The sequence below is a fragment of the Micromonospora coerulea genome, assembly GCF_016598485.1.
Classification (GTDB): domain Bacteria; phylum Actinomycetota; class Actinomycetes; order Mycobacteriales; family Micromonosporaceae; genus Micromonospora; species Micromonospora coerulea.
Map to the genome: position 1 here is coordinate 283,219 of NZ_JAEMUW010000002.1, position 56,754 is coordinate 339,972.

53 protein-coding genes (2 of these 53 cut by a window edge) are annotated in these 56,754 nt (G+C 71.2%); 25 read left to right on the plus strand and 28 right to left on the minus strand.

Going from position 1 to position 56,754, the window contains the following annotated elements:
* A protein-coding gene (locus I8N68_RS03700) for a sulfatase-like hydrolase/transferase (protein WP_200207575.1) crosses the window boundary here: on the plus strand, positions 1-1,577 show its 3' portion. The gene continues 136 nt to the left of window position 1, outside the view; the window shows 1,577 of its 1,713 coding nt (coding positions 137-1,713); its start codon lies beyond the left edge, outside the window; it ends in the stop codon at positions 1,575-1,577.
* A 3-nt stretch (positions 1,578-1,580) separates the two neighbouring features.
* On the opposite strand, the gene I8N68_RS03705 is transcribed toward I8N68_RS03700, so the two are convergent.
* The 5 genes from I8N68_RS03705 to I8N68_RS03725 form a co-directional block, all read right to left on the minus strand.
* Positions 1,581-1,871 carry a hypothetical protein gene (locus I8N68_RS03705; RefSeq protein ID WP_200207578.1) on the minus strand — a complete coding sequence of 97 codons (291 nt, stop codon included), beginning with the start codon at positions 1,869-1,871 and terminating at the stop codon, positions 1,581-1,583.
* A gap of 116 nt (positions 1,872-1,987) precedes the next feature.
* The gene (locus tag I8N68_RS03710) at positions 1,988-3,064 is read right to left on the minus strand and encodes an ABC transporter ATP-binding protein (RefSeq protein ID WP_200208119.1); all 1,077 of its coding nucleotides are present in this window, start codon (positions 3,062-3,064) and stop codon (positions 1,988-1,990) included.
* Positions 3,046-3,867: an ABC transporter permease gene (locus I8N68_RS03715; protein ID WP_200207585.1), complete on the minus strand. Its 822-nt coding sequence runs from the start codon at positions 3,865-3,867 to the stop codon at positions 3,046-3,048. The genes I8N68_RS03710 and I8N68_RS03715 overlap by 19 nt, the downstream gene beginning before the upstream one ends.
* Complete coding sequence (modA, locus tag I8N68_RS03720) at positions 3,867-4,646, minus strand: molybdate ABC transporter substrate-binding protein (protein WP_200207588.1); 780 nt, start codon at positions 4,644-4,646, stop codon at positions 3,867-3,869. Before modA ends, I8N68_RS03715 begins: the two co-directional genes overlap by 1 nt.
* Positions 4,643-5,044: a TOBE domain-containing protein gene (locus tag I8N68_RS03725; RefSeq protein ID WP_200207591.1), complete on the minus strand. Its 402-nt coding sequence runs from the start codon at positions 5,042-5,044 to the stop codon at positions 4,643-4,645. Before I8N68_RS03725 ends, modA begins: the two co-directional genes overlap by 4 nt.
* A gap of 353 nt (positions 5,045-5,397) precedes the next feature.
* On the opposite strand from I8N68_RS03725, the gene I8N68_RS03730 reads away from it, so the two are divergent.
* Positions 5,398-6,306: a TIGR03620 family F420-dependent LLM class oxidoreductase gene (locus I8N68_RS03730; protein ID WP_200207598.1), complete on the plus strand. Its 909-nt coding sequence runs from the start codon at positions 5,398-5,400 to the stop codon at positions 6,304-6,306.
* A 109-nt stretch (positions 6,307-6,415) separates the two neighbouring features.
* Here I8N68_RS03730 and I8N68_RS03735 read toward each other — a convergent pair whose 3' ends face one another.
* The 8 genes from I8N68_RS03735 to I8N68_RS03765 all read right to left on the minus strand — a co-directional run bounded on the left by I8N68_RS03735 (position 6,416) and on the right by I8N68_RS03765 (position 16,025).
* On the minus strand, positions 6,416-7,090 hold the full coding sequence (locus I8N68_RS03735) for a TcmI family type II polyketide cyclase (RefSeq protein WP_200207606.1): 675 nt from the start codon (positions 7,088-7,090) through the stop codon (positions 6,416-6,418).
* Entirely contained in the window at positions 7,072-8,397 is a 1,326-nt protein-coding gene (locus I8N68_RS03740) for a cytochrome P450 family protein (protein WP_200207608.1), read from the minus strand. The genes I8N68_RS03735 and I8N68_RS03740 overlap by 19 nt, the downstream gene beginning before the upstream one ends.
* A complete protein-coding gene (locus I8N68_RS03745) occupies positions 8,394-8,714 on the minus strand; it encodes a putative quinol monooxygenase (RefSeq protein WP_200207614.1) in 321 nt (106 codons plus the stop codon). The genes I8N68_RS03740 and I8N68_RS03745 overlap by 4 nt, the downstream gene beginning before the upstream one ends.
* Positions 8,711-10,990, minus strand: a complete 2,280-nt coding sequence (locus I8N68_RS03750; protein WP_200207622.1) for an FAD-dependent oxidoreductase — start codon at positions 10,988-10,990, stop codon at positions 8,711-8,713. Before I8N68_RS03750 ends, I8N68_RS03745 begins: the two co-directional genes overlap by 4 nt.
* Positions 10,987-11,121, minus strand: coding sequence for a hypothetical protein (locus tag I8N68_RS33515; RefSeq protein ID WP_267909504.1), 135 nt, complete (start codon positions 11,119-11,121; stop codon positions 10,987-10,989). The genes I8N68_RS03750 and I8N68_RS33515 overlap by 4 nt, the downstream gene beginning before the upstream one ends.
* A 199-nt stretch (positions 11,122-11,320) precedes the next feature.
* Positions 11,321-12,478 (minus strand): glycoside hydrolase family 26 protein, encoded by a 1,158-nt coding sequence (locus tag I8N68_RS03755; protein ID WP_200207624.1) that lies wholly within the window; start codon positions 12,476-12,478, stop codon positions 11,321-11,323.
* Entirely contained in the window at positions 12,472-14,202 is a 1,731-nt protein-coding gene (locus I8N68_RS03760; RefSeq protein ID WP_234038680.1) for a glycosyltransferase family 2 protein, read from the minus strand. The genes I8N68_RS03755 and I8N68_RS03760 overlap by 7 nt, the downstream gene beginning before the upstream one ends.
* A gap of 302 nt (positions 14,203-14,504) precedes the next feature.
* Positions 14,505-16,025 (minus strand): glycosyltransferase family 39 protein, encoded by a 1,521-nt coding sequence (locus I8N68_RS03765; protein WP_200207626.1) that lies wholly within the window; start codon positions 16,023-16,025, stop codon positions 14,505-14,507.
* A gap of 281 nt (positions 16,026-16,306) precedes the next feature.
* On the opposite strand from I8N68_RS03765, the gene I8N68_RS03770 reads away from it, so the two are divergent.
* From I8N68_RS03770 to I8N68_RS03795, 6 genes are all read left to right on the plus strand, one after another.
* A complete protein-coding gene (locus I8N68_RS03770) occupies positions 16,307-17,236 on the plus strand; it encodes a hypothetical protein (RefSeq protein WP_200207627.1) in 930 nt (309 codons plus the stop codon).
* Positions 17,233-17,688 (plus strand): ABA4-like family protein, encoded by a 456-nt coding sequence (locus I8N68_RS03775; RefSeq protein WP_200207633.1) that lies wholly within the window; start codon positions 17,233-17,235, stop codon positions 17,686-17,688. The genes I8N68_RS03770 and I8N68_RS03775 overlap by 4 nt, the downstream gene beginning before the upstream one ends.
* Before the next feature lie 4 nt (positions 17,689-17,692).
* The gene (locus I8N68_RS03780) at positions 17,693-18,964 is read left to right on the plus strand and encodes a sensor histidine kinase (RefSeq protein ID WP_200207636.1); all 1,272 of its coding nucleotides are present in this window, start codon (positions 17,693-17,695) and stop codon (positions 18,962-18,964) included.
* Positions 18,961-19,587: a response regulator transcription factor gene (locus I8N68_RS03785; protein ID WP_200207639.1), complete on the plus strand. Its 627-nt coding sequence runs from the start codon at positions 18,961-18,963 to the stop codon at positions 19,585-19,587. The genes I8N68_RS03780 and I8N68_RS03785 overlap by 4 nt, the downstream gene beginning before the upstream one ends.
* A 159-nt stretch (positions 19,588-19,746) precedes the next feature.
* A complete protein-coding gene (locus I8N68_RS03790) occupies positions 19,747-20,235 on the plus strand; it encodes a hypothetical protein (protein ID WP_234038681.1) in 489 nt (162 codons plus the stop codon).
* Between the two features lie 91 nt (positions 20,236-20,326).
* Entirely contained in the window at positions 20,327-21,178 is an 852-nt protein-coding gene (locus I8N68_RS03795) for a DUF72 domain-containing protein (RefSeq protein WP_504739813.1), read from the plus strand.
* Positions 21,179-21,252: 74 nt separating this feature from the next.
* Here the strand turns inward: I8N68_RS03795 and I8N68_RS03800 are convergent, their stop codons facing one another.
* The gene (locus I8N68_RS03800; protein WP_200207641.1) at positions 21,253-21,972 is read right to left on the minus strand and encodes a DUF4386 domain-containing protein; all 720 of its coding nucleotides are present in this window, start codon (positions 21,970-21,972) and stop codon (positions 21,253-21,255) included.
* Between the two features lie 121 nt (positions 21,973-22,093).
* Here I8N68_RS03800 and I8N68_RS03805 point away from each other — a divergent pair, with 121 nt between their 5' ends.
* Together I8N68_RS03805 and I8N68_RS03810 are read left to right on the plus strand one after the other, a co-directional pair.
* Positions 22,094-22,813 carry a TetR/AcrR family transcriptional regulator C-terminal domain-containing protein gene (locus I8N68_RS03805; RefSeq protein WP_200207643.1) on the plus strand — a complete coding sequence of 240 codons (720 nt, stop codon included), beginning with the start codon at positions 22,094-22,096 and terminating at the stop codon, positions 22,811-22,813.
* Positions 22,814-22,900: 87 nt separating this feature from the next.
* Positions 22,901-23,452, plus strand: a complete 552-nt coding sequence (locus I8N68_RS03810; RefSeq protein ID WP_200207646.1) for a hypothetical protein — start codon at positions 22,901-22,903, stop codon at positions 23,450-23,452.
* Positions 23,453-23,505: 53 nt separating this feature from the next.
* Here I8N68_RS03810 and I8N68_RS03815 read toward each other — a convergent pair whose 3' ends face one another.
* Positions 23,506-24,075, minus strand: coding sequence for a VOC family protein (locus I8N68_RS03815; RefSeq protein WP_200207649.1), 570 nt, complete (start codon positions 24,073-24,075; stop codon positions 23,506-23,508).
* 324 nt (positions 24,076-24,399) lie between these two features.
* Between I8N68_RS03815 and I8N68_RS03820 the strand changes: the two genes are divergently transcribed.
* A complete protein-coding gene (locus I8N68_RS03820) occupies positions 24,400-25,305 on the plus strand; it encodes an NmrA family NAD(P)-binding protein (RefSeq protein ID WP_200207652.1) in 906 nt (301 codons plus the stop codon).
* 77 nt (positions 25,306-25,382) lie between these two features.
* Here I8N68_RS03820 and I8N68_RS03825 read toward each other — a convergent pair whose 3' ends face one another.
* Complete coding sequence (locus I8N68_RS03825; RefSeq protein WP_200207660.1) at positions 25,383-27,050, minus strand: glycoside hydrolase family 10-like protein; 1,668 nt, start codon at positions 27,048-27,050, stop codon at positions 25,383-25,385.
* Positions 27,051-27,165: 115 nt separating this feature from the next.
* A complete protein-coding gene (locus I8N68_RS03830; RefSeq protein WP_200207662.1) occupies positions 27,166-28,218 on the minus strand; it encodes an LLM class flavin-dependent oxidoreductase in 1,053 nt (350 codons plus the stop codon).
* Between the two features lie 91 nt (positions 28,219-28,309).
* On the opposite strand from I8N68_RS03830, the gene I8N68_RS03835 reads away from it, so the two are divergent.
* The 3 genes from I8N68_RS03835 to I8N68_RS03845 are packed head-to-tail and all read left to right on the plus strand — an operon-like array spanning position 28,310 to position 30,607.
* Complete coding sequence (locus I8N68_RS03835) at positions 28,310-28,825, plus strand: MarR family winged helix-turn-helix transcriptional regulator (RefSeq protein WP_200207670.1); 516 nt, start codon at positions 28,310-28,312, stop codon at positions 28,823-28,825.
* Between the two features lie 17 nt (positions 28,826-28,842).
* Positions 28,843-29,478, plus strand: a complete 636-nt coding sequence (locus I8N68_RS03840; protein WP_234038682.1) for an NADPH-dependent F420 reductase — start codon at positions 28,843-28,845, stop codon at positions 29,476-29,478.
* A gap of 46 nt (positions 29,479-29,524) precedes the next feature.
* On the plus strand, positions 29,525-30,607 hold the full coding sequence (locus I8N68_RS03845) for an Atu2307/SP_0267 family LLM class monooxygenase (protein ID WP_200207672.1): 1,083 nt from the start codon (positions 29,525-29,527) through the stop codon (positions 30,605-30,607).
* Positions 30,608-30,734: 127 nt separating this feature from the next.
* Here the strand turns inward: I8N68_RS03845 and I8N68_RS03850 are convergent, their stop codons facing one another.
* The 6 genes from I8N68_RS03850 to I8N68_RS03875 form a co-directional block, all read right to left on the minus strand.
* Positions 30,735-31,670, minus strand: coding sequence for an anti-sigma factor RsbA family regulatory protein (locus I8N68_RS03850; RefSeq protein WP_200207680.1), 936 nt, complete (start codon positions 31,668-31,670; stop codon positions 30,735-30,737).
* Complete coding sequence (locus I8N68_RS03855; RefSeq protein ID WP_234038775.1) at positions 31,667-32,542, minus strand: MEDS and STAS domain-containing protein; 876 nt, start codon at positions 32,540-32,542, stop codon at positions 31,667-31,669. The genes I8N68_RS03850 and I8N68_RS03855 overlap by 4 nt, the downstream gene beginning before the upstream one ends.
* A gap of 317 nt (positions 32,543-32,859) precedes the next feature.
* Positions 32,860-34,014, minus strand: a complete 1,155-nt coding sequence (locus tag I8N68_RS03860) for an ROK family transcriptional regulator (RefSeq protein WP_200207694.1) — start codon at positions 34,012-34,014, stop codon at positions 32,860-32,862.
* Positions 34,015-34,018: 4 nt separating this feature from the next.
* Positions 34,019-34,885: a carbohydrate ABC transporter permease gene (locus tag I8N68_RS03865; protein ID WP_200207696.1), complete on the minus strand. Its 867-nt coding sequence runs from the start codon at positions 34,883-34,885 to the stop codon at positions 34,019-34,021.
* On the minus strand, positions 34,885-35,895 hold the full coding sequence (locus tag I8N68_RS03870) for a carbohydrate ABC transporter permease (RefSeq protein ID WP_200207698.1): 1,011 nt from the start codon (positions 35,893-35,895) through the stop codon (positions 34,885-34,887). The genes I8N68_RS03865 and I8N68_RS03870 overlap by 1 nt, the downstream gene beginning before the upstream one ends.
* Before the next feature lie 2 nt (positions 35,896-35,897).
* Positions 35,898-37,304, minus strand: a complete 1,407-nt coding sequence (locus I8N68_RS03875; RefSeq protein ID WP_307812558.1) for an ABC transporter substrate-binding protein — start codon at positions 37,302-37,304, stop codon at positions 35,898-35,900.
* A 165-nt stretch (positions 37,305-37,469) separates the two neighbouring features.
* Between I8N68_RS03875 and I8N68_RS33810 the strand changes: the two genes are divergently transcribed.
* From I8N68_RS33810 to I8N68_RS03895, 4 genes are read left to right on the plus strand one after another with little or no spacing between them, the layout of a single operon-like run.
* Positions 37,470-38,525, plus strand: a complete 1,056-nt coding sequence (locus I8N68_RS33810; RefSeq protein ID WP_200207700.1) for a zinc-dependent alcohol dehydrogenase — start codon at positions 37,470-37,472, stop codon at positions 38,523-38,525.
* 26 nt (positions 38,526-38,551) lie between these two features.
* Entirely contained in the window at positions 38,552-39,340 is a 789-nt protein-coding gene (locus tag I8N68_RS03885; RefSeq protein WP_234038683.1) for a sugar phosphate isomerase/epimerase family protein, read from the plus strand.
* Positions 39,337-40,659: an MGH1-like glycoside hydrolase domain-containing protein gene (locus I8N68_RS03890; protein WP_200207704.1), complete on the plus strand. Its 1,323-nt coding sequence runs from the start codon at positions 39,337-39,339 to the stop codon at positions 40,657-40,659. Before I8N68_RS03885 ends, I8N68_RS03890 begins: the two co-directional genes overlap by 4 nt.
* Entirely contained in the window at positions 40,656-42,464 is a 1,809-nt protein-coding gene (locus I8N68_RS03895; RefSeq protein WP_200207706.1) for an amylo-alpha-1,6-glucosidase, read from the plus strand. The genes I8N68_RS03890 and I8N68_RS03895 overlap by 4 nt, the downstream gene beginning before the upstream one ends.
* Before the next feature lie 260 nt (positions 42,465-42,724).
* Here I8N68_RS03895 and I8N68_RS03900 read toward each other — a convergent pair whose 3' ends face one another.
* Positions 42,725-43,465 carry an SDR family oxidoreductase gene (locus tag I8N68_RS03900; RefSeq protein ID WP_200207708.1) on the minus strand — a complete coding sequence of 247 codons (741 nt, stop codon included), beginning with the start codon at positions 43,463-43,465 and terminating at the stop codon, positions 42,725-42,727.
* A gap of 127 nt (positions 43,466-43,592) precedes the next feature.
* Here I8N68_RS03900 and I8N68_RS03905 point away from each other — a divergent pair, with 127 nt between their 5' ends.
* Positions 43,593-44,102: an RrF2 family transcriptional regulator gene (locus I8N68_RS03905; protein WP_200207710.1), complete on the plus strand. Its 510-nt coding sequence runs from the start codon at positions 43,593-43,595 to the stop codon at positions 44,100-44,102.
* A gap of 176 nt (positions 44,103-44,278) precedes the next feature.
* Positions 44,279-44,620, plus strand: a complete 342-nt coding sequence (locus tag I8N68_RS03910; RefSeq protein WP_200207712.1) for a hypothetical protein — start codon at positions 44,279-44,281, stop codon at positions 44,618-44,620.
* A 38-nt stretch (positions 44,621-44,658) separates the two neighbouring features.
* On the opposite strand, the gene I8N68_RS03915 is transcribed toward I8N68_RS03910, so the two are convergent.
* The 4 genes from I8N68_RS03915 to I8N68_RS03930 all read right to left on the minus strand — a co-directional run bounded on the left by I8N68_RS03915 (position 44,659) and on the right by I8N68_RS03930 (position 49,024).
* Positions 44,659-46,233, minus strand: a complete 1,575-nt coding sequence (locus I8N68_RS03915; protein WP_200207714.1) for an FAD-binding oxidoreductase — start codon at positions 46,231-46,233, stop codon at positions 44,659-44,661.
* A 39-nt stretch (positions 46,234-46,272) separates the two neighbouring features.
* A complete protein-coding gene (locus I8N68_RS03920) occupies positions 46,273-46,722 on the minus strand; it encodes an SRPBCC family protein (RefSeq protein ID WP_200207716.1) in 450 nt (149 codons plus the stop codon).
* A gap of 179 nt (positions 46,723-46,901) precedes the next feature.
* Positions 46,902-47,822 (minus strand): RNA polymerase sigma-70 factor, encoded by a 921-nt coding sequence (locus I8N68_RS03925; RefSeq protein WP_200207718.1) that lies wholly within the window; start codon positions 47,820-47,822, stop codon positions 46,902-46,904.
* Positions 47,819-49,024, minus strand: a complete 1,206-nt coding sequence (locus I8N68_RS03930; RefSeq protein WP_200207720.1) for an NAD(P)/FAD-dependent oxidoreductase — start codon at positions 49,022-49,024, stop codon at positions 47,819-47,821. Before I8N68_RS03930 ends, I8N68_RS03925 begins: the two co-directional genes overlap by 4 nt.
* 589 nt (positions 49,025-49,613) lie before the next feature.
* Here I8N68_RS03930 and I8N68_RS03935 point away from each other — a divergent pair.
* The 5 genes from I8N68_RS03935 to pgsB form a co-directional block, all read left to right on the plus strand.
* Complete coding sequence (locus I8N68_RS03935) at positions 49,614-50,378, plus strand: SDR family oxidoreductase (RefSeq protein ID WP_200207721.1); 765 nt, start codon at positions 49,614-49,616, stop codon at positions 50,376-50,378.
* Between the two features lie 309 nt (positions 50,379-50,687).
* Positions 50,688-52,703, plus strand: a complete 2,016-nt coding sequence (locus I8N68_RS03940; RefSeq protein WP_200207722.1) for a gamma-glutamyltransferase family protein — start codon at positions 50,688-50,690, stop codon at positions 52,701-52,703.
* A 134-nt stretch (positions 52,704-52,837) separates the two neighbouring features.
* On the plus strand, positions 52,838-54,004 hold the full coding sequence (locus I8N68_RS03945; protein ID WP_200207723.1) for a CapA family protein: 1,167 nt from the start codon (positions 52,838-52,840) through the stop codon (positions 54,002-54,004).
* Positions 54,005-54,292: 288 nt separating this feature from the next.
* Complete coding sequence (locus I8N68_RS03950; protein ID WP_307812561.1) at positions 54,293-56,497, plus strand: HAMP domain-containing protein; 2,205 nt, start codon at positions 54,293-54,295, stop codon at positions 56,495-56,497.
* Positions 56,454-56,754 carry the beginning of a poly-gamma-glutamate synthase PgsB gene (gene pgsB, locus I8N68_RS03955; RefSeq protein ID WP_307812563.1) on the plus strand. 986 nt of this gene lie beyond the right edge of the window, so only the first 301 of its 1,287 coding nucleotides appear in the window; the start codon lies at positions 56,454-56,456; its stop codon lies off the right edge, out of view. The genes I8N68_RS03950 and pgsB overlap by 44 nt, the downstream gene beginning before the upstream one ends.

Below are 56,754 nucleotides of genomic sequence, written 5' to 3' on the forward strand. Positions count from 1 at the left end.
CGCTGGTGCTGGCCGCGCTCGTCGTACCGGACCAGCTCGCCCGGCTGCACCCCGGCGCGTTCCTGCGGATCCCGGTGGAGGCGCTGGTCGCGGTCGCGCTGCTGCTCGTCCTGCCGGTCCGGGCCCGCCGGCCGGTGGCCGTGGCGTTCGGTCTGGCGCTCGGCCTGCTGACCGTGCTCAAGCTCCTCGACATGGGCTTCTTCGTGGCCCGGGACCGGCCGTTCGACGTGCTGCTCGACTGGCGGCTCCTCGACGACGGCTTCGGCTTCCTCACCGACTCGGTCGGGCGGGGCGCGGCGGTCGCCGCCGCGGCCGGGGTGCTGCTGCTCGCCGCCGCGCTGTTCGTCCTGCTGACCCTGGCCGTGCTGCGGCTGACCCGGCTGGTGGTCCGGCACCACACGGGGGCGGTCCGCGCGGTCGCGGCGCTGGCGGTGCTCTGGCTCGGCTGCGCCGTGTTCGGGGTACGGCTCTCCCCGGGGATGCCGGTCGCGGACCGGGCGGCGACCACGCTGGTGGCGGCGCACGCCGCCCAGGTCCCGGCCGGGCTGCGGGACCGGAAGGCGTTCGCCGGCGAGGCGGCCACCGACGCCTTCCGGGACGTCCCCGGCGACCGGCTGCTGACCGGGCTGCGCGGCAAGGACGTGCTGGTCGCGTTCGTGGAGAGCTACGGCCGGGACGCGGTCGAGGACCCCGAGTTCGCCCCGCACGTCGACGCGGTGCTCGACGACGGCTACCGCCGGCTGCGGGCGGCCGGGTACGACGCGCGCAGCGGCTTCCTCACCTCCCCCACGTTCGGCGGCGGGAGCTGGCTGGCCCACGCCACCCTGCTCTCCGGACTCTGGATCGACAACGACCAGCGGCACCGCGACCTGCTGGCCGGGGACCGGCTCACCCTCAACGGCGCGTTCCACCGGGCCGGCTGGCAGACGGTCGGCGTCATGCCCGCCGCCACCCAACCCTGGCCGGAGGGGAAGTTCTTCGGGTACGACCGCTACTACGACGCGGAGAAGCTGGCCTACCGGGGCCCGAAGTTCAGCTACGCGCCGATGCCCGACCAGTACACCCTCGCCCAGTTCCAGCAGCGGGAGCGGGCGCGTCCACACCCGCCGCTGATGGCGGAGGTTCCGCTGGTCTCCAGCCACTCGCCCTGGTCGGCCATTCCGGAGCTGGTCGACTGGGACGCGGTCGGCGACGGCTCGATCTTCCACACCGCGTCCACCAGCACCGGCGGCAGCCGGGACGTCGTGCAGCGGGACGCCACGCAGGTCCGGACCGACTACCGGCACTCCATCGAGTACAGCCTGGAGACCCTGGTCTCGTACGTGCTGACCTACGGCGGGGACGATCTGGTGCTGGTCTTTCTCGGCGACCACCAGCCGGCCACCGCGGTCACCGGTGAGGGCGCCAGCCGGGACGTCCCGATCACCGTGGTGGCGCACGACCCGGCGGTGTTCGACCGGATCGCCGGCTGGGGCTGGCAGGACGGGCTGCGCCCCGGGCCGCGGGCCCCGGTCTGGCGGATGGACACCTTCCGGGACCACTTCCTCAGCGCCTTCGGTCCGGGGCTCGCCCGCTGACCGTCAGGCCGCCTCGCGGCGCCGGTTCCGGGACCGGGGCGCCGGCGTCTCGCGGGACCCCGACCGTCGGCCCGCCGGCGCGCCGCCGCGGGCCAGGCGCATCGCCCGGCGCGCGTTGACCAGCGGCTCGCACGGGGCGCTCTGCCGGGCGCAGAGCAGGCTGGGACACCGGCCCTCGGCGTCCGGCTGGTGCGCGGCGGCGACGTCGTACGCCACTCGCCACAGCAGCGGGTCCGTCACGTCGTCCGGCAGGACGGCGTCGTGGCTGGACCGGGTGTGTGTCGTGTCGGGCACGCCGAACCCCTCTCGTCGTCGCTGTCTGTCTCACTGACCGGTCAGGACCAGGTCAAACCTCCCTCGGGCGGGCGATGACGGCCACGAGGCGACGGTCACGTCGAGCCGCGTCCGCTTCAGGCCGGGTAGGCGTGGGTCTCGGCGGCCTTGACCGCCGCCCAGACCCGCTGCCCAGGGGTGAGCCGCAGGTGGGCCGCCGCGCCGGGAGTGACGTCCGCGGCGACGGTGATCGGGCCGTCGAGCTGGACCCGCAGATTGTCGCCGTGCCGCTGCACGCCGACCACGGTGGCCGGCCAGACGTTGCGCGGGCTGCCGTCGGGCCGGCTCGGGTGCAGGGCGACGGCGGCGGGTGCGAACGCCACGAAGGCGTCCCCGACGACCCGGTCCGCCGCGGTGAGGGTCAGCTCGCCGACCCGGACGGTGTGCCCGTCGGCGCGTCCACGGTGCAGGTTCAGCCCGACCAGCCGGGCCACGTAGTCGGTGCGGGGCCGGGCGGTGACGGCGGCCCCGTCGCCCTCCTGGACCACCCGCCCGTGCTCGACGATGATCAGCCGGTCGGCGAGCACCAGGGCGTCGAGCGGGTCGTGGGTGACCAGCAGCGTCGCACCGGCGTGCTCGCCGAGGTGCCGCTGGAGTTCCGCGCGGGTGTCCAGCCGGGTGCCCGCGTCGAGAGCGGCCAGCGGCTCGTCGAGCAGCAGCAGGGTCGGGTCGACGGCGAGGGCCCGGGCCAGGGCGACCCGCTGGGCCTGCCCGCCGGAGAGCTGCCGGGGCCGGCGGCGGGCCAGCTCGGCCAGGCCGACCCGGTCCAGCCAGCGTTGCGCCCGGTCCCGGGCGGTACGCCGGTCGGCGCCGTGGCGGCGCGGTCCGAACGCGACGTTGTCCAGCGCGCTCAGGTGCGGGAAGAGCAGGTAGTCCTGGAACACCACGCCCACCGGACGCCGCTCGGGCGGGGTCCAGCGCCGCCGGTCGGGGCGGTCCAGCTCAACGCCGTCGAGGGTCAGGTGCCCGGCGGTGAGCGGGTGCAGCCCGGCGAGCACGCGCAGGGCGGTGCTCTTGCCGGCGCCGTTCGGGCCGAGCAGCGCGACGACCTCGCCGGCGCCGATGCGCAGCCGGACGTCGAGGTGGAAGGCGCCCCGGTCGGCGACCAGGTGCGCGTCCAGCAGGGGTGCGGCGGTCACGGGGCGCTGACCCAGCGGTCGCGCAGCCCGGCGAGGATGGCCACGGAGACGGTGAGCAGGATGAGGCTCAGTACGATCGCGGCCGGCGGGTCGGTCTCCAGGGCCAGGTAGACGGCGAGCGGCATGGTCTGCGTCCGGCCGGGATAGTTGCCGGCGAAGGTGATGGTGGCGCCGAACTCGCCGAGCGCCCGGGCCCAGCAGAGCACGGCGCCGGCGGCGATGCCGGGGGCGACCAGCGGCAGGGTGACGTGGGTGAAGGTGGTCCACCGGCCGGCGCCGAGGGTGGCGGCGGCCTCCTCGTAGCGGGGGTCCGCGCCGCGCAGCGCGCCCTCCACGGCGATGACCAGGAACGGCATGGCGACGAACGCCTCGGCGAGCACCACCCCGGCGGTGGTGAACGGCAGGGTCACCCCGAAGGTGGCGTCCAGCCAGGACCCGAGCAGCCCGCGGCGGCCGAAGACCAGCAGCAGCGCCACCCCGCCGACCACCGGGGGCAGCACCAGCGGCACGGTCACCAGCGCGCGGACCAGGCGCCGGCCGGGGAACTCGACCCGGGACAGCAGCCACGCCAGCGGTACGCCAAGGCCGACGCAGAGCAGCGTGGCGAGGGTGGCGGTCTGCAGGGACAGCCGCAACGCGGTGAGCACGCCGGGCTCGGTCAGCCGCTGCGGCAGGGTGCTCCAGGGCGCCCGGGCGAGCAGTCCGGCCAGCGGGAGGACGAGGAAGAGCAGCCCCAGCCCGGCCGGTACGAGCAGCGCGAGGGGCACCCGGCGGCGGGGCCGGGCCGGCCGGGGCGCGGCGACGTCACGGGCCGGCACTACGCCTGCGGGGGCTGGAACCCGGCGGCGGCGAGCACCGCCCGGCCGGCGTCGGAGCGGACGTAGTCGACGAAGGCGCGGGCGTCGGCCGGGTCGCCCGCCCGCTTCAGCACCACGATCGGGTAGTCGTTGACCGCGCCGGCGGACTCCGGGAACTCGACGGCGTCCACGTCGGACGCCGCGGCGCGGGCGTCGGTGCGGTAGACCAGCGCGGCATCGACCTCGCCGAGCCGCACCTTGGCCAGCGCGCCCCTGACGTCCTGTTCCAGGGTGGCCGGGGTGAGCCGGATGCCGGCCGCGTCGAGGGCCTTGACCGTCGCCGCCCCGCAGGGCACCTGTTCGGCGCAGAGCGCGACCTTCACCGCGGGCCGGGTCAGGTCCGCCAGGCCGGAGACCCGGCCGGGGTTGCCCTCGGGCACCGCGATGACGAGCTGGTTGCGGGCCAGGGTGACCGGCGTGTCGCTCGCCTCACCGGCGTCGGTCACCGTCCTCATGGTGGCCGGCGAGGCGGCGGCGAAAACGTCGGCCGGGGCGCCCTGGGTGATCTGGGTGGCCAGCGCGGAACTGCCGGCGAAGTTGAAGGCCACCGTGGTGCCGGGGTGGGCGGCCTCGAAGTCCCGGCCGAGCCGGGTGAACGTCTCGGTCAGCGAGGCGGCGGCGAAGACGGTGACCCGTCCGCCGCCGGCCTGCCCGGAGGGCTCCCCGCCACCGCAGCCGGCCAGGCCGAGGGTCAGTGCGGCCAGGCCGGCGAGCGCGGCGCGGATCCCGCGTACGGTCACGGGCCGGTCCTTCCTCTTGGCGCGGTGGCGCGTTCCACCACCACGGTCGTCGACTTGATCACCGCGACGGCCACCGAACCGACGGTCAGGTCGAGGTCGTCGACGGCCTCGCGGCTCATCAGCGAGACGATCCGGAACGGCCCGGCCTGGATGTCGACCTGCGCCATCACGGTGTCCTTGACGACCGCGGTGACGATGCCGCGCAGCCGGTTGCGGGCGGACGACAGCTCGGGGTGGCCCGGGGCGCGGACGAACGCGGCCAGGTCGACGCCGTCGACGACCCGATGGCCGTGGTCGTCGCGGGTGGCGGCGAGCCGGCCGGCGTCGATCCAGCGGCGCACCGTGTCGGGGCTGACCCCGAGCAGTTCGGCGGCCTCGCCGATCCGGAACACCGTCACCCGGCCACCCTAACGGTCCGCACCTGCGAGGCGAAAGCCGCCGAGGCCCTGGCATTCTCCGACCACCGCAGCCCTAAAGTGCCAGCGCCTGCGGTCACCGTCCCGCCCACCGGGTGCGGCCGGTGGTCCACGACGTCCGGGTCGGCCCCTGGCCAAGGCCGTCCTTCCCGCTTCAGGAGCCCCGGGACCGGAGCAACGTGGAGTTCGCGGACCGACCCGACCGGCCGGGCCGGGGATCCGCCGGGGCGGAGCCGAGCTTGGCTTAACCGGTCGGTACAGAATTAGGGAATGGATGGCGCCCCTGCCAGGTTGAGTTGTGTACCAAGCGGTACAGAATATGGGAGGCGCTTGACATGGATGGCACCCGGACCGCCCTCGGAGCGGTGGGCATCTGGAGCATGGAGCTGCGCGGGGCGTCCCGCCCGGAGGTCCGGGAGGCCGCCGCGGAGCTGGACGAGCGGGGATACCGCGCGCTGTGGATCCCCGGCCTGGACGGCCGCGGGGCGCTGGACGACCTGGGTCAGCTGCTCGACGCCGCCCCGCACGCCGGCGTCGTCCTCGGCGTGCTGTCGATGTGGGGCCAGCAGCCCGAGGCCCTCGGCGACCGGCTGGCCGCGCTGGACGCCGCGTACGGGCCACGAACCCTGCTGGGCTTCGGGGTCAGCAATCCCGACTCCGCCGCCCACGCCGGCCAGGACTACGGCAACCCCATCGCCTCGATGGCCCACTTCCTCGACCAGCTCGACACGGCGGCGCACCCCGTACCGGCCGACCGGCGCCTGCTCGGCGCGCTCGGCCCGAAGATGGTCGACCTCGCCGCCGCCCGCACCGCCGGATGGCACCCGTTCCTGGTGAGCCCGGAGTACGTGGCGGGACAGCGCGCGCGGGTGGGCGACGGCCCGCTCATCGCCCCGCACCTCGCCGTCGTGCTCGATGCGGACCCGTCGCGGGCGCGGGCGGCGGCCCGGGCCGGGGTCGGCATGTTCATCGGCTTCCCCGCCTACCGGGCCAACCTGGCCCGCCTCGGCTACACCGAGGAGGACCTGATCCCCGGCGGCAGTGACCGGCTCATCGACGCCCTGGTCGCCTGGGGCGACCTCGACGACGTCGCCCGGCGGATCCGGGCGCACCTCGACGCCGGCGCCGACCACGTGGCCCTGCACGTCCTGCGCCCGAACGGCGGCGGCGCGCTGCCGCTGCCGCAGTGGCGGGAGCTCGCCGCGCTGCTGCCGACCTTCGCCCCCGGTGCGGGCGGCCGCTGATCGCCCTCGATCAGCTCGCTCCATCCCGCAACCGGCGAAGGACAACACCGCCATGGGTCAGCTCAACGGAAAGAGCGCTGCGCGGATCGCGGGTCAGCCTCGCCCGTGATCAGTCCTCGGCGCGCCAGCGGTAGAACTCCCGGGCCACCGCGTCCTGCGGGCCGTGCCAGGTCTCGGGGTTGTACGGGCTGATGAACGGGCTGAGCTCCTCCATGATCTTGGCGAAGACCGGCTGGTCGTGGTCCTCCCCCGCGCCCTCGGCGACCGCCGCGTCGGTGCGCTCCAACAGGTGCACGTAGACGTCGTCAATGGAGTACAGCCACCGCCCGGTGACGCCCAGCTGGACCGGCAGCGGCCCGGCGTCGGACTCGCCGAAGACGCGCGCGATGTCGGGCTCCGCGCCGGGCTTGATGCGTCCGACGATCACCGTGAGATTCCTGCCGGCCGACTCCGGCGCCACGTCGGTGTCCGGCACCCAGCGGTAGAACTCCTTGGCGACCGAGTCGGACGGGTTCTGCCAGTTCCTCGGGTACGGCGTCACGTACGGGCCGATGGCTTCGGCGATCTTCTGGAACGCAGGCAGTCCCCGCGTCTGGCCGGTCACCTTCGGGTCCGCCTTGCGCTCGATCACGTGGATGTAGAGGTCGTCGAGCGTGAGCAGCCTCCGGCCGATCACGCCGAGGTCCTGGGGTCGGGTCGTCTTGTCGTAGTGGCCGAAGACATCGCCGACGATCCCGTCACTGCCCGGAACCATGTGACAGACGATCACGTTTCGGAAGACCATGACTGCTCCTCGGGTGAATGGACGAGCGACGGGGTGGACGGTGATCTCTGGTTGCCGATCGGGGCGGGCGGTCCGGCGGGTCGCGCGGTGAACCGGACCGGAAGCTCCAGCAGGCCCCGGAACGGAGAGGCCGCCGGCAGCCGGCGCAGCTCGTCGACCGGCACCCCGAGCCGCAGCTCCGGCAGCCGGCGCAGCAGCGCCCCGATGCCGATCTGCGCCTCCATCCGGGCCAGCGAGACCCCCAGGCAGTAGTGGACGCCGTGACCGAAGCCGATGTGCGCGCCGCGCTCGCGGCACAGGTCCAGCCGGTCCGGCTCGGCGAAGTGCGCCGGGTCGTGGTTCGCCGCGTTGATCACCACGCCGACGATCGACCCGCGCGGAATGTGTACGCCCTGGTACTCGATGTCCTCGGTGGCGATCCGCGGGCTGGCCACCGGCAACGGGCCGTCGAACCGGAGGAGCTCCTCGATCGCCGCCGGCAGCAGCTCCGGCGAGGCGCGCAGCAGTTCGAGCTGGTCGGGATGGGTCAACAGGGCCACCGTCGCGTTGCCGATGAAGTCCGCGGTGGTCTGGTGCCCGGCGAACAGCAGCAGGAACGTGGTGGTGACCAGTTCCCGTTCGGACAGTTTCCCCTCGTGGTCGCAGGCGTCGATCAGCGCGCTGATCAGGTCGTCGGCAAGGTGCGCGCGTTTCGCCTGCACCAGGTCGGCGAGATAGTGGTGCAGCCGCAGCTGGGCCTCCTGCACGGCCGCGCGGTCCTCCGCGGGGCTGCGCCCGGAGGAGCCGGACGTCCTGATCACCTGGGTCCAGTCGAGGACCCGCTCGTGGTCGGTCTCCGGTATCCCGAGCAGTTGGCCGATCACCATCATCGGCAGCGGGATCGCGAAGTCGTGCATCAGTTCGGACTCGCCCTGCGGGATGATCCGGTCGAGCAGGCCGTCCACGATCTCCGCCACGCGGGGGCGCAGCGCCTCGATCCGGCGCGGCGCGAACGCCTGCGACACGATCCGGCGCAGCCGGGTGTGCTCGGGCGGGTCCGCGTTGAGCATGTTCCTGTTCAACGCCTCCGAGTTCGGCCCGAAGATCCGCAGGTAGTGCTGGCCGGGCCCGTAGAGATCCTTGGAGAGCCGGGGATCGGTCAGCGCCGCCTTGGCGTCGTCCAACCTCGTGATCAGGTAGGAGTCGAACCGCGGCGAACTGACCGGGCAGACCGGGGTGTCGGCCCGCAGCCGCGCGAAGGCGGGATAGGGGTCCGCCGCGAACTCCTCGGTGTAGAGCTCCGACGCGGGTAGGGCCTGGTCGGTCATCTCGCCCCCTCGGGCTCACTCCGTACGCTGTGCAGCACCTGGTACGTGTGCCGTTGCGCGGATTCGCGAAGCTCACGGACCACGCGCAGCAACTGGTCCCGGTGTTCGCTGCGGCCGAAGGCGTCCAGCCGGTCGCGGTCCGCCCAGTCGCTGATGATGAGATAGCTGCGCGGGTCATCGGCGTCGCGGACCAGGTCCTGATGCAGGCATCCGTCCAGCGTGCGGATCTTCTCGGCCGCCGAGAGCCACTCCGCCTCGAACCGTTCCTCGCAGCCTTCCCTGGTGCGCATCGCGAGCACGGTGCGTACCGTCGTCATCGGGTGCCTCCGAACACGAACTGGAGGTTCTTGCTGAGCGCGTCGGCGTCGATCGGCTGGCTGCGGAACCCGACGTGCCCGTCGGGGCGGACCAGGTACAGGGCCGCGCCGGTAAGGCCGTAGGCGGCCCGGAACTCGCCCGCGGTGTCCCGCACCACCGGCGGATCGAGCAGCCGCGGCGCGCGGGCGTCCGGGCTGAGCAGCAGGTACACGTCGATCTGGCCGGACGCCTGCCGGCGGACGTCGGCGCACAGCTTCCCCACGGCGGTCCCCAGCCCCTCGTCGGCCGAGCCGTCGGCGTACACCAGCAGCGTGTGCTTCGTGCCGCCGGTCAGCTCGTGCAGCCGCAGCGGGTGGCCGACGCCCTGCCGGTCCAGGCCGCCGGCGTCGGGAGCGCGGTCGCCGGGCCCGGGGCCGTTGCGCAGGGCGTCCGGCGCCGACAGGGACTCGCCGACGAGCGGGCTGTCGGAGTAGCTGAGCAGCATCGACATCTCCTGGAGGAACTGCCGCTTCAGGTCGTCCCGGTCCAGCTCGTCGGTGAAGGCCATCCGCACCGCACGCCCGACGATCTCCTCGCCCTCCGGGCGCCGTTCGGTCTCGTAGCTGTCCAGCAGCCCGGGCGCGGCGACGCCCCGCACCGCCAGCGCCAGCTTCCACGCCAGGTTCCAGGCGTCCTGGATTCCGGTGTTCATGCCCTGGCCACCCGCGGGCGGGTGCAGGTGCGCCGCGTCGCCGGCCACGAACACCCGGCCGGCGCCGTACCGGTCCACGATGCCGTGGCTGATCCGGAACACCGACGACCAGCGCAGGTTCGACGCCAGAGTGCCGGGCGGGGCCAGGTGGTCCAGCGCGGCCTGGACGTCGGCGAGGGTCGGCTCGGCGAGCTCCTCGCTGAACCCCGGCGGGGCGTCCTGCCCGCCGGTCTGGGCGAAGAACCGGGGCGGCGCCAGCGTCGCGATCCGGTACCGGGACTCGCCCCGCAACGGGACGCACACCAGCATGCCGTCCATCCGGCCGTCGGTTTCGTGCATGAACCGGAGCAGGTGGCCCGCCGGCATGTCCCAGTCCACGTCCACGTCGCCGAGCATGAACAGCTGCGGGAACCGACCCAGCCCACCGGAGAACGTCAGCCCGAGCAGCTCGCGGACCCGGCTGTGCGCGCCGTCGCAGCCGACCAGGTACTTCGCGCGGATCGTCTCCTCGCCGGCGGCGGTCGCCACCGTGGCCAGCACGCCGTCGTCGTCCTGGGTGAACGTGATCAGCTCGACACCGCGCCGCGGACGCACGCCGAGCGTGGCCAGCCGTTCGGTGAGGATCCGCTCGGTCTCGTACTGGGGCAGGCCGAGGTGCGCGTACGGCAGCTCCGGCAGCTCCCAGCTCATCCGGTGCGTCTGCACGCCGTTGACGAAGACCATGTTCCCGGTCAGCCAGATCCCGGCGTCCATCGCGTCCCGCACGATGCCCTGCTCCGCCCAGATCTCCATCGTGCGGCAGTGCACACCGATCGCCTTGTCGGCATGCCCGGGCGGGGTGGCCTGCTTCTCGATCACCCGGCACTCGATGCCGCGCCGGGCCAGCTCGACGGCGGCGGTCAGCCCGGTGGGCCCCGCCCCGACGATGAGGACGTCCGTTGTCGTGTGCACGTTGATCTCCTTGCCCGTGCTCGGTGCTCGGCTGCTGTCGGGGCGGGCCGCACTGTGGAAGAGGCGGCGCCGGAAGTCGCGGAGGAGGAACGGCGCGATCGGCCCGGCCTCCTCCTGTGCGTGGGCCGGGTTGCCGATCCAGCGGAAGAACTCCGCGGCGCTGGCCCACTCGGCAAAGATGTGGAAGGTGTCCGAGTCCGGCTCGCGCAGCAGGTCTTCACGCAGGTAGCCGGGCACCCCCGCCATCCGCGCCCGAACCTGTGGGTAGCCGTGTTGGAACTCCGCGAGCCGGGCGGCCGGCACGGTGACCTCCACGTCCACGAAGAGCGTGGACGCCTCGCCTTCGGGGTCGCGCATCACCAGCTCGCGTTCCGCCGCGGACGGTTCGCGCAGCGGGCGGACGGTGTCGGCGAAACGCGCGGCGACCGGCCCGTTCCGGTAGTCGCGCAGCGCGGCCTCGTCGGCCCACTCGGTGACGACGACGAACGAGCGCGGATCGTGGGCGTCGAGCAGCAGTTCCTGCCGGAGGTTGCCGGCCAGGCCGCCGACCTGTCCGGCGACCGCTCGCCAGGCGGACTGCACGGCCTGCTCGCACCCCGGGCGCGCCCGTAGCCGGGCCATCGTCCTGATCATGAATTCTCCTTCGGCGGCCTGCGGAAGACGATCGGGCTGATGAAGCCGCCGTAGCCGCGCGCGGCGACCAGGAAGACATCGACAGCCATCCGGCAGGACTCGCGAACGACGAGCAGCAGGGTGCGGATCATCACGGACCTCATTCCTGGTCCCCGGAGGTTCTTGCGCCGGTGCCGGCAAGGTCCCGACCGGTACCACCGGACCACGACGACGCCGTGGTGCGACCGTGCCGGATGTCGCGTCACCCGGCCGTCACCGGCGACCGGTGCCGAGTCCCCGGCCGTTGACGCCGCGGGGACGGGCCCCGGCACAGTGGGGCGTCGGTCCGGCCTACTTCGCCAGCTCGGTACGCGGCAGCATGGCCGGCGACCAAGTCAAGTCGTACCGGGGGGCGGCGACCGCCGTGGCGAAGGCGTCCGCCGCGGCCGGTGAGCTCACGATGCGCCAGTCCGCCTCCTTGTCCACCTCGAACCAGATGAGGCCGATGATCTCCTGGTGGCCGGGCAGCACCCGGAACATCTCGGTGATCCATTGCGCCTTGCGGCCGTTGCCGTCGGAGGCACCGGTCTCGGTGATGACCAGCGGCCGGCGGCTGAAGGCGCGGATCTCCGTGATGGTCGGGTTGAAGATCGAGTCGAAGGACCGCCACTTCGTGAAGGCCCCCGTGCCGTAGTAGCCCGTGATGCCCACCCAGTCGACGTAGTCGTCACCGGGATAGAGCGTCGAGAGTTTCGGGGTCGAGTTGCTCCATCTGGCGTTCGGGCTCCACACCCAGATGACGTTGGTGACCCCGGCGGCCCGGAACAGATCATGGACGTGGCGCCAGGCCTTGACGTAGTCGCCCGGCCGGTTGCCGTTGACCTTCTCGCACCACGGGTACCAGTCGCCGTTCATCTCGTGTGCGAACCGGATGGCCACCGGGTAGCCGAGGGACCTGATCCCGTCCGCCCAGGACCGTAGGTAGCTGTCGAAGTCCCCGCGCGCGATGCGGGACAACCGGTAGTCGGGTTGGGTGGACCGGATGTCGTCGACCTTGTCGGTGGGCAACCGCTTCCGGCGGGCTTGGACGTCCAGTTGGTAGTCCCATGGTTCCCAGCCGAGGATGGGCAGCATGCCGCGACCGCTGATCCGGTCGAAGAGCGTCCGGTCGAAGGTGTCCGCCGCCCATCCGGCGCCGAAGAGCATGGCCTGGGGTTGGCGCCGCGCAGCGGCCGTGAAGGTGTCCACCGCCGTGAAGTCGTGCGGGCCCTTGTCGGTCATGACGCCGATGAACGCCTTTCCGGCGGGAGGGAAGAGTTCCCGGACCGGCCGGGGTGATGCGCTGGGCTGGGCCGGCGCCACCGCGCCCGGTTCGGCCGCCGCCCGCCGGTCGGGACCGCCGGCCTCCCGGCCCTGCGACGTGGTGGCTGGCGCGATGACGAAGGCGTAGGTCAGCAGCAGCGCCGAGATCATCGCCAGCGTGACCCGCGGTACGGTCAGCCTCACCATGGCAGACCCCCGTCAACCGCCACCCGCGACTTCGGCGGGTGGCGCTCCTCGCTCCCGGCGCGGGCGGCGGGCCCGGCCGTCTGGTCGTGCCGCCGCGCGAGCCGGGCCGTGACGCTCGACGCGAGCGCGACCAGCGGCGGAACCAGGCCGGTCAGGAGGGTCAGCACCGGCCACACCCGGAGCAGGGTGACGTCGTTGCCCAGTAGGAAACTCGCGCCGAGCAGGCCGGCGGCGAAGGCCGCCCACCAAAAGTGCAGGCGGAAGGTGGCGAGCGACTCCGTGGTACGCAATGTGCCCTTGGCCGTCACCACGAACGCGAGCTTTCGTCGCAGCAGCGCGCCGACCCCGGCGGCCACGTAGACGGGCCCGGTGAACAAGGCCAGCGCCATGCCGACCAGGCCGATCTCTTCGCGTTCGTGGGGTGCGATGTTGAAGCGGCGGAGCCAGAGCCACAGCACGAACCAGGTGCCGATGGTCGAGCCCCACAGCGCCGACCAGACGGTGACGTCGAGCTGGGCCGTGCTGACCCCGGTGAGCAGGTACATGGCCGTGGCCAGGTTGCCCAGCAGCAGGCTGACCGCCACGCTCGGGTAGTAGAACTGGAGCAGCCGGTACGCCCAGCGGCGCCGCGATCCCAGCTCGCGCGGCGCGCGCAGGTCGGGGCGTACCAGGATCTCGCAGATGCCGGCCGCCCAGCGCTTCTGCTGGTTGAAGTAGTCCGCCCACGACGTCGGGCCCTCCCCGATGGCCACCACGTCGGGGGTGTAGACGCCCTTCCAGCGCCTGCCCGTCTTTGGGTTGACCGCCGCGTGGACCCGGATGCTGGTGAGATGGTCCTCGATGATCGAGTCCTGGTAGCCGCCGACGCTCTGCCACGCCGCCGGCCGGTAGAGGTGGCCGGTGCCGGTGAGCAGGGGCGCGTCCAGACCGTTTCCGCCCCGGGCGATGAGCCCGTTGTAGAGGTACTGCTGGACCGACGCGCCGTGCGCGACCCAGTTCTGGTGCATGTTGCCGTATACCTGCGGTGTCACCACGAAGGCGACGTCCGGGTCGCGGAAGTAACCGAGCGTCCGCTCGAGGAAGCCGGGCAACGGCACGTGGTCCGGGTCGACGTTGGCGACCACGTCGTAGTCGTGCTCGTGCTCCGCCCGCCAGGCGTTGTGGTTGCCCGACTTCGTCCTGGCCCGAAACTCACCGCTCGGCTGGTTGTACTCCGGTCGACCCCGACGGCTGAAGTGACGCACCCCGAGCCGGGCGGCCATCTCCTTCACCGCCGGGTCGTCGCCCTCGTCGAGGATCCAGACGTCGACCCGACCGCAGTACATGAGCTGCGTCATCCTGCGCAGCGTCCGCTCGGCCACCTCGATCGGCTCCTTGCTGGGCACGATGGTGGTGAGCAGGGCGACCCGCAGGCCGACCGGCGGGTCGACCGGAACCGGGTCCCTGGCGTGGAAGGCGAACACCCAGATCACCACGTTCTGCGCGAGGCGGATCAGCTCCACGCAGACGACCACGCAGAAGCCGAGCCGCGCCGCCATCGTCTGCCAGCCGCCGACCCCGATCACGCCCGGTCCTGGTACGTGCTCGGGACGCAGCAGCCAGCCGATGAACAGCAGGCCGGCCGCGCTGTTGACGAGGACGAGCAGGGTCAGGACCACCCGGGCCGCCGGCGGAACGGCAGGGCGGAACTCGACCGCCGCCCGCGGGTGCCGGGGCGCGACCAAGGGTCCGGCGGTGGTCCCACACTTCGCGTACGCGAGCCGAGCCCGGATGTTCAGCTGGCGACGGTCGGGGCGCTCACCCGATGGCGGCTCGGCCGAGCTGATCGCCGGCGGGCTGCCGCCGGACGCCCCGTTCCGCGTGGTCGAAGACAGGCGTGTATCGGCGACGACGCCCACATTGCCCCCCAAGGGTCCGACTCCTGCTCGCCACGACGCGACTGTGGCCGAGCCTAAGTGTCCAAAAAGTCCGAATCACCTGAATCGGCGCATCGGCCAGTACGTTCGCTGCCGGGCGCGTCACCGGGTCACAGCTCCGCCCGCTCGTCCACCAGCAGGGCCAGCGTGAGTCCCGTCGGTCGCCAGACCTGCGCCACCTGGTACCTCGTGCGCAGCAGCCGTTCCCGCGGGCCACCGAGGGCGCGCACCGGGTCCGCCCGCTCGCCGAGCCGGACCACCCACAGCCGGCGCGTCCCCCGCAGGCAGGCGGCGACGTCAGTGCATTCCGCGACCGGCCGCCGGCCGCCGGCGCGCTGCGGGCCGGCGGCGAGCACGTCTCGCGGCCGGCGGTCGGCGGCGAGATAGTGCGCCACCAGGTTCCGGCCGACCCATCCACCACCCGCGTCGGTGGCGCTGTAGACGACGCCGTCGCCGGGTTGCAGCCGAGCTTCGATGATCTCCGCGAGCTGACGGGTGGCCTGCCGATGCCCGTCGGGTTCCCGCAGGGCGACCTGTACCGGCGCACCGATCAGGGCGATCGCCGCCAGCGCCGCCGCGGACCATCGGGCGCCCGCCCGGGCGAGCGCGGCCGCGGCGAGCGTCGCCCACGCGGGCAGCGTGAAGAGCAGGGACTGGGCCAGCCAGATCGGCGTCGCCTGGGCGATCAGCAGCAGCCCGAGCGGCGGCACCACCGCCCAGGCGGTGTAGATGGCGGCGGAGTACCGCAGGGGGAGGCTGAACAGCGCCAGCGCGAACAGCAGGGCCGCCAGCGCGGCGACGCCGAACAGCTCCCTCGGGGTGGCGGCCAGCACGTCCAGGCTCGGCCTGGAGACCTGCGCGAGGTGCGTGCCGTGCCGCACGGCGACCCGGAGCAGCGCGGCCGCGGGCAGCGCGCCCACCGACGCGGCGACCAGCCAGCGGAGAGCCATCCGTCGCCGGAAGGCGAACACGGCCCAGCCGTGGCCGGCGAGCAGCAGGAGCGCGGCGACGTCGCACAGACCCAGCACCGCGACCGCACCGGCGTATCCCGCGAAGCGCCAGAACCTTGGCCGGTCGATGGCCGGTACGAGCAGCGAGGTGGCGAGCACGGCGGCGAGCAGGGTCAACGCGTACGGCTGGGCCTCCTGCGCGTACCGCGTCGAGGTCGGCAGCAGGGCGAAGACGACACCGGCCAGCACGCCGGCGGCCGGCGCGAACATCCGGGCGGCCAGCGTACCGACGAGCGCCGCCGCGGCGGCCATGGCCAGGATGGAGGGTGCGCGCAGGGCGAGGTCGGAGGTGCCGAAGACCTCGGCCCAGGCGCGCATCAGCAGGTGGTAGGGCGCGAGGGCGGCCTCGCCCCCGCGCAGCGTCGACCAGTTGTCCCGCCAGGGTGAGCCGGCGGCGCCCCAGGTCGCGAGTTCCTCCATCCGCAGTCCGGGTGCGCCGGCCCTGAGCACACTCAGCGCGCCCATCAGCAGCGCCGGTACCAGCCACGCGGCGACCCTCCAGCGCGGGGTGTCGGTGGCCGGACGACCGGGTGCGGTGCCCTGGTCTTCTCCCCAGGGGTCCTCGACACCGGCCTCCGCCGGTCCGAGCCGGGGCAGGACCAAGGTCTCCGCGTCGTCCATCGTGTCTCACGCATCTCCGTGGGTTCCGGCGGTGGAGGCCGGGGGGCCGCTGCGGCGGGCAGCACGAACCCGGGCCAGCAGGGCCGGGTCGCGCCGTGGATGTCGCCTTGGAGCATATGAAGCCGACCCCGACAAAGATGCGCATATGAGACGAAAGCCGCCTAACGGGCGCCTGCCGCGCGCGCCTCCTCCCCGGGGAGGAGGCGCGCTCCGACCGCCGGCCGGAACCGGGGCCCACGGTCGGGCGCGGCCCGTGGCCGAGTTCACCAGCATCTACAGGTATGACTACCGCACTGCACCGGGCGGCACACTGGCACCGCCCCCTGATGGTCTTCGTCTCGGCGATGGCGGTGCTCGCCGTCGTCGCCGCGGTCGGCGTCCTCGTCGACCCGCGCGTCCTCACCGGCGCACCGATCTGGCTGAAGCCGTTCAAGTTCGCCGTGTCCTTCGTGCTGTACGGCACCACCCTGGCCTGGATGCTCTCCCTGCTGCCGCGACGGAGCCGGACCGCGGAGTGGGCGGGCACGACCATCGTCGCGATGTCGCTGGTCGAGATGGTGGTGATCGTCGGGCAGGTGCTGCGCGGCACTACCAGCCACTACAACGAGACGACCCCGCTGAACGCCGCCCTGTGGCAGGTGATGGGCGCGTCGATCATGGTGCTGTTCATCGCGCACTTCGTGATCGGGATCGTGGTACTGCGCCACCCGATCGCGGACCGGGTCGCCGCGTACGCGGTCGGGCTGGGGCTCGGCCTGTCCCTGCTGGGCATGCTGGTGGCGGTACCGATGGTGCTGCCCAGCCAGGACCCGGGGATCGAGGGGATCGCCGGGGCGCACAGCGTCGGCGTCGCGGACGGGGGGCCGGGGCTGCCGCTGATCGGGTGGAGCACCACCGGCGGCGACCTGCGGATCGGGCACTTCGTGGGCCTGCACGCCCTGCAGGCGCTGCCCATCCTGGCGATGCTGCTGAACCGATTCCTCGGCACGCGGCTCGACGAACGCAGTCGGGTACGGCTGCTGGTCGTCGCCGGCGGGGCGTACGGCGTACTGACGATGCTGTTGACCTGGCAGGCACTGCGCGGACAGCCGCTGCTGCGGCCGGACGCGCTGACGTTGGCCGCCGTGGCGGCCCTGGTGGTGACCACCGCGACCGCCGCCGGCCTGGTTGTGGCTCGCCGCCGCCGCCCGGAACTGGCGCTGGCCGCATGACCGGGGCGCTGTTCACGCTGACGTTCGCGGTGGCCGCGCCGTTCTGGGCGCTGATGATCCTGCTGCCGTACTGGTCCTGGACCGCCCGGATCATCTCCTCGCCGTTGATCGTGCTGCCGGTCCTGGTGATCTACGCGCTGCTGGTGCTCCCGGCGCTCGGCGAGGTGCTGCCGGCCGTGCTGTCGCCGACCCTGGACGGCGTGCGCGACCTGCTCGGCACCGCCGACGGCGCGGCGGCGGCCTGGGCCCACCTGATCGCGTTCGATCTCTTCGCCGGCCGGTGGGCGTGGCTCGACAGCCGGGAACGGGGGGTGCCGGCGCTGATCATGGCGCCGGCGCTGGTGCTGACGATCCTGCTCGGGCCACTCGGCCTGGCCGCCTACCTCGGGATCCGGACCAGGTGGGTCCGGCCGACCGCGGCTGCTGCCCGCGCGCCGCAGCGCCTAGGCTGATCCGATGGGCTGGGTGGGACGACTGTTCGACCCGCGCGACACCCTCGCGCGGCTGCTGCTGCTCGACCTCAGCGGCGTCGGCTACCTGGTCTTCGGCACCCAGTCCGGCGGCTCGCCGACCGCCACGCAGTGGCTCCTCGCGGCGGTCGCGTTCGCCGTCGCGCTGGTGGTCCACCGCCGCCCACTGGTCAACCTGGTGGCGCAGGCCGCGCTGCTGGCGGTGGCGATCCAGGTCGTCGACGACACCACGATCAACCAGGTGGGTGCCAGCTACGCGCTGCTCGAGCTGGCCATGTGGGCGCGCCGGCCGGGACTCATCTGGCTGGCCGCCGGGCTGCTCGCCGCGATCGATCTGACCGACTCGATCGGCGATCCGTTCGGGCGGTTCCTCTCCGGGGTCTTCGGGCTGACCGTGGAGGTCGGCCTGCCGCTGCTGCTCGGCCTGGTCATCCGGACCACCCGGGAACTCGGCCGGCAGGCCGAGGAACGCGCGGCGGAGGAGCAGCGCCGGCGCGAGTCGGAGAGCCGGGCCGCGCGCGCCGACGAACGCACCGCCATCGCCCGCGAGTTGCACGACGTGGTCGCGCACCACGTGGCGTCGATGGTGCTGCGGGTCGGGGTGGCCCGGCACGTCCTCACGGATCTGGATCCGCGGGTGGGCGAGGTGTTCGACGACGTGCACGGCACGGGGACCGCGGCCCTGGCGGACCTGCGCCGGCTGGTCGCGGTCCTGCGCGACCCCAACGGGGTACGCGGTGACGCGGCGCTGACCGCGATCGAGCCGTCGGCCGTCCCGGCGGCCCTCGGCGCGGCGGTCGACCGGGCCCGCCAGGCCGGCGTCACGGTGGAGGCCGACATCGACCCGGCGGTCGGCGCCCTCGACGCGGTGCGGGGCCTGGCCGTGTTGCGCCTGACCCAGGAGGCGTTGACCAACGTGGCCAAGCACGCCGGCACGTCGGCGCTGGCGCGCCTCACGGTCTCCGTGGTCGACGGGGCCGTCCACTGGGAGGTCTCGGACGACGGGCGCGGCCGGGTGCCGGCGGCGGTGCCGTCCGGCGGTGGCCACGGCCTCACCGGCATGCGGGAACGCGTCGAGGTCCTCGGCGGTCAGTTGGCGGCGGGCCCGACCGGCGCGGGTTGGCGGGTGCGTACCGTCCTTCCGGCCACGACCCCCGCGCCGACGGCTGCTTCCCTCTCCCCCGCCGGCACGCCGGCCCAGCCGCCGCCCCGCGACCGCGGGACCTCGGTCGCACCGCGCGCGGCGGAGCCGGCATGATCCGGCTCCTGCTGGTCGACGACCAGCACCTCATCCGCGCGGGCCTGCGCATGCTCTGCGACGCCCAGCCCGACATCGAGGTCGTCGGCGAGGCCGACAACGGCCGCGAGGCGATCGCCCTCGCCGCGCGGCTCATCCCCGACGTCGTCGTCATGGACCTGCGCATGCCCGGCGTCGACGGGATCACCGCGACCAGCCGGATCCTCGCCGACCGCCCGGCCACCCGCGTCCTGGTGCTGACCACCTTCGGCGACGACGACCACCTCTATCCGGCGCTGACCGCCGGCGCCTGCGGATTCCTGCTCAAGGACGCACCGCCCGCCGACCTGCTCGACGGCATCCGCCGGGCCGCCGCGGGCGACAGCCCGTTCAGCCAGGAGGTGCTGCGACGCCTGGTCCAGCGTGCGGTGCACGCCCGCGCCGAGACGCCGCCACCGGCCCAGGGACTGACCGCCCGCGAGCAGGACGTGCTGAACCTCGTCGCCGAGGGGCTGTCCAACACGGAGATCGCCGATCGGCTGCACATCGGTGTCACCACGGTCAAGACCCACATCACCAGCCTGATGACCAAGACCAACAGCCCCAACCGGGTACGCCTGGCCCTGTTCGCCCGGGGCGCCTGAGGCTGCCAGGCGCGTCGGGTGGGCGGCGCGGCCGACCCGGTCGGGTCGCCGCGGTGACGCGTCCAGGTTGCCCCTGGCGGCAGCTCTGTGGGCCACGGCGCGCCTCGATGATCTGGTACGTTGCGGCGGCGAACGCAGGTCACACGGGGGAGCAAGATCATGCGGACGGTCCGGCTTGGACTGTTCAGCTCGGTCATCATGGCGGTAGTCGTCATGGCGGGCTGCAACGACGGCAACAACTCGGCGGGCGACTCCGCGAAGTCCGGCGGCAACGCGGCGGCCACGGCGCCGGCGATCGCTGCCAGCGCCACCGCATCGGGTGCTCCGGCCACGGACGCCGACACCAAGGCCGCCTGCACCACCATCAGCGGTGACATCAGGACCACCATGGCCAAGGTCGCCAAGGCGGAGAAGATTGGGCCGCCGGCGGGGCACTCCGCTGTCAGCGCCGAGTATTCCGCTGGTGCCGCCGGACTCTACGCGCACATGTTCACCGCGAGCACCCAGGTCAACGATGCCGCGAAGCAGGTCGCGACCGCCATGTCGGACCTCGCCGACACGTACGCGACGGCCCCCGGGAAGACGCCGAGCAAGACGGCCCTGAACACCGCCGTCAAGCAGTTCCAGGCCACCTGCGCGACCAGCTGAGGAGTGGGCCCCGGTATCCGGCCGCCCGACCGGATACGTATCCGCGGCGCGAACCGCCGCGCACCAGGGCGTCGAGTGGTGGGAGGGTCGGATGCGCCTGCACGTGGGGTGCGCGATGTGGACGCACAAGTCCTGGCAGGGACGCTTCCTGGCGCACCCGCTGCCGGCCCACGAGCGGCTGCGCGCCTACGCCGGCTGGTGCACCGCGGTCGAGGGCAACACCACCTTCTACGCGACCCCGTCGCCGGAGACGGTGGCGTCGTGGGCGCGGCAGACCGACCCCGACTTCCGGTTCGTGCCCAAGCTGCCGAAGGTCGTCACGCACGAACGCCGGCTCACCGGCGCCGACGACGAGCTTCGGGCCTTCCTGAACGCGATCGAACCCCTCGGCCCACGAGCCCACGCCCTCTGGATCCAGCTGCCGGGCTCGTTCGGCCCCGCCGACGTACCCGCGCTGGCCCGGTTCCTGCGCGGGCTGCCCACGATCCACCGGTACGCCGTGGAGGTCCGCCACCCGGCGTTCTTCGACGACCCCCGGGCAGTGCGGACGCTCGAGGAAACGCTTGTCACGGTCGGCGCGGAATGGATCCCCTTCGACACCACCGCGTTCTTCCGCACCCCGCCGACCAGCGACGCGGAACGGGAGGCGTGGACCAGGAAGCCACGTACGCCGCTGCGCACCCGCGCGCTGACCGACCGGCCGATCGTCCGGTACCTCGGCCGGGACGACCCCGCGCGGACGGTCGAGGGCTGGCAGCCATGGCTCGACGTGGTGACCGGTTGGCTGCGCGAGGGTCGCTCGCCGACCGTGTTCGTGCACACCCCGGACAACGCCGACGCCCCCGACCTCGCCCGCCGCTTCCACGACGAGGTCCGGGCGCGCCTGCCCGAGCTCGAGCCACTGCCGGAGCCGGTGCCCGTGGGGCCGTCGACGCTGTTCTGACCGGGCGGGACGGAGGGTGGCAAACCCAGCGTGAGGCTGCCCGCGTTGGCCGCTGAGCCAACCGCTCTTTGCGGCTACCCCGCTACGGGATGGGCGTCGGCTACAACCGGCGCGGTGGCGAGTCCCCCCGAGGCCGGAGACCGGAAGCCCTTGAGGATCAGGTACAGAGCGAGGCAGAGCTCCCAGGCGAACACTGGGATGGCGGCGATGGCTGCCCATACCGAGATCTGCTGGTAGATGCCGAACATCTGGGCGGTGCCCGAGGCGAAGACCAGCGGGCCGCCGACCAGTCCCAGCACGGGGATGAACCGGGGCACCAGGCCGGACCGGTAGAGCAGGTACGCGAGCAGCACCGTGTTCGTTCCGCAGATGAAGCTGGGCCCGACCAGGAATGTCCAGTTGTGGAACGCTACGAGGGCGCTTCCCAGCGCGGTCGCGTCGGCGCCGGCCGTCCCCGCCGAGTCCTGCCGCAGGGTCACGACGGCAAGGAGCGGAACGACGCCGACGGCAATGACGCCGGCTTCGAGCGTGCGCAGGCCGACATAGCCCAGGGCGACACCCTCGTTCTGCCGCTTGACGATGGGAAACAGCGTGACCGCCGTCCCGACGATGGCGAGGGCCAGGACCACCTCGAGGAACACACCAAGGAGCACCTGGGTGTCGGGACCCGGGCCGACGACGTAGTCGGCGTGGTGGAGAACCGGTCCGTAGAGGGCGACCGCCGCGATCGAGGTGACGTGAGTGACCAGGAACAGGACACCGACGACCGTGGCCGTCCTTCTGTTTGATGGCATGTGGGTCTCTTCCACGCAGGGAGGTGTACGACGTACACCTCAATGCCCAAACCATAGGTGTACGCTGTACACATGTCAAGCGGCGAGATCGATCATCACCGGCACCTGGGCGGTGGGCGGCATGGCTGAGTCGGCGCAGGCCCCACGGCGTGTCCCGTTGAACCGGGATCGCGTGCTGCGCGCCGCGGTGGCGCTCGCCGACGACGTCGGCATCGAGGCGCTGAGCATGCGCAACCTGGCCGAACGGCTGGGCGTGGTGCCGATGGCCCTCTACAAGCACGTGGCGAACAAGGAGGAGCTGCTCGACGGCGTGGTCGAGATCATCGTCGGCGAGATCGATCCACCCGCCCAGGGCGCGGACTGGAAGGACGCCATCCGGCAGCGGATCCTGTCGGCCCGACGCGCGCTGTTGCGTCACCGCTGGGCATCCCAGGTGATCGAGTCGCGCCTGCACGCCCCACCGGTCGTGCTGGACTACATGAACTCGCTGATCGGAATGTTCCGGGCCGGCGGTTTTTCCGTTGACCTGACCCACCACGTGATGCACGCCCTCGGCAGCCGGATGTGGGGTTTCACCCAGGAGGTGTTTCCCACCCCACCACCACCCGCTGACCCGGACGTGCGGGCGGCCATGTTCGGCCAGCTGGCAGCGCAGTATCCCTACATCATCGAGATCGCCACGGCGGGATCGCACGACGAGGAATCGGCCGTGGGTCGAGGCTGCGACGATCAGTTCGAGTTCGAGTTCGCGTTGGACGTCCTCCTGGACGGGTTCGAGCGACTCCACCAGCAGGGCTGGAGCTCCACCGACCGTAGGCGAGCCACACGCGCCAGTGCGTAGCTCGTTCCAGGTCGACAAGCCAGCGGGCATCGACGAAGTCGAGGGCGCGGGAGGCATATGCCATGGCGCCTCGGGTACCTGCCGGGCATGGCGCGCTACACGAAACCCGAGCTCAGAGAGCAGCTCAAGGAAGAGATCAAGGCTTCCGACAAGGGCGGCAGGCAGGGGCAGTGGTCGGCGCGTAAGTCGCAGCTACTGACCCGGGAGTACGAGAAGCACGGCGGGGGCTACCAGGGCCCGCGGGACCAGCGGCAGAAATCCTTGCAGCGCTGGGGCGAAGAGGACTGGCAAACCAGGGAGGGCGCTACCCGGGCGCGCCGCAACGGCGAGACCCGTCGTTACCTTCCCAAGCAGGCATGGGAACAGCTCTCCGCTGAGCAGCAGCGCGCGACCGACGCCAAGAAGCGGAACGAGTCCAAGTCCGGCAGGCAGTACGTTTCCAATACCCAGCCAGCCAAACGCGCACGACGGAACGCCACGTCGGCCCCACGAATCTCGGAAATGACTGTCGCCGAGGCGGCCAAGCTTGTCCGCGGCCTTGACACCCGGCAACTCAAAGGGGCACTGCAACTCGAACGCGAGGGCAAGGCTCGCAAGACGCTCATCCAGCGCCTGCAGTCAGAACTTGACCGACGCTGAGCCCGCCTAGCTCGGGGGTGGTCGAGGAGGCGCCACCCCGCTGACCGCACGCCTCACGTGGGCAGGTCGGCGCCTGTCTGCTCCTTCACCATGTACTCCGCGTACCAGTCGGGCCAGTTCGGGTCCGCCTGGCCGATGCGCTTCTCGTGCTCGCCGTGGGCGGCCGCCGCACGCTGCAGCGCACTCGCCAGGTCGCGGGCGGAGCTGAACGAAGTCGCGGCAGCCTCGACGCGCCCGGGAAGCCGGGTCGTGATCTCCTGCAGCAGCCAGGTGTTGCCGTCGGGATCGCTGAACGAGGCGCGCGAGTAGTAGCTACGGCGCTCGGGGTCCAAACCGCTGACCGGGCCTTCCGGGCCGAGGTGATGAGGGTCGCTCACCTCGACACCGACGGCGACCAGCGCGTTCCGGGCCGCCTCGAGGTCGGACACGATCAGGTACTCCTTGGCTGAACCAGGCGCCGCCGACGTGAGGTCCGGCCCGAAGTGGACCGAACACTGCGAGCCGGGCGGCGTGAACTGGATCACGCCAGGCGGTGTCTGGTCGAGCCTCCACCCGAGGCGCCCGTAGAACTCCTTGGCCCGGTCGACGTCCGAGACCGGGAGGACGACCACCTCGAGCTTCATGTCGACCTTCGTGCTCATCGCGGCCTCCTGGACTCGGTGAGGGCGCATCATGCGCTTCCCTGCGGCGTCCCAACAGTGAGACGCCCCGGTCGGTTTCCTGGCCTGGTCTCGGGTACGACGGTACTGCCTGCGCAGTTGCCACGGGCGCCGTTCTCAGCATCACGGTTACGGCTGCCATCCTGCTGTTTCTCACCGTCGCAGCGGTGCCAGCACAGGCGACGATCTTCTGCCCGCCGCGGGCCGGGCCATTTCCCCACTGCTGCCACCTCGCCCGGCCGGGCCCGCCATCATCGAACTGGGGCTCGCCAAGAAGGAGGTCAACCGATGGTTGACAACGACCTCGTGCTCATCACCGGCGTCGGGGGCGTGGGCCGCACCGTCGTCGACCTACTGCGGGCGCAGGACATGCCGGTGCGCGCGATGGTCCGCCGCGACGACGATCGTGCCGCTGAGCTGCGGGCGATCGGCGTGGATGTCGTCCTGGGCGATCTGACCCGACCGGAGAGCGTCGCGGCCGCGCTGCAGGGTGTCGCACGGATGTACTTCGCGATGCCCGTGTCACCGGACCACCTGCTGGCAGCGACGGTCGTGGCCACCGTGGCGCGGGAGTACGGGAAGCTGATGGCTCTGGTCGACATGTCCCAAGGGACGGTGTCGCAGATGACCGCCACCAGCACCGCCGAGTCGCACCAGCAGCGGCTGCACTGGCTGGCGGAGCAGGTGTTCAACTGGTCCGGTCTGCCGGTGGTACACATCCGGCCGACGTCGTTCCTGGACAATCCGCTGTTCACCACGCTGGCAGCGGTCTCGATCCGGATGAACGGCACCATCGCGCTACCTTTCGGCACCGGGCGCACCTCGCCGATCGCCGTGGAGGACGTCGCCCGGGTGGCCGCCACCGTGCTCCGCGACCCGGCTCCGCACCTCGGGCACGTCTACGAGCTGACCGGGCCACGCAGCGTCGACATGACGCAGGTGGCCGAGGAGTTCTCCCGGGCACTTGGCCGCCCGGTCTCCTACGTGGATCTTCCGCCGGAGCAGTGGCAGTCGGAGGTGCTCGCAAAGGCTGGCCTGCCGCCGCACAGCGAACAGCACATCGCCACCATGGCCCGACTGCACCGCGAAAACCGCTACGACCGCACATCCAACGACGTCGAACGCGTGACGGGTGTGCCCGCGCAGACGATCGAGGCGTTCGTGGCCGCTCGCAGAGACCTCTACCTGGGCTGAGCACCTCGAAACCGCACCACCGAGCGCCACGACAGCCGCCCCTGAGCGACGTGCATGGCAGGCCGGGCCGGTCGCCGTCAACCGGAGCCAGAGCGTGCGGCGACGGACATCGGCGCGCTGAGTCGGCCCTCGTTTCCGCTGCGATCCAGTCCGGACACGCAGTAGGAGAGCGGGCGGTCGACGGGGGCGGTGCGGTCGACCCAGCCGGTACCCCGGGTGGTGCCGACAAGCTGGGCCGCGTCGCCGTCCACGCGGTAGACGGCGAAGCTCGCGGCGCCGTCTCCGCGCCAGGTCAGCGCCACCCCGCCGGCGTCCGCACGCCGCGCGCCGGTGACCGCGGGTACGGCCGGCGGTGCCGCCGGTAGCTGCGCCATCGCGGGTACCAACGCCGGGCCGGCGTAGTGGGCAGCGCTGTACCGGCTGACCGCCCCGAGCTTGTCGGCGCGTACCTGCCTGGCGCTGAAGTGCACGCTCCCGCTCACGCCGTGCCGCCGGTTGAGGGCGAGCTGGCGGTCCAGCTCGGCCGGGTCGCGCCAGGCGCCGCGCTCGCCCACCCGGTAGTCGGCCTGGCCGATGTAGAGCTGCACCCGGGTGCCCCGCACCGTGGCCGCCCACCACGGCAGCAGCTTGGCGTAGTCGGCCTTGCCGAACCCGATGTGCCAGTAGAGCTGCGGCACGACGTAGTCCAGCCACTGCTCCCGGACCCAGAGTCGAGTGTCGGCGTAGATGTCGTCGTAGCTCTGCAAACCTGCGGTCGGTGAACCGGCCGGGTCGGTGCGCTTGTTGCGCCAGATGCCGAACGGGCTGATGCCGAACTTCACCCACGGCTTGATCGCCTTGATCCGCTCGCTCATCTCCCGGACCAGGGTGTTCACGTTGTCCCGGCGCCAGGCGTGCTTGTCGGCGTACCCCCGGCCGTAGCGGGCGAACGCCGCGCCGTCCGGGAAGTCCTGCCCGGCCTCCGGGTACGGATAGAAGAAGTCGTCGAAGTGCACCCCGTCGACGTCGTAGCGCTGGACCGCCTCCAGCATCGCGTCCTCGACGAACGCGCGCGCCTCCGGGATGCCCGGGTTGAAGTAGAGGCGGCTGCCGGGCCGGTCTGCGCTGGGATAGGTCACCACCCAGTCGCGGTGCCGCCGCAGCGGGTGGGTCGGCGCGAGCTGGTCCAGCCGGGGGCCGGGCCCGCCCACCGTGGCCGGCTGCCCGCCGCGGTACGGGTTGAACCAGGCGTGGAACTCCAGGTTCCGGGCGTGCGCCTCGGCGACCATGAACTCCATCGGATCCCAACCCGGGTCACGGCCGTCGCGGTGTCCGGTCAGCCACTCCGACCACGGGGCGTACCTCGACGGCCAGAGCGCGTCCCCGCTCGGCCGTACGTGCACGAAGACCGCGTTGTGGTTGTGCCGCACGGCCAGGTCCAGCCAGCCCCGGAACTCCGCCCGCACCGTCTCGGCCGGCAGCCCGCGCCGGCTCGGCCAGTCGATGTTGTTCACCGTCGTGATCCACATGCCGCGCAGTTCCCGGGGCGCTCGGGCCGGCCGGCCGGCGCAGGCGGGGGTGCCGCCCGCCGTGCCGGCGTCGGACGCCGCGCCGATGGTCGCCGCGTCGCCAGGTGCACCGCCGTCGCCAGCAACCCGGTCCCGCAGCGACCAGGCTCCGACCGCGGCCGCCACGGCGAGCGCGGCGACCACCGCGACCAGAGCGCGGGTACGACGGCGGTGAGCGGGCGGAGCGGCGGCGGGCATTGGCCCAGTCTGCCCAGTGCGGCCGGCCGGGTGAACCAGTTGGACCGTTACTTAACGGTCAGATAAGGCAGCATGACGCAGCCGCCCGATCACCAACACCAACCCCAGGCGGCCGCTACCGCTGCTGGAGTTGCTCGCGCACCCGTGGTGCGACCTCGGTGCCGAAGAGGCGGAGATTCTCCATGAGGGCGGCGTGCGGCATCGGGCCCATGCCGTACTTCAGGTCGAAGCGGTTCGCGTCGAGGGCGGTCATGGTCTTGACGATGCGTCGGGCGAGCGTCTCGGGCGAGCCGACGTAGAGGGAGCCGTACTCGACCTCGTGTTCGAAGTAGTCGCGGGTGATCTCCGGGAAGCCGCGCTGCCGGCGGGCGTCGAGCATGAAGGTCTGATAGGTGGGCCAGTACTCCTCCTTCGCCTGTTCGTCGGAGGCCGCCACGTGCCCCGGCGAGTGCACCCCGATCGGCAGGGGCGCGATCCCCGACTGCTCGGTGGCCGCCCGGTAGAGCGCGGAGAGCCGGGCGAAGCGGGCGGGATTGCCGCCGATGATCGCGAGCATCAGGGAGAACCGGTGCCGCGCGGCGCGCACGACGGATGCCGGGTTCCCGCCGACGCCCACCCAGGTCGGTAGCGCGCCGCCGGCGGTACGCGGGTAGACGTCGAGTCCCGGCAGGGCGGCCCGCGTGGTTCCCGACCAGGTGACCGGTTCTTCGGTCCGCAGTCGGGCGAAAAGTTCGAGTTTCTCCTCGAACAGGCGGTCGTAGTCGGCGAGGTCGAAGCCGAACAGCGGGAACGACTCGGTGCTGGAGCCGCGGCCGAGGATCACTTCGGCGCGGCCGGCGGAGAGAGCGTCGAGGGTCGCGTACCGCTGGAACACGCGCACCGGGTCGTCCGAACTCAGCACCGTGACCGCGGACCCCAGGTGGATGCGAGAGGTTCGGGCCGCGATGGCGGCCAGGACCAGGTCGGGTGCGGAGAGCGGCATCTCGGCGATGTGGTGCTCGCCCAGTCCGAAGAAGTCGAGCCCCGACTCCTCCGCAAGGACCCCCTCCGCGACCAGTTCGCGGATGTTCTGCGGCTGGCTGAGCAGCTCGCCGTCAGGGCCGAGCGTCATCTCCCCGAAGCTGTCGACACCGATCACGACCGGGTGTCCGCCACGCGTACTCGCCATTGCCAGCTCCTCCAGTGTGATTGACGCGTCAATGTTGATGCGTCAATCATACGGCTATGCTTGACCAGTCAAGGGAAGTGAGGTGGACAGCATGAGTGACGAGGGCCTCGCCGCGGCTCCGGTCGCCCGGCAGCGGATGACGAGCGCGGAACTGACGGTCTGGCGGACGCTGATCGACACCACCGCCGAACTCCGGCGGGTCCTGGGAGCGCAGCTGCTGCAGGATTCGGGCCTCTCACCGGCGGACTATCAGGTGCTCCTCGCGTTGAGTGAGGCAGCGGACCGGCGGCTGCGCTCGTCGGAGCTGGCGGCAACCATCGACTGGGAGCGGAGTCGGCTCTCCCACCACCTGAACCGGATGGAGCGGCGCGGGCTGATCCGCAGGGACGACTGCGCCACCGACAGCCGCGGTTCCGAGGTTTCGCTCACGGATGACGGGGCGCGGATGTTCTCCGGCGCGACCGCACCCCACATGAGGGCCATCAAGAGGCACTTCGCCGACGCCCTGACGCCCGAGCAGTTCGAGGCGCTCGCCGACGTACTGCGGTCCCTGCAGCACCATCTCCACCCGGAACCGACCACTCGTGCCGAGGAGGAACGGTCATGACGGCCAGCCTGTCGTCCATGCCACGGCTGCCACGGATCGCCGTGCTCGGTGCGGGGCACACCGGTCCGGTGATCGCGCGCGTCGCGCTCGCCGCCGGCCATCCCGTGACCATCGCGGCCTCCGGCTCCCCGGAGAAGATCGCCCTCATCACCCAGGTACTTGCGCCGGGGGCCGAGCCGCGCTGGGCGGCAGATGCCGTCGCGGACGCCGATGTCGTGGTGCTGGCCATACCGCTGCACAAGTTCGCGGCCTTCGACCCCGCCCTGGTGGCCGACAAGTTCGTCGTCGACACGATGAACTACTGGCCGCCCATCGACGGCGTTCAGCAGATGTTCGACGATCCCCGGTACGGCAGCAGCGAGATCGTCCAGCGCCGGCTCGCCCACTCGACGGTCGTCAAGACCCTCAATCACATCGGCTACCACGAGCTTGAGGACGACCGCCGCCCAGCGGGCTCGCTGGAGCGCCGCGCGCTCGGCGTCGCCGGGGACGACCCGGGCGCGGTGAAGACCGTGGCGGAAGTCATCGAGGGCATCGGCTACGCGGCCGTCCAGCTGGACAGCCTGCGTGCCGGGCGCCTCCTCCAACCGGGCGGCCCGGTCTTCGGTGTGTCGCTGCGCCAGACCGAGTTCGAGCAGGCGCTGGCCGCCTGAGCCGCACCGCCAAACCCGTTCCGCAATCACCACAGAAGGACTCACCGTGACCACTGCACCCTCGGACGCCGTACGAGCCTCCGCCGCCGAACCCACGACATTCCCACTCGTGCTCGGCCTCGACACCTTCGGCGACGTCACCAACGACGACGACAACCGCCCCCTGTCGCACGCCCAGACGATCAGGAACCTCGTCGAACAGGGCGTCCTCGCAGACCAGGTCGGGGTGGACTTCTTCGGGATCGGTGAACACCACACCGATGACTATCCACTCTCGGCTGCCGACGTGGTACTCGGCGCGATCGCCGCACGGACGACCCGGGTCCGCCTCGGGTCGGCGGTCACGGTGCTGAGCTCCGACGATCCCGTCCGGGTGTTCCAGCGCTACTCCACGCTCAACGCGGTCTCCGGCGGTCGGGCGGAGGTCATCCTCGGCCGGGGATCCAGCATCGACTCGTTCCCGCTCTTCGGCTACGACCTGGCCGACTACGAGCAGCTCTTCGAAGAGAAGGCTCAGCTCTTCGCCGAGCTGCTCAAGGGCGGGCCGGTCACCTGGGAAGGCAAGCTGCGTGCCCCGCTGCACAACCAGGACGTCGTACCGCACACCGAGTCCGGGCCCTTCCCGGCGTGGATCGGCGTCGGCGGCAATCCCCAGTCGGTGATCCGCGCCGCCCGCTACGGGTACTCGCTGATGCTCGCGATCATCCGTGGGTCCCCGGCGCGCTTCGCACCGTTCTCCCAGCTCTTCCAGCAGGCCCTGCAGCAGCTCGGGCAGGCCCCGCGGCCGGTCGGAGTGCACTCGCCCGGGCACGTCGCCGCTACCGACGAGCAGGCCCGCGAGGAGTTCTGGCCGCACTACCGGGAGGCCATCCGCCGGGTCGCCAGGACGCGGGGTTTCGCCGTACCGACCAAGGAGTCCTTTCTGTACGAGATCGGGCCACGCGGGTCGCTCTATGTCGGTTCGCCCGAAACCGTCGCGCAGAAGATCGCGGCGAACCTCACCGTCCTCGGCGCGAACCGCTTCGAGATGAAGTACGGCATGGGCGGCCTCTCCCACGAGGCACTCATGACCGCCATCGAGCTCTACGGCACCCAGGTCATCCCGCGCGTCCGTGAGATTCTGAGCTGAGCCTGAGCGGAAACCGGCTCCGCCACCACCGTTCGGCGCGGCGGGGCCGGGGGCGATGCGCGCTCGTCCGTGCCAGCGGCTCCGTTCCGCGCCCCTGCCGGTTCCCGCTCGACGCGGTGTCGTGGGCTCAGCTGGTCCGAATGGCAAAGGTCACCCGGGTACCGGCTTCGTCGGCACTGATGGCGAAGTCGTCGCATACCTGTCGGGCGATCCACAGTCCCCGACTGCCTTCCATGTTCGGGTCCGGCGGTCGGTATCCGGCCAGCGGGTCATCCGGGCCCGTCCCCTGGTCGCGGATCTCGCACACGATCTCGCCCGGCGCCCCCCACAGGTGCAGGCTCGGACGGCCGGCACCGTGGCGAAGGCTGTTGCTGGCCATCTCGCTGAGCACCAGGAGAAGGTCGTCGAGGCGGTCGTCGGCCAGCCATCCGACGGTGTGGACGAGGGTGCGCACCTGGCGGCGCAGCCCGGCGACATCGGCGAACGTGGCGGCCAGCGCCGGGGTGCCGATAGGCCGTAGCGCCGGGTCCGGCAGCTGACGCAGGAGCTGATCGGGTGGCTGATATCTGTCGCTGCCGACCGGCTGAGGGTCGAGGACGGTCGCGTGGGTACGGCAGGCGTCGGCGAGCACCGCTGAAGGCAGGGCACGTACGTCGTAGGGGCACACGATCTCGGCGGGTGCCTGCGTGAAAACGGCGTTCAGCGCGGACTCGTACCGGGTCCAGCCGACGTGCCGATCCGGCGGACCGAAGCCGACCTCCCCGACGATGGACACTCCCGGCCGGCCCTCGGCGATCGCCTGGTCGAGCAGCCGCTGCCAGCCCGCCACGGTGGTCGTGGGGCGCCGGTACCAGTCATCGCGGTCGAGGAACGTGACCTCGCCGGCCTGGTCGCCGAGGGCGTCGCGCAGCAGGACGATGTTCGCCGGGGTACTGGCCACCACGGCCGCATCACCGCGGGTCAGCCCGGTGCGCAGGAACGCCGACAGGACGGTGGTGAACTCGTCGTCTCGGTCGTAGAACATCGCGTGGTGGCGCAGGGTCCGTCCGGTCGTCGCAGTCACTGGACCGTCACCGCCCGAGTGGCCACGTCGAACGAACCCAATCGCCACAGCCGCTGAAACGCCCGGGACGCGCCACGGATCGTGACCAGCCCACGCAGGTCCGCCACCGCCCGACACGCCCGCACGAGCGCGCGCATGCCGGCGACGTCGACGAACTCCAGGCCGGAGACGTCCAGCATCGGCCGCTCGGCGGCCAGCGCTGCCGTGGTCAACGCCGGGACCAGCCGGTCGGCGTGGGTGAAGTCCAGCTCACCGCCCAAGCACAGCACACCGTCCGGCGAGGCGCAGACGCGGAACCTGATCAGCGGCGGGCCGGGACGAACGGACACGTTGACCTGATGCACCGATTCGATCAACGCCAGCTCGTCCGGCTTCCACCGCTGCCCGTCATAGATGCACAGCGCGGTGAACGGCAGCCGCGCGGCCAGTAGATCGGCGCGCAGTTCGTAACCCGGCCAGGAATGCCGCGCGTCCGGGCACCCTTGCAACCAGGACAACTCGGCAGCGACCCGCAATCCGAGGTATCCGTCATCGACGGCGGCCCGCACCTGCGCGGCGTAGGCCCGCAGCCGGTCGTCGCCGTCGAAGCGCCCGTCGACCAGGTACGCCTCCTCCGCGGCGCCGATCACCAACTGCCCTTCAGCGAGCGGCACATCGAGCGGCACGCCCGCGTCGAGGAGATACTCGATCGCCAGCGGTGCCCGCTCGGGCGGGGACGCCAGGAACAGCACCCGCTCGTTGCGAGCCAGCCCACGACTCAGGTAGTCGGTCAGCACGCGGCGGTGCTCGTCCGGGGAGGTGTACACCAAACAGGCGTGATCATGCAGCGCCAACGCGCCGTCGCTGACGGTCCGAGTCCCGCATCGGCGCATCCCGGTCACCGCCTCACCTGTCCCACGCACGACGGCGTAGCTGGGATGATAGGACATCCGGGGCTGGCGGCCACGAGCCCCTCCTGCTGGTCAGGGTGAGCACAGTCGGGAACCCGGATGCGGCGGTCAGCTGTGTCTCGGGCCTGGCGGCGAGCACCGGCCCGTGCATGGTCGCCGCCCATGGTCCCGCCCCAACCAGCCCGACCGTGACCGGGCCCACGTTCGGGGTCATGGCGCGTTCCACGGCTCATTCTCCAGGTCGGTGCGGCACGCCGCGCCCGACCGGGTACGGCGACGGTGGCGCGCGGGCGGAATGGTCAGGCCAGGGCGGCGTCGACGGTTTCGGGGGCGTACACCTGCTCGATGACCATCGCGTGGGCGCCGGTCAGCACCGCCCGGTCGCCGAGTTGACTGGTCGTCACCTCGAGGCGGCGGGTGGAGCGGGGCAGTGCGCTCTGGTACAGCTTCTCGCGCACGCCGGTCACGAAATGAAGGTCGGCCAGGTCGCCGGCGATGACCAGTACACCCGGGTTGAGCAGGCAGACCACGGTCGCGAGCACCTCGCCGACCAACTGGCCCGCCGTGCGGGCCAGGTGTACCGCCTCGGCGTGACCGGAGCGGATCCGCTCGATCAGCTCGGCCCCGGACGAGGTGGGCGTGCCGGCAGCGGTGAGGCGTTGGGCCAGCGCGAGCCCGCTGGCCACCGCCGCCAGGCAGCCGTAGAGGCCGCACTGGCAGCGGGCCTGCGGGTAGTCGTGCAGCCGGATGTGGCCGATGTCGCCGGCGCCACCGTCGATGCCGCGGTAGACCTGACCGTCGACGATGACGCCCGCGCCGATCCCGGTCGCGACCTTGACCAGCACCAGCGTCGGGCAGTCGGGGTAGTGCAGGGTCTGCTCGCCCAACGCCATCAGGTTGGCGTCGTTGTCGACGTACACCGGCCGGTTCCAGGTGTTGCGCAGCCGCTCGGCGATCGGGTAGCCGTCCCAGCCCGGCATGATCGGTGGTTGGGTCACCATGCCGGCCTCGAACTCGACCGGGCCGGGCACGCCGAGGCCGATCCCGCGCACCTGCGTGGGCTCCCAGCCGGCCTTCGGAAGCAGCCGGGCGAAGGCGGCGTCGACCCAGCCCAGCACCGCCTCGGGGCCCACGCCGATCTTGATGAGGCTGTGCTCCTCGGCGAGCAGCTGTCCGCGGAGATCGACGACGGCGGCCCGGGCGTGGTTGGCGCCAAGATCGGCTACCATCACCACGCCGTGGTCGGTGTCGAGTTCCAGCAGCTCCGCCGGCCGGCCGCCGGTCGATCCTTCTACGCCGGAGGTGCGGAGGTAACCGGCGGCCCGCAGCACGTCGATGCGCTGCGTGACGGTCGAGCGGGACAGCCCGGTGTAGGTCTGCAGCTCCGCCCGGGTGCGGGCGCGGCCCGTCCGGACCAGCCACAGCAGGTGGCCGGCGGAACTCTGGTTGCCCACCGGCCTAACCCTTGTCGGCACCAGCGGTTAGTCCCTCCGTCAGCAGCCGTTCGGCAGCGAAGAAGATGATCACGATCGGCAGTGTGAGGACAACCGACCCGGCCATCAACACCGTCTTGCTCACCTCGATGCCACCAGACAGCTGGGCGAGTCCTAGTGAGACGGTCCAGTCCGCCCGGTCCTCGACCAGGAAGAGCAGGGCAAACAGGAACTCGTTCCAAGCTATCATGAACACATACAGGGCATTCGCCATCACCGCGGGCGCGGCGAGGGGCAGCACCACCTTGCGGATGATCTGCAGCCGGGTGTAGCCGTCGACGGCGGCGGCCTCCTCGAGACTCTCCGGGATCGTCGACAGGTAGTTGCGCAGCATGTAGATCGAGACGGGTACCGTCTGCGCGATGTAGACGATGGTCAGGCCGGCGAGCGAGCCGCGCAGGCCGAGCCGGGTGAACAGCACGAACAGCGGGATCGCCAGCAGGATGGACGGGAACAGGTAGACCGCCAGGAACAGGAAGTGCACCTGGCGTCGGCCGGTGAAGCGGAGCCGGCTGACCGCGTACGAGCCGGGGATCGACACGAGCAGCGTGAGCACGGTCGCGGCGGCCGACACCAGCGCGGAGTTGGCGAGGAATCGCAGGAAGCCCTGACCGCCGGCGCCGGCCGGAGTGAGCACCTCCCGGTACGTTTCGATCGTCCACTCCGACGGGCCGGCCCAGATCTGGCCGGGGTTGGCCAGGACCTCCTCGATCGGTCGCACCGACAGCAGCAGCATGTAGCAGAAGGGGAACAGTGTCACCACGACCAGCACGGTGATGACCAGCCAGCGCAGGACGCCGAACAGTCGCTTCTCGAACGTGTAGCGATCCATCACGCCTCCTCCCCCTCGATCCGCGGCGCGAAGAATCGCAGGTAGATCACCAGCACCACGACGAGTCCCGCGGCGAGCACCAGCGCCTGGGCGGCCGCCGCGCCGATGTCGAAGCGCGCGGTGAGGAACTCGTAGACCCGTACGCTGACCACCTCGGTCCCGGCACCTCCGCCGGTGAGCAGGTAGACGTCGTCGAACTTGTTGAAGGTCATGATGAACCTCAGCACGCACAGCAGCGCGATGACCGGCGCGAGCTGCGGCAACAGGATGCGGCGGAACGTCTGGCTCGGCGCCGCCCCGTCGACCAGGGCCGCCTCCTCCAGCTCACCGGGTACCGCCTGGAGCCGGGCGAGCAGGAAGAGGAACGCGAACGGGAAGTAGCGCCACGCCTCGAACGCGATGACGGTCAGTAGCGCCATCGGCAGGTCGACGTCGAGCCCGAACAGCGAGAGGGTGTACTGCCGCTGGCTGAGAAACGCGATCTGCTGGTCCCAGCCGAGGAACCGGGTGCCCCAGTTGTTGGCCAGCCCGAACTGTGGACTCAGCAGGATCTCCCAGACGAACGTCACGGCCACGACCGGCGCGACGTACGGGAGTAGGACCGACGCTCGCACGAGGGTGCGGCCTCGGAAGCGCCCGCGCAGCGCGAGCGCGGCGATCAGCCCGAAGAGGACGGACAAGACGGTGCTGCCGACCGTGTAGACCAGCGTGGTCCACAGCGACGACCAGAAGCCTGGCGAGGTCAACACCAGCTCGAGGTTGGCGAGGCTGTACTGGCCGAACACGCCGGCGCGGCGCACGTTGATCAGCCGGATCCGCTGGAACGCCAGCATGACCGTCCAGAGGATCGGCAGGATGACGACGACGATGACGACGATCAGCGTCGGCGACAGGTAGGCCAGGCCCGCGCGGTTCTCCCGCTGCCTGCGCGTCAGTGGTCGCCGGGGGCCGGTGGGCCGGCGGCGGCGCTCCTGCGCCTCCGCCGGCCTCGGCTCGTGGGTGGTGACCATCGCTACCCGACGGATTTCTGGATCGTGCGGACGTCTTCGGCGGCCCGCTTCGCCGCCGCGGCGGCGTCGGACTCGCCGCTGGCGAGCGCGTTGACCGCCTTCGGCACGGGAAGCTCGCCGAGCGTGGCACCGAGCAGTGCACCCTGCTTCTGCGGGAAGCCCCAGCGCTGGAAGGTGTCGGGGCTCTTCGACAGCGCGGCCAGCACGTCGGCCGGGTAGACGTCGCCGAGCGGCTTCTTGGTGTCGACGCCTGCCGGCAGTCCGTTCCACGCGGTGGTGAACTTCGCCGGATCGCTCTTGTCGCCCTTGCGGACTGGGAACTTGCCCTCCGGGGCGATGCCGAGCCACTGCGGGTAGCCCTCGTTCATCATGAACTGAGTGAACCGGCGGGCGTCGTTGGTGTCCTTGCCGGTGTTGCTGATCGCCCAGCTGGTGATCTCGCCGAAGCCCTGCGGCTGGCCACTCGGGCCGCCGACCGCGGTGACGATGCCGGTGTTCTTCGCCAGGAACGCCGGGTCCTGCTTGCACTCCGGGCACGTCGGCAGCGCGTCCTTGCGCAGCGCCGCCATCTCGTCGAGCAGGAACGAGGACCAGACGACCATCGCGGACTTACCGGAGAAGTAGGTGGCCCGGGTGGTGTCGACGTCCTGCGCGCCCGGCACCGACCACTTCCGCACCAGGTCGCCGTACAGCTGGAAGGTCTCGACGCACTGGGGCGAGTCGAGGGTGATCTTCTTCGCGTCGTCGACCAGCTGGCAGCCGTTGCCGAGCGCGAAGTTCTCGAAGGTCTGCGCGGTGAACGCGTCGTTGGGGACGGTCGCGAGGGAGATGCCGGCCATCCCGCCGGTGTTGAGCTTCTGCGCCGCCTGGCGGATCTTGTCGAAGGTGTCCGGTGCCTGCAGGCCGGCCTTGTCGAACAGGTCCTTGCGGTAGAACAGCAGCTGCGCCCAGCCGTCGGAGGGAACGGCGAGCTGCTTGCCGTCCTGGCTGGTGAGTTCGAGCGCCCGCGGGGAGAACGTGTCGCGGCCGAGCCCGTCGACGACCGATTTGGCCGCCGTGGTGTCGAGCAGGTCGTTGGAGGCCATCTGGGCCACGGAGGCCAGCGGCAGCGCGCCGACCACGTCGGGCAGGGTGCCGGCAGCGGCGGCTGAGGTGATGAGGTTGGTGAACTGGTTCTCGTCGGTGGCGACGATCTTGACCTTGATCCCGGTCTGCTGGGTGAACTTGTCGGCGATCGCCTGAGTCGCCTGCACCCGGTCGGTCTGGTTCTCCAGGCTCCACACGGTGAGGCTGCCGTCGCTACCGCTGCCCTCATCCTCGCCGCACCCGGCCAGCGCCGGCATGGCCAGTAGGCCCGCCGCGACGCCGCCCGCGAGCCACCGGCGGCTCCGTGCGTTTTTGATCTTCACGTGACTTCCCTCCGTGAGGTGTCGATGACCATGCACTTTGAACTCGTTACGGGCAGATTTCAGCAGTACTTATACTTGATTGCAAGACATAACTCGGTAACATCTCCGGCTGAACCGGCGCGTTACAGCGTCCGTCCAAACCCAACCGTGGGGTGAAAGGCCAGAGTGTCGCAAACAGTCCAGGTCACGTCGCCGCGTCGCGTCGAGGTGATCGAGCAGCCCAGCATCGAACTCGGACCTGGCCAGATCAGGGTTCGCACCAGCTTCTCCGGCATCTCCGCCGGCACCGAACTGACGGCCTACCGGGGCACCAACCCCTACCTGAACAGGAGCTGGGACCCCGACCAACGGCTGTTCGTCGAGGGGACCAGCGGCCTCAACTACCCGATCGCCGGACTCGGCTACTCCGAGGTCGGCGAAGTCGTCGAGGTCGCACCCGACCTCGCCGACGACGATGATCCGGCGATCCCGGCGGTCGGCCAGCAGGTGTGGGGCATCTGGGGGCATCGCGGCGAGGCCGTGCTGCCGGTCGACCGGCTGCGCGGCTGCGTGCTGCCCGACGGCCTCGACCCGGTCGCCGCGACCTTCGCCCGCGTCGGCGCCGTGGCGCTCAACGCCGTGCTTGCCGCCGACATCCACCTCGGCGAGGTGATCGCCGTCTTCGGTCAAGGCGTGCTCGGCCTGCTCACCACCCGCCTGGTCCAGCTGAGCGGCGCCACCGCGGTCGCCGTCGACACCGTACCGTCACGGCTGGACAAGGCGCGCGAGTACGGTGCCGGAGCCACCATCAACGCCGCCACCGAAGCCGTCGCGCAGCAACTGCGCCGGCTCACCGAGGGCCGCGGCGCCGACGTCGCCATCGAAATCAGCGGTTCCTACCATGCGCTGCACGACGCGATCCGCTCCGTCACCGTCGACGGCCGGGTCGTCTCCGCCGGCTTCTACCAGGGCGACGGGACCGGCCTACGACTCGGGGACGAGTTCCACCACAACCGGGTGCGTCTCGTGTCCTCCCAGATCGGCGGGGTCCCACCCGCACTCGCGGGCCGGTGGAACCAGGCCCGACTCAACCACACGTTCCTCCAGCTCGCCCTCGACCGCCAGGTCGACCCGGTCGGGCTGGTCACCCATGTCATCCCGGTGGAAGAGGCGGCGGAAGCCTTCGACATGCTCGACCGCCGGCCCGAGGAGGCACTTCAGGTGGTGTTGAAATTCTCATGATCAAGATTTCCTGCCAGGAGCAGCTGTTGCCTGGCGCGACACTCCAGGACAAGTGGGAGTTCGCCCAGCGGGCAGGCTACGACGCGATCGAAGTGCGTGGCCGAGGCGATTTCGCCTTCCGCGACCGACTGCCCGAGCTGCGCCGCGCCGCCCGCGACGGCGTGCCGATGCCATCGGTGTGCGTGGAGATGCTGCACTTCTTCGGCGCCTTCGACGTCGACCTGCGCCGCGACGCGATCGCCCAGATGAAGTCCCAGCTGTCGGTCATCGCGGAAATCGGTGGGCCGGGCGCGGTCGCCTGCACGCCGGCCTCGTACGGCATGTTCTCCCGCCGGCTGCCCCCGTTCGAACCGCCCCGGAGCGAGCAGGACGACCGCGCGGTGCTCGTCGAGGGGCTCACCGAGCTGGGCGAGCACGCCGCCCGAGAGGGAGTGGTGCTCGCCCTCGAACCGCTCAACCGCTACGAGGACCACATGGTCAACCGGCTCGAGCAGGCGGTCGAGCTGATCACCGCGGTCGGACTCCCCTCGGTCAAGGTGCTCGCCGACACCTACCACATGAACATCGAGGAAGACGAACCCACCTCAGCCCTGGTGATGGCCGCCGCCCACCTCGGGCACGTGCAGGTCTCCGACTCCAACCGCTTCCAACCCGGCGCAGGTCACCTGGACTGGGCGGCACTGCTCGGCACCCTGGACGCGATCGGCTACGACGGGCACCTCGCCGTCGAGTGCCGGCTGCGCGGCGAGCCGGTCAGAGCCGTCACCACCATCCCCGGTTTCCTGCGCCGCCACGCGGTGGGCGTCGCCGTATGACCATCGCACCCACCATCGAGGCGGACCCTCGTCACGCGTCCGACCACCGTAGCCTCGACCGGGCCGCCCGACGGCTACTCGTGACGAACTGGCGGGTGCGCGCCACCGTGCCGGCCACCAAGCTCTACCCGCACCAGTGGAGCTGGGACTCGGCGTTCATCGCGATCGGGCTGCGCCACCTGTCCCCCACCCGCGCACAACAGGAACTCGAGTCGCTGTTCGGCGCCCAGTGGCGCGACGGCCGGGTACCGCACATCGTCTTCGATCCTGACGTTCCGAGGGATGCCTACTTCCCCGGACCGGGGTTCTGGCGCTCGGGAAGCTCGAACGCAGCGGCCGTGCCGACCTCCGGGATCGTGCAACCGCCCGCGCACGCCCTCGCGACCTGGGCCACGTACCGCGCCGATCCGGCGGTCGCACACCTCCGCGGCTTCCTGCCGCGGATGTATCCGCGGCTCGTCCACTGGCACCACTACCTGCTCACCCGACGCGACCTGGGCGGCGCCGGCCTCGCCTCGATCGTGCATCCGTGGGAGTCGGGGATGGACAACAGCCCGGCCTGGGACGCCGCCCTGTCCCGGATCGATCCGGTGTCGCCCGGCTCGTTCACTCGGCGCGACCTCGCACACGCGCCAGCGGCCGAACGGCCGACCGATCTCGACTACGGCCGCTACATCAGGCTGGCCAGCGACTACCGCGACGCCCGGTACGCCGACTCGCCGTCGGTGCACGCCTTCGCGATCGAGGATCCGCTGTACAACGCGCTGCTGATCGCCGGCGAACACGCACTCGCCAACATCGCGGCCGCAATCGGCCGCGACCCGGCACCACACCGCGCCACGGCCGACCGCCTCACCGCCACCCTGGTGTCCCGGCTGTACGACCCGGCCGCCGAGATGTTCTTTCCACGCGACGTACACACCGGCGAGCTCGTGCGCTCCTGGTCGATCACTGGCCTGATGCCGATGATCGTGCCGGGACTGCCGGTGGCCCGGGAACTCGTCGATACCGCGCTCGGCGACCGCTTCCGGCTCCGCGACGCGTGCCCGCTGCCCTCCTACGACCTGACCGCACCCGACCACGCTCCGGGCCAGTACTGGAGGGGACCGGGCTGGGTCAACACGAGCTGGCTGTTCTGGCACGGGCTGCGCCTGCACGGCGAGACGGCACTGGCCGACGACCTGCGCGAGCGGCTCCTGCACCGGGTGCTCAAGACCGGGTTCCGCGAGTACGTCGACCCGCTGACCGGCGCCGGCCACGGCAGCGACGGATTCAGCTGGACGGCCGCGCTGGCCCTCGACCTCATCCGCGCCGCATGAACCCCTCGGTCACGGTGGCCGGGACGACCTGCCTGCTGGCCGCGGAACCCGGCGCCGATCTGGGAGCAGACCGGCTGGACGGGCTGTTCGTCGACGATTGCCGGCACCTGTCGACGCTGGCGCTGCGGGTGCACGGCCAGCCGCTGCGGACGCTGCGGTCCTCCGAGGCCAGGTCGGTGTCCATCCCGGACACGCCGCGCGGATCCAACCCGTCGTACGCGGTGCACCGGCACCGCGAGGTGACGGCCGGGCGCCTGGTCGAGACACTGACACTGCAGTCCTACGTCGGCGAACCGCAGGCCGTACGCCTCGGGTACCACCTCGCTGCCGACTTCGCCGACCAGTTCGAGCTGCGCTCCGACCGGGTCTTCGACAAGTCCGACGCGGTCCGGACCGCGACGCTCGACGGCGACGGCCTGATCCTCACCTACGAGCGGCGCGGCTTCCAACGCAGCACCACGGTGACCGCCGCGCCGGCAGCCCGGCTGACCACCGACGGCGCGGACTGGACGCTGACGCTCGCGCCCCACGGCTCGGCGTCCGTCAGTCTCACCGTGGACGCCGGACGGCCCGCGCCGCCCATGGACGCGTCCCCGCCGATGCCGCACGTGGCCCGCGACGACCTGGCCCGCTGCGTCCGACGCGGCCTCGCGGACCTTGACGCCCTCCGCGTCACCGTGCCCGGGCTGCCGACCGGCACCTACCTGCCCGCCGCCGGCGCACCCTGGTTCCTCACCGTCTTCGGCCGCGACAGCCTCATTGCCTCGCTGTTCGCACTGCCCTACCGGCCGGAACTCGCCGCCGGCACACTACGCGCCCTCGCCGCCTGCCTCGGCAGCCGCAATGACCCCGCCCGCGTCGAGGAACCCGGCAAGGTGCCGCACGAACTGCGCTTCGGTGAGCTGGCGACGCTCGGCGACGTTCCCTACGGCCGCTATTACGGCACGGTCGACGCCACCCCGCTGTTCCTGGCACTGCTGGCCGCGTACCACGCGCTGACCGGCGACGACGTCCTCGCCAAGGACCTGGAGGGTCCGGCGCGGGCCGCCGCCGCCTGGGTGTGCGGGCAGCTCGACGCGCGCGGCTACCTGACCTACCGCACGGACGGACCGGGCCTCGTGCACCAGTGCTGGAAGGACTCCGCCGACTCGATCGCCTTCCGGGACGGCACCCCGGCCGCCGGGCCAATCGCGGTGTGCGAGGCGCAGGGGTACGCCTACCGCGGGTTGCTCGGCACGGCCCGGCTCGCCGAACGGGTGTGGGGCGACGCCACCTGGGCGGAGGAGCTGACCGCCCGCGCCCACGCGTTGCGGGCGCGGTTCGCAGCCGATTTCCGCCTGCCCGACGGATTCGTGGCGCTGGCCCTGGACGACTCCGGCCGGGTGGTCGACGCGCTCGCCTCCAACGCCGGACACGTGCTGTGGTCGGGCATCCTCGCCGACGACTGGGCCACGGCGGTCGCGCGGCGGCTCGCGGAGGACGATTTCTTCTCCGGCTGGGGCGTGCGTACCCTCGCCGAGGGCCAGGCGCCGTACCACCCCCTGTCCTACCACCGCGGCGGAGTGTGGCCCCACGACACCGCATTCGCCGTGGCCGGTCTGGTCGCCGCCGACCGGCGGGACGACGCGGCGCGGATCGCAGACGGTCTTCTCGCCGCGGCCGCCCACTCCGACGACCGGCTGCCGGAGGTGCTCACCGGGCTGTCCCGCACCGCGTACGACGGTCCTGTGCCGTACCCGCACTCCTGCTCGCCGCAGGCCTGGGCCGCCGCGTCGCCGTTGGTCCTGCTGACCGCGCTGGGCTGACCCCCACGCCGGCGGTCAGGCCGCGCGCCGTCGAAGCCGCTGGCGCCACCCGGTCAGCGCCGGGGCGTGGACCCACGGTCCACGCCCCGCTCCGGGCCCGGTTCCCCGAACGACGACCCCTTCGCCGGGGTGAGCCACCGGTCAGGCCGAGGCCGCCTGGTGTCCGGCACGGCAGGACCTTCGGCCAGGGCTGGTCGCAGCAACTCCGTGGCCGGCCACCACTCGATGGACTTCATGCACCGAAGGGTCGAGCACCCGGCTCAGCGGGCCGCTTGGATCCAGTCCTGGTAGTGGGTGGGTGCCAGGTGTGCGTCCGGGCCCGCGATGATCGCGTCGCCGGTGACGGCCGCGAACAGGCCGGCCTTGTCGTCGGTGACGACGGTCCGGTTGTCGTGCTGTGCGGCCAGGGTGAGCCGGCCGAGGTCGTCGAGGGCGAAGACGTCCGGGCCGGCGATGTTGCGGATGCCGTTCAGCGGCGAGTTGATGGAGACATCGACGACTTCGTCGACGATGTCCGCGGTGGCCATCGGCTGAATACGGGTAGCGGGCAGGCGGACGGTGGTGTCGTCGGAGGTCCAGGACATGGTCGCGTTCATGAATTCGAAGAACTGGGTGGCGCGCACGATGGAGTACGGCGTGGGCCCCTGCCGGAGCAGTTCTTCCTGCAGGGTCTTGGCGCGGTAGTAGTCCAGCTGGGGCACCTGGTCCACACCGACGATCGAGAGGATCACCTGGTGGCGGACGCCGGCACGCTCCCCGGCGGCCAGCAGGTTGGTCATGGAGGTGCGGAAGAAGTCCAGGGAGGCCTCGTCGAAGGTCGGCGAGTTCGCGACGTTGACCACGACCTCGGCGCCCTCCAGCGCCTGGTCCAGGCCCTTCCCCGTGATCAGGTCGACGCCGGTCGACAGCGACGCGGGGACGGCCTCGTGCCCGGCTGCGGTCAGCTTCTGGACCACCTGCGAGCCGATCAGTCCGGTCCCGCCGATGACTGTGAGCTTCATGACTCTCACCCTTTCACGGCGTGCCACAAGGCACGCCAACTTCGTCGAGGACGCACCCCCGAACTCGGATACTTTCTGTCCGAGACATTAGTCGGATAGTCTGTGTCCGAGTCAAGCGGGGGGTCGGATGAAGCTGTCAGGCGGGGTTGAGTGGGCACTGCACTGCTGCGTGGTGCTGACCACGGCGACGGAACCCGTGCCCGCTGCCCGGCTCGCGGAACTACATGACGTCTCCGGCAGCTACCTGGCCAAACAGCTGCAGGCACTCTCCCGCGCCGGCCTCGTGACCTCCGTTCAGGGCAAGGCGGGCGGATACGTCCTGACCAGGGCCTCCGAGCTGATCACCGTCCTCGACGTCGTCGCGGCCGTGGACGGCGCTCAGCCCGCGTTCGTGTGCACGGAGATCCGCCAGCGCGGCCCCCTGGCGGCAGCACAGGAGGCGTGCACCCGGCCGTGCCCCGTCGCCCGGGCGATGGCCGGCGCCGACGCCGCCTGGCGCGCCGCCCTGCAAGCGATATCCATCGCGGACCTCGCCCGCAGCGTCGACGACGACTACGGCCCTACCGCGCTCGCCGGCATCCGCACCTGGCTGAGCGGACCGAACGACGGCGATACCGCGGTTGTCGAGCAGGGGTGAGAGGCGTGAGGGCGATGTCGGCCTCCGCAAGCCACTGCAAGGACGTACGGGCCCGTACCAAGAACGTCTCCGGCGTCCGTCGGCGTACTGGGCAATGATGGAAGCTCGGCAGGCCGGCGTGGGGAGGCGACGTGGGCTGGTTGCGGGATCGGCTCGGCCGCCTTCGGGGTGGGCCGATGGATGTCGCGGAGCGGCTGACCGGTGGCCTGCTTCATCTCGAGCAGGAGCAGGCGGACCTCAGCGACCGCGACACGGTGCGGAGATGGCTGCGCGAGATGCGCCCGGAGCACCAAACGCAGGTGTTTGTTCACCGACAGTGGGGCACGGTCGTCGCGGTCGCTGATCGCGGCCAGTCGGTGGGGGTGTTTCTGTCCGACGGCAAGAACACCTGGATTGCCGCCGCTCCTGGGACGACCAATGGCCAGCATCTGACCCCTGAGCAGATCGAGTACGTCCTGCTCGATGCGCTTACCGCGCCGGGGCCGCCAACCTGGGCGAAGTGGCAGGACTTCCCCTGATAGGCGTCGGGGGGTCAGGACTGCTTGACGGCACGATGTCAGTCGACAAGGACACCGGGATTGAGCACACCGTGTGGGTCGAGCGCCGCTTTGGCCGCCCGCAGGGCCATCGCGAACGGTTCGGGGCGTTGCCGGTCGTATCCGGGACGGTGGTCCCTGCCCACGCCGTGGTGGTGGGTGACCGTGGCGTGATGCCGGGCGAGAATCTCCATGGCGGCGACCTTCACGTCGTCCCACATAACCAGTTCCTGCCCTCGGCGGCCGACGCCGATGACGGTGAAGTAGAGCGCCGGCCCGTCCGGATAGACGTGCGTGAAGCGGCAGTTGATGATGCCTGGTGATCCCGTAATCTCTTCGACCGCCGCCCCGACGCTCGCTCGCACCGCCTCGTACAGGTCCAAGGCTCGGTCCCAGGTGCAGGCGGTCTCGAACGTCTCAACGATCGCTCCCATCCGGGCCAGGCCGTCGCGCAGGTAGGGCGCGCGCAGGAAGGACGTGCGCCACGCCTCAGCGGAGCGGTCCGCGCCGTCACCGTCGCCGCAGCGCGCGCCGCCGTGCTCGCGAGCGATGGTGAGCAGTTCAGCGAGTTGTCCTTCGACGGGGTAATCGGCCGACTCCACCCCCACCACGAGCATGGCCTCACCGTTTCGTGCCACACCGGACAGCAGGGCTTCACCGGGGTCGAGCAGGCGGCAGTTGGCGGGGTGCCGCCCGGATTGCGCGACCGCCCGCACGGCCTGCATCGCCGCCGCCATGTCCTCGAACGCGACGGTTGCCGACGCCTTGTGGCGTGGCCGCTCCTGCAGCCGCATCCACGCTTCGGTAATCACCCCCAGGATGCCCTCGGATCCAAGGAACAGGCGGTCGGGGGACGGGCCCGCTCCCGATGCCGGCAGTCGCCAGGATTCGCCCGTTCCGACGGGCGTTACGACGCGCATCGACTCCACCAGGTCGTCGATGTGTGTGTACAGCGTGGCGTAATGCCCACCGGCGCGGGTGGCAAGCCACCCGCCGAGCGTGGAGAACTCGTAGCTCTGCGGATAGAACCGCAGCGTCAGCCCGTGCGGACGCAGCTGATCCTCGAGCACGGGGCCACGCGCGCCGGCTTGAATGCGAGCGGCGCGGCTGACCCTGTCGACCTCCAGCACCCGGTCCATGGCGGTCAGGTCGAGCGAGATGACGCCGCAGTGATCCGCGCCGCCCGATGCCGGACGGTACTCGACACCGCCGACCACCGAACTGCCCCCGCCGTAGGGGATCACCGCCACACGGCGGCTTGCGGCCCAGTCGAGCACATCCACGATCTCGGCGTCGGTCTGCGGATATGCCACAAGGTCGGGAGCGCAGGCCAGGTCGCCGTGAAGGGCGCGGACGACGTCGCGGTAGGCCTTGCCGTAGGTGTGCCCGACCCGATCGGCCGGCGCCGCGGAGAAGCGCGGCGCAAGTGCGGCCGGCGGAGTGATGCGAGCCTGAGGGACGACCAGCTGCTCGATGCGAGGAATGGGTAGGGGCGTCGACGACAGCCCGGGCAGCCGCGTGCCCAGCGCGACACACTCGTCGTCCGACAGGGCACAATCCGTTCGCCCCCACCCCCACCACGACCGATCACCCATGCCGTCACTCTCCTTGGCGAATGAGTTGAACTCAACCTTTTACAGCTGACCAGGGTCATCCTCCACACGGGGCAGCGGGGCCGGACCCATCGCTGCGGCGCGTTGCGCGAGCCGGTCGAGACGCACTTCCGCCACGCCGCGGTAAGCGTTCGCGAGCACGCGGGCGAGCGGGCCGCGGTGCTCGAACCCGTGCGTGACCAGGGTTCGACCTGTGCTGTGGGGCCGGAGCTGCCAGGTACCGGTTTCGGCGAACCCGGGCACCTTCCAGGCAGTGTCGATGCGCTCGTCCTCGATCACCGTGTAGCGCCACGTGCCGCGGAGGCCGGGGCGGACGACGATGGCGAATTCTCGGTCCGCTGCGGTCCCGCCCGGATCCTCGATTGACAGGAACGCGGAGTTCCAGTCGGGAAGCCGGGCCGCGTCGAGGAGGATCTCGCGTACTCGCGCGGACGTCTCATCGATGATGCGGGTTGCTTGCTGGGTGCTCATGGCTGCAATCCCTTTCGCCTGAGCAGGGCTTCGCCGGCCGGTTGGTCGGTGACGAGTTCCGAGAGGATTCCGGTGATCTCGGGAAGGGTTCGCCCCGCGAGGTGTGGATGTGAGGGTACTGGCGTTGCTGGATCGATAGGGGTTCGTCGAGGTAGCGCCGGCGTCGGGTCGCCCAGGGCTCATTGCGTCCCGACGTCGTGCGCGGTGCCATCGGCGATGGCCCGGAGTTTTTCGGGGTTGGCCACGTTGTGGATGGCGGTGACGCGGCCGTGGGTGTCGAAATCGAAGGTGACGGTGGCGATCACCCGGCCTACTCCGCTGAACACGATCCCGAGCCCGCCGTTGATCTCGACGAGTTCGGCGTTCATGTCGGCGGGCTCGACGCCCTGGTAGGTGACGGTCCCGATGGCTGCGAACCAGGCGGCCACGGTGGACGCACCCACAACCGGACGCATGGCCTGGCGGACCTTGCCGCCGCCGTCCGTCCAGAGCGTGACGTCCGGGGAGAGCAACTCCATCAGGGCGTTGATGTCGCCGCCGGTCGCAGCGGCGAAGAACCGCTCCGTGACCTCGCGCTGCCGCGACCGGTCCGCCGTGAAGCGCGGCCGCCGGGCCCGCACATGCTCACGGGCGCGATGCGCGGTCTGCCGCACCGCGGCTTCTGAACGCTCTACCGCCGCCGCGATTTCGGCATGGCTGAAGCCGAACACCTCCTTCAGCACGAACACCGCACGCTCCAGCGGGCTCAGCGTCTCCAGCACCATCAGCATCGCCATCGACACCGACTCAGCGTCCATGACCGCCTCGGCGGCGTCGCCGCTGGTAAGAATGGGCTCCGGAAGCCACGGCCCCACATACATCTCACGCTTGTGCCGGGTCGAGCGCAGGCGTTCCAGCGCCAGATTCGACACGATCCGCGCCAGGTACGCCTTGGGGTCGGCCACCTGCGCCCGGTCGGAGGCCGACCACTTGATCCAGGCGTCCTGGACCGCATCCTCGGCATCGGCCGCGGTGCCGAGGATGCGGTACGCCACCGAGAACAGCAGATTACGATGCTGGTTGAACACCTGCTGGTCGAGGTTGGGAGGCGGGTGGGTCACCGCGCCTCCCGGACCCTGGTGAAGCGACCGCCGCGGGGCCAGAACGCGCCCGAGGCGGGCATCTTCTTCATACGGCCGTACGTCGGCCAGGGCGAAGCAGTCACCGTCTCCTTGTACCGGACCGCCAGGCGGCCGGTCAGACACATCCGCCGAGGACTGTCGTCCGGGTGGGTGAACTGCACCACCGCGTCGTGCCGGCCCAGGCTCACCGGCGTGTGGTAGTAGCCGAAGCGGAACGGCTTGGGCTGCTTGCCCTGCAACGCACGTACGATCGACACCGCAGCGTGCACACCGGTCGGCATACCACTCTGGCAGGTGCCGTGCATGACGCCGTAGCCCTGGCGAACCGCGGCCGCGTCGCCGACGGCGTACACCTGCGGGTGCGACACCGACCGCAGCGCGGCGTCGGTGACGATGCGGCCGCGCTCGTCGACAGTGAATCCGGCGGCGGCCGCCAGCGGCGACACCCGCGTACCGCTCGTCCACAGGAACGCGTCGGCGGCGATGGTCTCCCCGCCCGCCAGCTCGACCGCATCGGGCAGTACCTTCACCACCTCGACCCCGCTGCGCACCTGGACGCCCAGGCGCGCCAGCGCGGACTGCAGGTACGCCTTGGCTTTCGGGTTCATGGCCGCACCGGGTTCACCCCGGCCGAGCAACACGACGTTCAGCTCGGGGTGCCGCTCGGCGATCTCCGCGGCCGACTCGACACCGGTCAACCCGCTGCCACCGACCACCACCGTGCCGCCATCCCGCCGCGCCAGCCGATCGGCCAGGAACTTGGCGTCCTGGGCGCTGTTCAGGGTGTACGCGTAGTCCTCGACCCCCGGCACCGCCGCCGTGTCGGCCACGCTGCCCAGCCCATACACCAGCGTGTCGTAGTGCAGGACCCGGTCGTCGTCGATCCGCACGATCTTCGCGTCGGCGTCCACCGCCGTCACCCAGCCGCGCACGAACTGCGCACCCGTACCCTCCAGCAGCTGCGGGACGCTTAGCTCGGCGACCTGCTGCCCGGTCGCCGTCATGTGCAGCCGCAGCCGCTCGGTGAACCGCTCCTGCGCATTCACCAGGGTCACCTGCACATCTTTGCGCCCCTTGACCCGAGCCGCGAGCTGGATCGCCGCGGACATGCCCGCGTAACCCGCCCCCAGGATCACCACGCGGTGGGTGGCCGCCACACCGGCTTCATGCTGTGCGCTCATCGTTTCGCCTTCCTCCACACGTTGCTGACGACCAGGAGATGCAAGCTGCCCGCCTGCCCGTGACATGACGTCCATGTGACGCGCGACACACTCGGCGGTAGTGCGGTGATCGCCGCCAGCCGGTCGAGCACGTCGCGCCCGCTGTCGAGCGGGCCGGTGGGGTGGCGAACTGGTGGGCCGGGCAGCCGGCCGGGTAGCGAGTCACCGCCGGCCGTGGTCGCCCGTGAGCAACTTCTATGGCAGTCCCTGCGCTGACCGAACCGATCGCTGGTCGTAGGTCTGCCCGTGAGCATCTTGATTCCGGTCACGCGGCACCTCGGCCGCTCCTACGCTGGAGGTCAAGGTGGGGCCCGTTGACTACCGCGGCGCCAACCCGTTTGAGCCCGTTGGCAGGCGGGTGCTGTGGAGCAGGTCGTCAAGCTAGACACCGAGACGACCACTCGTCGAGGCGCTCGCCGCGCAGGCCGGTCATCTCTCGGGCGCAGGCCGGTCACGTGTGCGGCGATGGCCATCGGGTGCGGGCAGCGGTCCAGCATCGGTTCAGTCACGTCCGCTGTGCCTCGCACAGGATCTGAGACAGGAGCCAAACATGCGTGTGGCCGTCGCCGGCGCATCCGGCAACATCGGGTCCCTCACGGTGGCCGCCCTGCGCCGCCACGGACACGACCCGGTACCGATCAGCCGGTCGCACGGTGTTGACCTGTTGACCGGTCAAGGGGTGGACGAGGCTCTGGGCGGCGTCGACGCTGTCATCGATGCGATCAGCGCGCCACCCGCCGACCGCGAGGCCACGGCGACGTACTTCGCCACCACCACCCAGAATCTGCTGAAAGCCGAGCAGCAAGCCGGTGTTCGGCACCACGTGCTGCTCTCGATCGTCGAAGTCCACCGCATCGCAGGAACTGCCCACTATTCGGGCAAGCGGGAGCAGGAGCGCCTGGTATCTGCCGGACAGGTGCCGTGGACCATCGTTCCCGTCGCGCAGTTCTTCGACTTCGCCGCGACGGTGGCCAGATGGACCGAACGTGATGGCACGGCTTACCTCGCGCCATTGCTCGTCCAGCCGATCGCACCAGCTGACGTGGCCGACGTTCTGGCGGAGGTCGCAGGTGGCCCACCGCAGGGACGCCATCGTGATGTGGCCGGTCCCGAACGTCAGGACCTTGTGGACATGGCACGCCGAACCCACCAGGCACTGGGACGCGTCATGAAACTCGTCCCCACCTGGGAAGCGATCCTCGGCCCGGACATGGCGGGCAACGTGCTGCTGCCGGGACCGGATGCCCGGATAGCGCCCACGACCTTCGACGACTGGCTCGCGGATCAGGAAGCGGAACGAGTACTCCGGCGTTAGAGATTTGTCAGCGAATGGGCCGGGTGTGCCGGCTCGGCACGTTTCACACCCGCCGCCGCCACCCGCCCGGGCACCATGCGGACGCCGCGGCCCGGTGGGCCGAGATGCATCGGTTCCGGGGCATCGAGGATGACGGGACGCCGACGACTCCTGGGCATCGCTGCGCACCGCTGGCACAGCAGTCCCGCCCGCAACGACTTCCGGCGATGCCCTGCGCCACCGCTCGGGCGGCCACGATGATAGCGGTGTCAGCTTCTGCTCGGCCGCTGGCGTGCCCATGACCTGCGTGGGCCTGGCGGCCGACCCGCGGTGGCCGCCGGCCGGATCCGCCTCGATTGGGCCAGATCCCGAGCGACATGTCCCGGAGCAGCCGCACCCCGCCTGGCAATGGAGCTTCTTGAGCGTGGCGCCCCGTTTCTGCAACAGTGCCGAAAGGGTTGTGAGATGTCCGCACGCAAGCTGCACCACCTGATTTCCACCCTGGTGCTCGCGCTCGCCGTGCCAGCCGCGACAGTGCCCGCCGGAGCGGGAGCGAAGGTCGCGCCCTCGGACGTCTGCGCGAATGCGACCAGCGGCCGGAAGACCGATGCGGTGGGTACGAAGTTCATGGTGGCGGCCGCCCATCCGCTCGCCAGCGAGGCCGGTTGCCGGATCCTCGCGCGGGGTGGCCGGGCCGCGGACGCGGCAGTAGCGGTGCAGGCCGTGCTCGCCGTGGTGGAGCCGCACGCCTCGGGGCTGGCGGGCGGCACGCTCATCAACTACTGGGATGACGACAAGGAGAAAATCCGGTTCTTCGACGGCTTGGCCAGAGCCCCGGAGAAGGTGACCGAGAATGTCCGGACCCCCACCGAGCAGGAACGCAATGGGCTCCGGACGGATCGGTTCCCGAACGCGGCCGGGGCATCCGGACGGTCGTTCGGTGTCCCGGGCACCCTGCGGGTGCTCTCGACGGTGCACAGCGAGTACGGTGCCCTCCCGTGGGATGAGCTCTTCGATGACGCCATCCGGCTCGCCGCGAACGGCTTTCCGATGTCCGCCAGCCTGCACGACGGCTTCGAGGAGCGCTTCAACGGGCGGAAGCGCTGCAACTACCCCGACCTGCGCCCCCGCTACTGCAACGGCGACGAGCCGAAGCCGGTCGGAACGATGCTGCGCAACCCCGAGATCGCTGAGGTGCTGCGCGAGATCCGCGACGGCGGCGCGGACGCGTTCTACGACCCGGCGGGCAAGATCGCCCCGGCGATCGCGGCGCACGCGGCCAAGGGGCCCGTCAAGCTCAAGGGGAACACGGCGGGTCCGGTGGTGATCCCCAGTCTCATGACGCCGCAGGACTTCGCCGACTACACGGCGGTGGAGCGCCCCGAGGTGTGCCGGAAGGCGCTCGGCCTGTCGGTCTGCACCGCGGCGCCGCCAGCGTTCGGAGGAGTGGCCACCCTGCAGATGCTCGGGATGCTCGAACGCGGACAGGTGGCGAGGACCAAGCCCGCCTCGGCGGACCGGATCCACCTCTCCGTCGAGGTCAGCCGCCTGGCGAACTTCGACCGCCGGGCGTACGTGGGTGACCCGGACTTCCACGACGTGCCCGTGGCCGGGCTGCTCGACGGGAAGTATCTGGACAACCGGTTCGCCCTCTACTCTCCTGACCGGGCGATCCATCCGGTGGAGCCGGGCACCCCTCCGAACGTACCGCCACCCGCACCGTCGATCAGCGACCAACCCGCCACCACGGACGTCGGCGACCCGACGAGCAACGCCAGCATCGTCGACGCGGACGGCAACGCGATCTCCATGACCACGACCAACAACAGTCACTTCGGGTCACACCTGGAGGCGCGGGGCATGATGCTGAACAACGCGCTGAACAACTTCACGGACACCTTGTCGGTCTCGCCCGGCAAGCCCGTGAACGTCCAGGAACCGAAGAAACGGCCCACCGCCTCGCAGGCACCGACGCTCGTGCTCGACCGCGAGGGGAAGAGGCTGAAGCTCGTGATCGGCGCGGCCGGCGGCTCGCACATTCCTGACTACGTCACCCAGACCCTGGTGGGCGTGCTCGTCGACCGCATGAGCCCGGCCCAGGCACTCGATCAGGGCCACTACAGCGGGCAGGACATCACCCGCAAGTGTGACGGGAAGCGGGATGCGCCCTCCGAGCTCGAAGCGAACCGGCGGATCGCCCTGAACCTGCCTGACCTCGTGACGCGCGAGCACCCCTGCCCGAGAATCATCGCACTCGACAGTGGCCTCACCGCGATCGAGGTTCGAGGAAAGCAGCTCCTCGGCGCGGCGGACCAGCGCCGGGACGGCGCCGCGACCGGGCGTTAGCACCGCCGGTGGGGGTATGCGCCTGCCGCGAACCTCGCCGATCCGCCGGGTGACTGGTTGGTTCGGCGAGGGCGCGGCGACGGCGTGCTCGACTCCGCCGCGCCATCCGCGCCAGAAAGGGGGCAGGACCGCCGATGCGTGCATTCGCCGTCCGTGTCGTGCTCGTCACCGCGCTCGTCGTCACCCCCGCCGGCGGGTGGGCACAACCCGCCGGCGCCGTCCCGGAACGCCTGTCCCCGCAGCCGGCTGCGGCCGCCGTGCAGCCGGCGGGCACGCCGCGCCAGGTCAGCATCCTGGGCTCGGGAGACATCCTGGTCCACCCGCCAACCTGGCGGCAGGCGCGGGCCGACGCCAGGGCGGCCGGCCGCTCCGGCTATGACTTCGACCCGATCTTCGCCTCGATCCGTCCCACCGTCGAATCGGCGGACCTGGCCATCTGCCACCTGGAGGCGCCGATGGGGCCGGGTGAGCCCAAGGACTTCCGGCGCTTCAGGGCTCCCACCGACCTGGCCGCCGCGGTCCGGACCGCCGGCTACGACACCTGCTCCACCGCCAGCAATCACGCACTGGACCAGGGAGAGCAGGGCGTGTACGACAACCTCGACGCCCTCGACGCCGCCGGTCTGCGCCACACCGGTACCTTCCGGAGCGCGACTGAGCAGGCCACCCCCACGACGTACCAGGTCAACGGCGTCAAGATCGGGCATCTCTCCTGGGCGATGAACTTCAACGACCTGGAGCCGCCGGCTGGCAAGGCGTGGCTGGCCAACCGCATCGATGTCGCCGCGATCCGTGCCGCCGCCGCCGCCACTCGAAAGGCCGGCGCCCAGATCATCGTGCTTTCCGCACACTGGGGGACCGAGATGCGGCACCCGCCCGACGGCGAGCAGCAGTCCTGGGCCAGACAGCTCATCGCCGACCCGAACATCGACTTGATCATCGGCCATCACGCCCACGTCGTACAGCCCTTCGAGCGGACCGGCGACAAGTGGATCGCCTACGGCGTCGGAAACACCCTCGCCCGCCACGATTTTCCCAAGGACGCCAATCGGGAGGGAGTGCTGGCCAAGTTCACGTTCAGCGAGAGGCCCGACGGGCGGTGGGTGGCCAGCCAGGCCGAGGCGATCCCGATCTGGCTCTCCCTCGAACCGACCATCCGTGTCCTGGACCTGCCTGGCACCCTTCGGCACCTGCCCGCCGGTGATCGCCGGCGTGCCCGCTACACCGCCGCCACGGACCGGATCACCGGATACCTCGACAGCCGCGGCGCGCTCGCCGCCGGGCTGCACGTGAGGCGCTGAACCGGCTCCCGTCGGACGCGGCCGGCCCGACCGGGGTCTCCATCTGCGCTGCCCGCCCCGACAGGCGCGCTGGCGCTCCGACGCCGGCTGGGGTTCATCCCGGCAGGGTGAAGTTCCCTCACCCTCCCTCGCTCGACAATTGATTTTGACCGTGCAACTTCCGATGCCCGCGGAAGGGAAGGGGTCGCCATGGGACCACACAGCAGGGGACAGGAGCCGGATTCCGAGCGGCGGACCAGCCAGGAGAAGTTTCGCGGACGCGCCCCGGTAGCGGCCGCAGGCGCTTCTGTGTCCCAGGAGCAGGTGGTCACCTGGCGGCGGCGAGCCCTCGACCAGCAGCTGCCGGCCGCCGGCTTTCCGGCGGGCTCCGGTAAGCCGTCGCTGGTTTATCTCTGGTCGACCATGGTGCTGGCCGCGGCCCTCGTGCTGGGGTTCGCGGTGCACAGTCAACGCGCGGTGCCGCCGGCGGTCATCGACTCGCAGCAGGACAACGTGTTGAAGGTCGCTTCCAGCATGCGACTGACCATCAACCACTCCGTCGAGGATCTTGACCAGCGAGTGGCCGGCCGCTCCCCGTCGATGCCGGATCCGGAGTTCGTCAAACAGCTGGTCGGCAATGGTACGGACTGGAGCGGAGTGGCGATCGTCGAAACCGCCTCCCGCCGCCCCTTGGCGACCGCCGGCACCGGGGTGCCGTTCGCGCAGCTACCGCCGGTGCTGCCCGTCAAGGACACGATCCCGATCACCACCCCTGACGGCCCGACGCTGGTGCGTAGCAGCAAACTGGACGACACGCGGACCCTGCTTGCGGTGCAACCGATCAACGTGGACGAGCTGCGCCTCAACCCCACCGCGCGACAGGGCGTCTTCGTCATCACACCGGACGGCAAGAGCACCCTGATGCAGGGCGTCAGCGCCGTGAGCGACGTGCACCTGCCGGTCGTGTTCCGGGATCTGGCACAGTCGGGCTCGAGCGAGGGTCACCCGATCCGGGTGACCGAGTGGCCGGACAAGCAACTCGTCGTCTCCTCCGCGCCGGTCGGAGAAACCGGGGCGACGGTGGCCACCCTGATCGTCGCGGACGAGACGGGAGGCACCTCCGCCCCCCAGGGCTTCCTGCTCGGCCTGACGCTGCTGGCGCTGGCGGTGCCGGGCTTCCTACTGATGCGGCTGGCGGTGGTCCGCCCGGTGAGGTCGCTGCTGCGGCAGGCAAAGGCCAACGCCTGTGGCGACACCTCCACCAAGCGGCACTGGCTGGGGGTGGCCGAGGCGCATCGGATCAACCGCGCGTTGGCCTTCACCTCCGGTGACCCCTCGGTTCCCACCGCCCCGCGCAGGTGGTGGCGGTGGCGGTGGCGCCCGACCGCGACGCTTGTCCTGAGCCTGGCGGCCGTGGCGGCTCTGCTCTGGCCTACGGTGGCGGTGACCTACACGCTCCGCACCGCACAGCCGGCGATACCCGACCAGCTCGTCAGGGACGAGGAGAGCAGGGCCGAGGCGGCGAGCACCGTCATGGGCAAGGCGCTGAACAACGGTCTGCAGACGGTGGTCCGCATCTCCCAGGCGACCGAGGCCGGCGACCCGGCCCAGATGACCCCGGTCCTCGAGCACGAGATGGCCGACAAGAACCGCTTCCGCGGTGTCTACATCCTCGGCCAGAACGGATCGGTGGTCAGCTCCGCCGGACGTGATCCGCTACGGAACGAGCCGCTGCAGGGTGAGAGTGGCATCGATCTGGACAACCAGACCTCGCGCGTCCCGGTGGTCTACGCCTGGCGGGTGGCCGCCAACGGCGTCGCCGTTGTCGGTGAGTTCAACATCGACTACCTGCTGGAGATGCTGCGTGCGGTGGACGGACAGGTGCGGGTGGTGGACGAGGACCTACGCACCGTCTTCGACTCGCAGGGTTTCCGCGCCTTCCAGGAGTTGGAGGGAACGGCACGGGCAGCGGCCGCCGAGGCGTTGCGGGGTGGCACCGTCGGTATGGCGGAGACGCCCGCAGGGGCTCCGGCGCTGATCGCCGCGGCCGCCCTGAACAAGCCCAACACGGTCGCTCCGCTGAAGTGGTCGCTCGTGGTGGAGCAGGACCTGGCCGGGCTGCGATTGCCGCAGAGCGACGGGCGGCGGTGGACTCTGCTGGTCGCCGGCCTGGCGACGGGGGTCGTGCTGCTCAGCCAGGTGTGGCAGTACTTCCTCTTCGCCCGGCCACTGCGACGGCTCGCCACCGAGGCCGACCGGATCAACGACGGCTCCGTCGAGCAGCCGATCGCGCCGCAACGGCACGACGACATCGGCGCTCTGGCGATGTGTCTCGAAATCTGCCGTCAGGTCCGGCACACCGGTTCCAGCCGGTTGGGCGGTGCGACCCGTCTGCGCGGCGGGGAGGAGGACCTCACCATCGTCCTCCCCGAGATGCCGCCGCCCGATCGGGCCGCGTCACCACCCGGCGGTGGCGCCGATCATCGCCCCGACGATCGAGACGAAAGGGGTTGACGTGGCGTACCTCTACGTCGTGCTCGTCCTGTGCTCCCTGGCTCTGCTGGTCGCGGGAGTTGTCGAGCAGCGCAACCACTATGGCAACCTGGACCGGATCCAGGACCGGGTGCTGGTCAACGGCATCCGGGGCAAGAGCTCGATCACCCGGCTCTGTGCCGGCGCGCTACGCGGCGGCGGCCGGGTGGTGGTGGCCAAGACCACCGGCACCGCGGCCCGCTTCATCTTCCCGGATGCCACCGAGGAGCCGGTGCACC

Excerpts from the sequence above, each read along its gene's own strand:
- I8N68_RS03930 (WP_200207720.1), bottom strand. The coding sequence starts at position 49,024 with ATGAGCGCACAGCATGAAGCCGGTGTGGCGGCCACCCACCGCGTGGTG.
- I8N68_RS03825 (WP_200207660.1), bottom strand. The coding sequence starts at position 27,050 with ATGCCCGCCGCCGCTCCGCCCGCTCACCGCCGTCGTACCCGCGCTCTG.
- I8N68_RS03775 (WP_200207633.1), top strand. The coding sequence starts at position 17,233 with ATGACCGGGGCGCTGTTCACGCTGACGTTCGCGGTGGCCGCGCCGTTC.
- I8N68_RS03815 (WP_200207649.1), bottom strand. The coding sequence starts at position 24,075 with ATGAAGCTCGAGGTGGTCGTCCTCCCGGTCTCGGACGTCGACCGGGCC.
- I8N68_RS03915 (WP_200207714.1), bottom strand. The coding sequence starts at position 46,233 with ATGGGTGATCGGTCGTGGTGGGGGTGGGGGCGAACGGATTGTGCCCTG.
- I8N68_RS03830 (WP_200207662.1), bottom strand. The coding sequence starts at position 28,218 with ATGGCGAGTACGCGTGGCGGACACCCGGTCGTGATCGGTGTCGACAGC.
- I8N68_RS03785 (WP_200207639.1), top strand. The coding sequence starts at position 18,961 with ATGATCCGGCTCCTGCTGGTCGACGACCAGCACCTCATCCGCGCGGGC.
- I8N68_RS03895 (WP_200207706.1), top strand. The coding sequence starts at position 40,656 with ATGAACCCCTCGGTCACGGTGGCCGGGACGACCTGCCTGCTGGCCGCG.
- I8N68_RS03790 (WP_234038681.1), top strand. The coding sequence starts at position 19,747 with ATGCGGACGGTCCGGCTTGGACTGTTCAGCTCGGTCATCATGGCGGTA.
- I8N68_RS03765 (WP_200207626.1), bottom strand. The coding sequence starts at position 16,025 with ATGGACGACGCGGAGACCTTGGTCCTGCCCCGGCTCGGACCGGCGGAG.
- I8N68_RS03745 (WP_200207614.1), bottom strand. The coding sequence starts at position 8,714 with ATGACGACGGTACGCACCGTGCTCGCGATGCGCACCAGGGAAGGCTGC.
- I8N68_RS03900 (WP_200207708.1), bottom strand. The coding sequence starts at position 43,465 with ATGAAGCTCACAGTCATCGGCGGGACCGGACTGATCGGCTCGCAGGTG.
- I8N68_RS03795 (WP_504739813.1), top strand. The coding sequence starts at position 20,327 with ATGCGCCTGCACGTGGGGTGCGCGATGTGGACGCACAAGTCCTGGCAG.
- I8N68_RS03800 (WP_200207641.1), bottom strand. The coding sequence starts at position 21,972 with ATGCCATCAAACAGAAGGACGGCCACGGTCGTCGGTGTCCTGTTCCTG.
- I8N68_RS03855 (WP_234038775.1), bottom strand. The coding sequence starts at position 32,542 with ATGCGCCGATGCGGGACTCGGACCGTCAGCGACGGCGCGTTGGCGCTG.
- I8N68_RS03735 (WP_200207606.1), bottom strand. The coding sequence starts at position 7,090 with ATGGTCTTCCGAAACGTGATCGTCTGTCACATGGTTCCGGGCAGTGAC.
- I8N68_RS03890 (WP_200207704.1), top strand. The coding sequence starts at position 39,337 with ATGACCATCGCACCCACCATCGAGGCGGACCCTCGTCACGCGTCCGAC.
- I8N68_RS03770 (WP_200207627.1), top strand. The coding sequence starts at position 16,307 with ATGACTACCGCACTGCACCGGGCGGCACACTGGCACCGCCCCCTGATG.
- I8N68_RS03840 (WP_234038682.1), top strand. The coding sequence starts at position 28,843 with ATGCCACGGCTGCCACGGATCGCCGTGCTCGGTGCGGGGCACACCGGT.
- I8N68_RS03755 (WP_200207624.1), bottom strand. The coding sequence starts at position 12,478 with ATGGTGAGGCTGACCGTACCGCGGGTCACGCTGGCGATGATCTCGGCG.
- I8N68_RS03740 (WP_200207608.1), bottom strand. The coding sequence starts at position 8,397 with ATGACCGACCAGGCCCTACCCGCGTCGGAGCTCTACACCGAGGAGTTC.
- I8N68_RS03905 (WP_200207710.1), top strand. The coding sequence starts at position 43,593 with ATGAAGCTGTCAGGCGGGGTTGAGTGGGCACTGCACTGCTGCGTGGTG.
- I8N68_RS03730 (WP_200207598.1), top strand. The coding sequence starts at position 5,398 with ATGGATGGCACCCGGACCGCCCTCGGAGCGGTGGGCATCTGGAGCATG.
- I8N68_RS33515 (WP_267909504.1), bottom strand. The coding sequence starts at position 11,121 with ATGATCCGCACCCTGCTGCTCGTCGTTCGCGAGTCCTGCCGGATGGCT.
- I8N68_RS03820 (WP_200207652.1), top strand. The coding sequence starts at position 24,400 with ATGGTTGACAACGACCTCGTGCTCATCACCGGCGTCGGGGGCGTGGGC.
- I8N68_RS03945 (WP_200207723.1), top strand. The coding sequence starts at position 52,838 with ATGCGTGCATTCGCCGTCCGTGTCGTGCTCGTCACCGCGCTCGTCGTC.
- I8N68_RS03935 (WP_200207721.1), top strand. The coding sequence starts at position 49,614 with ATGCGTGTGGCCGTCGCCGGCGCATCCGGCAACATCGGGTCCCTCACG.
- I8N68_RS03810 (WP_200207646.1), top strand. The coding sequence starts at position 22,901 with ATGGCGCGCTACACGAAACCCGAGCTCAGAGAGCAGCTCAAGGAAGAG.
- I8N68_RS03780 (WP_200207636.1), top strand. The coding sequence starts at position 17,693 with ATGGGCTGGGTGGGACGACTGTTCGACCCGCGCGACACCCTCGCGCGG.
- I8N68_RS03865 (WP_200207696.1), bottom strand. The coding sequence starts at position 34,885 with ATGGATCGCTACACGTTCGAGAAGCGACTGTTCGGCGTCCTGCGCTGG.
- I8N68_RS03920 (WP_200207716.1), bottom strand. The coding sequence starts at position 46,722 with ATGAGCACCCAGCAAGCAACCCGCATCATCGATGAGACGTCCGCGCGA.
- I8N68_RS03805 (WP_200207643.1), top strand. The coding sequence starts at position 22,094 with ATGGCTGAGTCGGCGCAGGCCCCACGGCGTGTCCCGTTGAACCGGGAT.
- I8N68_RS03910 (WP_200207712.1), top strand. The coding sequence starts at position 44,279 with ATGGATGTCGCGGAGCGGCTGACCGGTGGCCTGCTTCATCTCGAGCAG.
- I8N68_RS03835 (WP_200207670.1), top strand. The coding sequence starts at position 28,310 with ATGAGTGACGAGGGCCTCGCCGCGGCTCCGGTCGCCCGGCAGCGGATG.
- I8N68_RS03870 (WP_200207698.1), bottom strand. The coding sequence starts at position 35,895 with ATGGTCACCACCCACGAGCCGAGGCCGGCGGAGGCGCAGGAGCGCCGC.
- I8N68_RS03750 (WP_200207622.1), bottom strand. The coding sequence starts at position 10,990 with ATGATCAGGACGATGGCCCGGCTACGGGCGCGCCCGGGGTGCGAGCAG.